The sequence below is a fragment of the Hungatella sp. SL.1.14 genome (assembly GCF_024460495.1).
Taxonomy (GTDB): domain Bacteria; phylum Bacillota; class Clostridia; order Lachnospirales; family Lachnospiraceae; genus Hungatella; species Hungatella hathewayi.
The window spans coordinates 230,686-288,356 of sequence record NZ_JANFYJ010000004.1 but is presented as its reverse complement, the minus strand read 5'-3'; the positions used below and the strand labels follow the sequence as shown (position 1 = coordinate 288,356).

Sequence of the window (57,671 nt, the reverse complement as noted above, 5' to 3'; positions counted from 1 at the left end):
GGTTCCTCTCATCAGTTTCGTAGATTTCCCGTTCTTTTCTTATCTCAGGCTTCTTTAAATAGCGGACATTTTTAATGATCGTTGCGGCTGCGGCGAAGAACAGACCGAACCCGGTTCCCATATAGAAGCCCGGAATGAAATCATAGTGGTCGGCGGCCATGTACAGGACGGGAATCTGATCGCCTGCCAGGAAGGAAAGGGCGATGGTGATCACACCCAGCGCCATGAGAAAGCAGCTGGCAGTGATTCTGGTCTTGCATTTCTTCTCAAAGTTAATGGGACTGTCAATAAATAAATTGTTCAGCAGCATGGTTTTATTCCTCCTCGAATAAGAATATTTCTTCAATGTTCATGTGAAAATATACGGCGATCTTGTGGGCCAGCTGGAGAGAGGCGTTATACTTGCCGTTTTCCAGGGATATGATGGTCTGCCTCGTTACGCCCAGAGCATCCGCCAGTTCTTCCTGTGTGATCCGCGATTGTTTTCTCAACTCCTGTATTCTTGTCTTCACTTACACAACACTTCCCTTTCTTTTATTCCCGCAGGCAGCGAGCCAGACGGACACGCCTGAGTGTTTCTCTGGCGGCCCATATAAAGGTAATGAGCCAGGCTCTGTGTCTGCGGGGGTTTGTTGTTAAAAGTAATGTTTCCTTTACATTTTTAGTATAGCACGCTTTACATTGTTTGTAAAGTGTATTTTACAATTTTTGTAAAGGAAGTTTTACATTATTGAATATACGGGTATTTTTAAGAAAATTATTGACGGGAGCATAAAAAGCTAGTATTATAATTATAAGTAAAGACTGATTTATAAGCTTTATATATTAATATAACTAATGAAAAGCATAACCGTTAATAATGAAAGGAGATTTACTATGGCAAAGGTAGCTATTGTTATGGGCAGTGATTCCGATATGCCTGTTATGGCGCAGGCTGCAGACGTTCTTGAGAAACTGGGTGTTGATTTTGAAATAACTGTTATTTCGGCTCACAGGGAGCCTGATATATTCTTTGAGTATGCCAAGACAGCGGAAGCGAGAGGTGTGAAGGTGATGATCGCGGGAGCTGGTAAGGCGGCCCATCTTCCGGGCATGTGCGCGGCGCTTTTCCCGATGCCGGTCATCGGAATTCCGATGAAGACTTCCGATCTCGGCGGTGTGGACTCTCTCTATTCCATCGTACAGATGCCGTCCGGCATACCGGTTGCCACGGTTGCGATTAATGGAGGAACGAACGCGGGAATTCTCGCGGCGAAGATCCTGGCTGCGTCTGATGAGGCGCTGCTCGGCAGATTAAAGGAGTATTCCGAGAATTTGAAGAATGATGTGGTAAAGAAAGCGGAGAAGCTGGATCAGATCGGATACAAAGAGTATCTGGCACAGATGAAGAAATAAGCCGTGGAGTGCGTTGCGTGCTCATGACAAGGAGGAAAAGAAATGGATTACAAGAATGCCGGTGTGGATATTGAAGCTGGATATAAGTCAGTAGAGTTAATGAAGGAACACGTAAAGGGAACCATGAGACCGGAGGTATTAGGCGGGATCGGCGGCTTTTCGGGAGCATTTTCCATGAGCGCATTTAAGGAGATGGAGAAACCGACTCTGGTTTCCGGAACTGATGGCGTAGGAACGAAGCTAAAGCTTGCATTTCTTATGGATCAGCATAATACGGTAGGTATCGACTGTGTTGCCATGTGTGTCAATGATATTGCCTGTGCAGGAGGAGAACCTTTATTCTTCCTGGATTACATTGCCTGCGGAAAGAATTTTCCGGAGAAGATTGCGGATATCGTTGGCGGCGTGGCGGATGGCTGCAAACAGGCCGGTGCGGCCTTAATTGGCGGAGAGACAGCGGAGATGCCGGGCTTTTATCCGGAGGATGAGTATGATCTGGCCGGTTTTGCGGTTGGTGTTGTAGATGAAAAGAATCTGATTACAGGAAAAGACTTAAAGGCCGGCGATGTGCTGATCGGCATGGCTTCCTCCGGTGTACACAGCAACGGTTTTTCTCTTGTGCGCAAGGTATTCGAGATGACGAAGGAGAGTCTGGATACGTATTACGATGAGCTGGGGGGAACCTTAGGAGAGACCCTGATCGCTCCGACGAAAATATATGTGAAGGCTTTAAAGAGTGTGAAGGACAGCGGAGTTACGATCAAGGCCTGCAGCCATGTGACCGGCGGTGGTTTCTATGAGAACATTCCGCGCATGCTTCCGGACGGTGTCAGAGCAGTCATTAAAAAGGACAGCTATGAGATTCCGGCAATCTTTAAGCTTCTGGCTGAAAAAGGCAGCATCGAAGAAGAAATGATGTACAATACGTATAACATGGGGATCGGTATGGTTCTGGCGGTTGATCCGTCTGCGGTGGATACCGCGATGGAGGCGATCCGTGAGGCTGGTGAGACTCCATATGTGATTGGCAGCGTGGAAGCAGGAGAAAAGGGAGTGACCTTATGCTGAGAGTCGGCATTCTGGTATCCGGCGGCGGAACGAATCTCCAGGCCATATTAGACCGGCTGGACGACGGGAGTCTTACCAATGTGAGCGTGGAAGTGGTGATCAGCAATAACCGCAGTGCTTACGCGCTGGAGCGGGCGAAGAACCATGGAATCGAGACTGCGGCCATCTCTCCGAAGGAGTTCGGAACCAGGGAGGAATTTAACGAGGCATTTCTGTCAAAGGTGGACGAGTACCATCTCGATCTGATTGTGCTGGCCGGGTTCCTTGTAACGATCCCGGAGGCGATGACCAGAAAATATAAGAATCGCATCATTAATATTCATCCTTCCCTGATTCCGTCTTTTTGCGGAGTGGGCTACTACGGCTTAAAGGTTCACGAGGCGGCCTTAAAGCGTGGGGTGAAGGTGACCGGAGCCACGGTGCACTACGTGGACGAGGGAGTGGACAGCGGCCCGATTCTTTTACAGAAGGCAGTTGAAGTGAAGGACGGAGATACGCCGGAGATTCTTCAGAGACGTGTGATGGAAGAGGCGGAGTGGGTGATTCTGCCTCAGGCTATTCAGATGATTGCAAACTCATAAGAAGTTCAGGAGGCGGATGATGAAAGTACTGATTGTTGGAAGCGGCGGGAGAGAGCACGCGATCGCGTGGAAGGTGGCAGGGAGTCCGAAGGCAGATAAGATTTACTGCGCTCCGGGCAATGCCGGTATCGCTGAATATGCGGAATGTGTGCCGATCGGCGCCATGGAATTCGATAAGCTGGCGGCGTTTGCGAAGGAAAATCAGATAGATTTAACTGTGATTGGTATGGATGATCCGCTGGTAGGCGGCATCGTGGATGTATTTGAGAAGGAAGGGCTTCGCGTATTCGGACCCAGAAAGAACGCGGCGATTCTCGAGGGATCCAAGGCATTTTCCAAGGACCTGATGAAGAAATACCATATTCCGACGGCGGGCTATGAGACCTTTGATACTCCGGAGGCGGCGCTTCAGTATCTGGAAACGGCCGAGATGCCCATCGTACTGAAAGCGGATGGTCTTGCTCTCGGAAAGGGCGTTCTGATCTGTAATACGAGGGAAGAGGCAAGGGAAGGCGTCAGGACACTGATGCTGGATAAGCAGTTCGGCTCCGCCGGCGACCGCATTGTGGTTGAGGAGTTTATGACCGGGCGAGAAGTCTCCGTGCTGTCTTTTGTGGATGGAGATACGATAAAGATCATGACCTCGGCGCAGGATCACAAGCGGGCGAAAAACGGAGATCAGGGGTTAAATACCGGCGGTATGGGAACCTTTTCGCCCAGCCCGTTCTATACAGAGGAGGTTGACGCCTTCTGCCGGAAATACGTATATCAGGCGACGGTAGACGCGATGAAGGCGGAGGGAAGACCGTTTAAGGGAATCATCTTCTTTGGGCTGATGCTCACCGAGAAGGGACCGAAGGTTCTGGAATACAATGCGAGATTCGGCGATCCGGAGACGCAGGTCGTACTGCCGCGTATGAAGAATGATATTTTGGAAGTGTTCGAGGCCTGTGTGGACGGCACGCTGGATCAGATTCAGCTGGAGTTTGAGGATAACGCGGCAGTCTGCGTTGTGCTGGCTTCCGACGGGTATCCGGAGCACTACGAAAAAGGATATCCGATCAGCGGATTCGAGAATTTTAAGGGGCGTGACGGATACTATGTATTCCATGCCGGAACAAAGTTTGACGGGGAAGGCCGGGTCGTGACCAACGGCGGACGTGTGCTGGGCGTAACCGCGAAAGGCGAGAATTTAAAGCAGGCGCGGGAAAATGCGTATCGGGCGACGGAGTGGATTACATTTGGGAATAAGTATATGAGAGATGATATTGGGAAGGCGATTGATGAGGTCTAGTCAGTCATTTGGATGACACTTGTAGTATTTGGAGAAAAAGAAGAGTAAAACCACAAGATATAGTGGTTTTGAGACTGAAAATGGGATAAAATCATGCTTTTTTCGGCTGTGTTTTATGAGGCTGAAAATGGCAAAGTATGGATGACATACCCCGGTTCGAGGATTTTGAACCGGGGTTTTGCTGTGTTTAAATAGGAAATGTGATAACCAAAAAGTTTTGGAAAGTGGTGATAACCGGCAAAACTTAGTTTATTTATTGGCCAGCAGGTGATTTTTTAGAAATTGCCTGCTTTTTACTTTATAGGAAATTCCGATTTTCTGAACAGTAAAAAGAAACGTATGTTCTCCAAACGTATGTTAGATAACAGTGCGTTTGAAAAAAATAATCCATATTCAGAAGTGCATCCTCGCTCGTGTGGCGAATGTCCTCGGATGTCATTTCTTCCGGTGGATGATCCATATATTTTTTACGTTGTCTCTCTGTGTTTTGGTTCATGTGTCTACCCTCCTTTAAGAAAGAGTATACCACATGGAAATGAGTTAGGATAGTCATGCAGAAGACTCCCTTCCGCGAGAACGGAACATGGCTTCCTCGTACATTTCTTCCAGAGAAATACGTGTATGATTAAAATAGAGTTCTAAAAACAGCATGGCGGTTAGTTTATGGATCATTTCTTCAGCAGCGGGGCGGATTACATCAGACAGGGCAATCACGCCGACGCACACACCGTTTGCTGTAACTAAGATGGAAGCCTTGCCCTGCATACGAAGACGTTCCAGAGTCTGCTTCGCGGTGTCATTTAGAGAAATCCCATAACCAAGTTAATAATTCTCATTACCGCAGTAACAGTTATTTTCGTCATTGCGGGCAAAAATCCCTTTTCCGGCACTCACCTGGAAATCAGTGCTTTCTATAAGAACGATAAGATGCTGTTTGTGGGACAGTTGAAACATAATTTTATTTCCCATAACTGTTACAAAAAGCTTGAGCACAACATATTATGACATTCGATGAGCTCTATGACATGAAAAGCGATCGTAAGAACCTGCATAATCTGATTAACAAGTAAGAATGCAACGAGATGAAAACGTGGCTTTATATAGTCCTTCTTGATAAGATGTACACCACAAGAGATTGATCCATTTTGCGGATATTACAGGGTGCAGCAGAAGAAAATAAAAACGGCAGCAGACAGTATTATAATATTTTTCTCCAATTAGGATATGATAGTAGGAAAAAGTAAAAGGAGAACTATTATATGGAAGAAGAGCTGAAGAAGTATGAAGACTATCTGCTGTACGAAGAAAAGAGCAGCGCAACAATTGAAAAATATCTCCGTGATGTCCGGAAATATTTTTGCTTTGCAGGGAAACAGGTGCTGCAGGACAGCTCGGAACCGATATCCAAAGAACTGGTCATGAAATATAAAAAGGAACTGGCGAATCAGTATCGTCCGTCCAGTGTCAATTCTATGCTGGCTGCTCTCAACAACTATCTGTCTTATAAAGGAAGGATGGACTGTCATGTAAAGCTTTTGAAGATACAGAAGAAGGTGTTTTGTGATCGGAATAAGGAATTGAGCCGTGATGAATATCTCCGTCTGGTAGAAGAGGCAAGGAAGGAAAACAAGGAACGTCTGGCGCTTATTATGGAAACAATATGCAGTACGGGAATTCGAATTGGCGAGCTTCACAATATTACCGTTGATGCGGTTTTAAATGGGTATGCGGAGGTTAACTGCAAGGGTAAGGAACGGGTGATTCTGATTCCGCGTAAACTGGCGGTAAAGTTAAGCTGTTATAGCGAGAGCTATCAGATTAAAAGCGGCTGTATTTTTGTTACCAGGACGGGCGCGCCTGTGAACCGCAGTAATATATGGGGAGAGATGAACCGGCTGTGTCAAAAAGCAGGGATCGATTCCCGGAAAGTATTTCCTCATAATATGCGCCATTTGTTTGCCAGGACTTATTACAAAAAACAGAAGGATATAGTAAGGCTGGCAGATATATTAGGCCACAGCAACATAGAAACAACAAGAATCTATACAACGACCAGCAGCAAAGAATACGAGAGGCAAATGAATGCAATGGAATTGATTCTATAAAAATAAACAAAAAAATACAACATAATATACATTATGTTGTAACAAGTATACAACCCGAAAGAACGATTGTCAAGAGAAATCATCAATGCGTTAATACATAATATACATTATGTCGTAAATAGAATATACAACGAAAAAGAATCTCTGTCAAGAATTATGGTATTAATTTATCAGGATTCCTATATTACCTGGCAGATGGTAAAAAAAGTAAAATTGCATAAGACTTAGAATGAAACAGGACAAAACAGCAATTGAGGACATGTGCTAAAAACACTGTCTTTAAGCGGTTTGTCCTGTTGTTGCGTTTACAACATAATGTATATTATGTTGTAAAAATACAAAATAAAAAGGTCAGGCGAAAAAGGAAAATGCAGGAATAAAACTTACGAAAGAGAAAGATGGCGGGATTATGTATGAGAAAAAAAGAAAAGGCTGGCTGAAACATCTGGATTTTATGGTTATAGACTGCTTAAGTCTGCAGATAGCCTATCTGTTTGGCTGCCTGATCTGGCAGGAGGGAAGGCTTCCATATGATATACAGATTAATCGGAATATGGCAATTATTTTTCCCATGATTCAGGTAGTAATCACTTTTTTTTGTGAAAGCTTTAAAAATGTTTTAAAGAGAAACAGTTTTTCTGAGATCCTTGCGGCTGGCAGACACACATGCCTCGTTTTTCTGGCGGCAGCATTTTATCTGTTTATTACGCAAAATGGCGGGAACTATTCCAGACTGCTCTTTGTTTTTACCGGGTTCGCTTATTTTTGTCTGACCTGTGCAGGCCGGAATATCTGGAAAAAGTTACTGAAAAGGTGGAGAAAAAATGGAAATGGCTGTCGCTCTCTGCTTATCTTGACTACATCGGAAATGATCGGTGTGGTGCAGAAGCAGATAGAACGTAATTTCTATGAAGGTTTTCTGCTGACGGGAATTGCAGTGCTGGAATCTGGTTTTAATAATAAAAAGCTTGGAAATGTGCCGGTGGTAGCGGATGCGGGCTCTGTGGTGGAATATGTATGCCGGGAATGGGTGGATGCAGTGTTTGTCGATCTGCCTCCTTCTACTCAGGCACCGCCTGAAATTATAGAGGGATTCAGCGAGATGGGAGTTACGATCCATACGAAACTGTATCAGTGGGGAAGCGAGGCGGGACGTAAGCACAGTGTGGAACGCCTTGGAGGATTTACCGTTCTGACGAGCAGCATGAATATGGCCGGTTCCGGACAAATGGCGTTAAAGAGGGCTTTGGATGTGGTGGGAGGCGTGACAGGCTGCCTGATTACAGGAATTCTATATCTTTTTTTGGCTCCCTGCATCTATTTACAATCACCAGGGCCTGTGTTTTTTTCTCAGGTAAGGGTTGGTGAGAACGGAAAGAAATTCAAAATGTATAAGTTTCGCAGTATGTATATGGATGCGGAGGAGCGGAAGAAAGAGCTTATGGACAGGAACCGGGTCAGTGATGGAAGAATGTTCAAAATCGACCATGATCCCCGCATTATCGGAGGAGAAAAAGGTATTGGCGGTTTGATGCGTAAGTATTCCCTGGATGAATGGCCGCAGATGTGGAACGTTCTCAAGGGAGACATGAGTCTGGTTGGAACCCGCCCTCCCACGGTCGATGAATGGGAAAAGTACGAGCTGCGCCATCGGGCAAGACTTGCCGTCAAGCCAGGAGTTACCGGATTATGGCAGGTGAGCGGGCGGAGTGATATCACAGATTTTGAAACTGTTGTAAATCTGGACAGGCAGTACATTCTGGATTGGAATTTTAAACTGGATATAAAAATTCTGTTTCGAACGGTAGGTGCCGTATTCGGAAGGAATGGAGCAATGTAGTTCAGTTACGGTAAGACAGGAGGAAAACGATGAAAACAGGAGATGGAAAGGTATGGTTAGCAGCGGCATTATTTTCTGTGCTGATGGCAGGAACCACTTATGCTGCCGGTTGGCAGCAGACAGAGTCAGGCTGGAAGTATGCCAACGAAGCGAATGAGTATCTGAAGGGCAGATGGTTTCAGGATGCATCAGGAAGGTGGTATCACTTCAACGATCAGGGGATTATGGAGACTGGATGGTTTCAGGATTCGGATAAAAACTGGTATTATTTAAATCCTGAAACTGGAGACATGAAGACGGGGTGGCATCAGGATTCTGATGGAAAATGGTATTTTCTGGCGTATTCCGGCGCTATGCAGAGAGGCCTGGTGGAGGTTAACGGCAATGTCTATTTCCTGGAGGACAGCGGTTCTCTTTTCGTAGGTCAGAAGGAAATTGGAGGAGTTATCTATAACTTTACGGAAAACGGTACAACAGGTGCCCGGCCATTCGTATCCAGCCGATGGGAGAGCGGAGGTAATAAAGTGGAGAATACCGTGTCAGATGATTCATCGGAGGAAGAAGTAAGAATTGCAGATTTTGTGAGGCAGAGTGTTAGAGACGCGGTAAATAAGAGTTCCGACAACCCGTCTGTCCGTTCCGCCGAAATTTCAGGTATGAATATAACCGTAATACCAGAGAGTGAAAACACACTTCTGTCAGGTTTGGACTGGGCGGATCAGACGTTTCGGGCATTTGTATCCTCCCCTTATGTGACGAGAACTGTCATCGCAGGGAAGGGAACGAGCGCGGTTCTCTACGACGGAGAAACGTACGACTTAATTGGTGCAGCCAGAACACTGGGCTTTAAAGGCTCTGATAAGTTCTCGTTTACAAAGGGGACATATACGGTAACGGTATCTTTCTCTGGTACCGTATCGGGAAGAACCCAGACTGGAGACCTGGTGTATACCGTCAGCGTAGAATAGATGAGAATTGGAACTGCGATAAAGCGGAACATAAAACTTTATTTTCCCGGAGTGATAATTGTAATCTTCAGCCTGGCTTTTCCCCATGTCTGCCACGCTGGCGGGCTGAATGCCGGTGAACAGAGTGTGGTCGCGGCAGCCAGCGGGACCTTTGAGTGGGAAGGCCATACTTATCGCGCAAAACAGAATTATATTGACAGCCTGATTGCTTATCTCAGCGGAGATGATGTGGATCTGGGAGAAGCAGACTGCCGGACAGCCATACAGAAAATGTATGAGAATGTTGGGAGAGGTGTTTCAGAGGGATATCTGGAACTGATTGATGGCCGAAGCGAACAGGATTCGAAAGAATCGAAGGTGGCGCCTGAAAAAGGAAATGCGGCAAATCAATCTGCAGAAACAGAATATGAGGGCCATGCTGCTCCGGTTCAATTAGATGGTCAGGACCCTGTGGAAACGGAAGCGGCAGTATGGCCCGTTTATAGGCGATATTCTGAAACGATGAGAGAGACATATCTCCTGCTGAAAAAGCCTGTTATTCAGCAGGAACAGAATTATGGAAAGTGGTGGAGTATTCCATATGCAGGTATGGAAATTATTATTTTTGCAGTGTGCGTTTTTTTGCTGCTGTCGCTTTTAACGGCAGGGGCAGGGCTTTGGAGGAAACACAGGAGGTTTCAGCTTTCTAAACGTATGAAGAGGTTCCTGTTTGCGGTATCTTCTTTTTGCTGGATCGTAATCATGGGAATCCCGGCAGCTTTTTTAGCGGGCATGCAGAAGGACTCAGCCGTAAAGTTATTGGGCAAAACGCATTTCTACGAAAATATTTATATGGCTGTACAGGCTGATATAGAGGAAATTGCCTTATTGGCTGATATCCCCCAGCTGTCCGAGGAAGATGAAACGCTGTACGGAAAAGTCATGATCCAGGCGCGGCGGCAGACCATTGACGCCTTGAATCAGAAAAATTCAACTTCTGATTACAGTGTTCTGTTAAATGGGGTCGAAGGAGCGGTGAGGGAGAAAAAGGGCGAGGAGGCGGCATCGATTGTGACAGCCTGCTTAAAACGAAGATATGAGAACTTGCTGGTGTGGGATGGGGTAATGTGGTGGCTCCAGGAGACCGGACGTTTCAATGGTTTTATCAGGAGTGTATCACTTCCCGTAGCAGTGATTCTGTTACTTACTAATGGCCTGCTTATACTTTCCCGCTCCAGAAAGTACCGGGGAATAAGAACCTGTGCATATAGCCTTGTATGCTCAGCGCTTCTGCTGCTTCTGGCATCAGCATCGCTGTGGCTGTGGATAAGATTCGGCACGTTAGCGGGTAAGCCGGCAGCATCCGATGAATTTACCTGTCTTTATCTGCAGAATCTGGCACTGCTCGGTATGGTGACAGGAGGGATGGCCGGCTGCATATCCATGGGAATACTGGAAGCAGCCCGGTATATGAAGAGAAGTAAATAAGGAAAAGAAAGGCAGAATACAAATGGAAGGTTTCTATGATCTGCATTGTCACCTTCTTCCTGGTCTGGACGATGGGGCAGAGAATATGACGGAGACAATGGCAGCTCTTAAGATTGCTCGCCATGAAGGAATCCGAACCGTTGTTTTTACTCCTCACGATTCTTACGGACAGGCGCCGGCAGGAAGTGAGGCTGTAAGGACCAGGCTGGAGGAGGTAAAAGCCGGCGTACAGGCAGAAGGAATCATGGATATGCAGTTTTTCTGCGGAAATGAGGTCTGGTACACACCAGATTCGATCGAGGAGCTACACAGCGGAAAGGTATTAAGCATTGCCCGGAGCAGGTACGTACTGGTGGAATTCCCTGTAAACGTCTGGTATAAAAAGCTTTTTAAAGCCGTATCTGAATTGGTGTTTGCCGGTTACTGCCCGGTTTTAGCCCATGCAGAGCGATATGGCTGTCTGTCAAGAAGGATTGATTACATAGAAGAGCTTACGAGAGCGGGACTTACCTTTCAGATTAATACAGACTGCTTTAACTCCATCTTTCCGGAGGCGGATGGGAGATGGTACCGTACGCTGGTGAAAGAGGGGTACATTCATTTGATAGCGACCGATGCGCATGACTGCAAAAAGCGGCCGCCGGAGATGACCAGGGCGGTTAAGTGGATAAAAAAACACTGTGACAGAGAGCTTGCATACAAAATCCTTTACAGCAATCCTGAAAGGATTTTAATGGACAGAACACAGGATAGAGATACGAAATGGAGAAAATGATGAATAACGATAAAATCAGTCAGAGTATGGAGGAAGAAGGGGTAGAAGTTGACTTAAAGCAGGTGTTTCTGGCATTTAAAAAGAAATGGTGGCTGCTGCTTCTGTCCCTGTTAATCGGAGGCGCAGCAGCAGGAGTGTATTCTAAAATTTTCATTGAACCGACGTACACTTCCGCCTCGATGGTTTATGTGCTCTCGAAAGAAACGACAATTTCTTCACTGGCGGATTTTGAGATAGGAACCCAGCTGACTCAGGATTACAAGGTATTGATCAGGAGCCGCACCGTGATGGAACAGGTGATTAAGAATCTTGGGTTGGACATGGGATATGCGTCATTAAAGAGAATGATAAGCATTGACAATCCGAAGGATACAAGAATCCTGTCCATCACTGTGGAGAGTGAGAATCCCTATATGTCTAAATCAATTGTTGATGAGGTAGCGAAATGTTCCGCCACCTATATCTCTGAAATAATGGAAATGGATCCGCCCAAGATTGTAGAGAGCGGAGAAGTGGCGGCCTACAGTACAAAGCCCAATGTAAAAAACAATGCGGTTCTTGGCGGGATATTTGCCCTGTTTTTCGTGAGTGCAGTTTTGGCAGCCGTCACGCTCATGGATGACTCCATAAAGACAGAGGAGGACGTGGAACAGTGTCTGGAACTTCCTGTCCTGGCAGTTCTGCCAGCCTGTCCCGAGAATCACACGACAAAGCAGCGAAAACGGAAAAAGAGCAGATGAGGAGAAACGTAGATGGAATGTATTGAGTTAGACCATATCGGCCAGTTTAACCGGCAGTACCGGGAAGAGATCAAGACGCTGCGCACCAATATCGGATTTTTAAGCGCCGCGTTTACCATGATAATGTTTACCTCCACCGCGCCCAATGAAGGGAAAACCAGCACAGCGTTTCAGCTGGCGGTATCCTTAGCCGAAGCGGGAAAGAAGATTCTCTTTATTGACACGGATATCCGTAAATCTGTGCTGGTCCATAAGCTGAATCTGTCAAAGAAAATCAATGGACTGTCCCAGGCGTTGAGCGGGCAGATCGAACCGAACGAGATTATATATAAAACTTCAAAGGAAAATCTCTCAATTATTTTTTCCGGCCCCTATGCGCCAAACGCATCTGAGCTTCTGGACAATGACGTGTGCCGCCAGCTGATGGCGGATTTAAAAGACAAGTCAAAATATTCTTTTGATTATATCATTGTCGATACGCCTCCCCTGGGTAATGTAATTGATGCAGCCATTGTATCCAAATACTGTGATGGCGCGGTTCTTGTTGTGGAGGCGGACAGGATCAGCAGCCGATGGGTCAGAAGGGCCAGGCAGCAGCTGGAAAAGACAGGAATCAGAATTCTCGGTGTAGTGCTTAATAAAGTCAATCCGGAAAAAGGCAGTTACTACTATGAAAAGTACGGAAATTATTACAATAAATATGCAGGATACTATTAAATGACGAATTCAGAGGAAAGAGTAGAGTACATATGGATGATCTGACGATTTCTATTGTAGCTTACCATAATGGTGAAATGATTATCAATGCCATTGAATCGATCGAACAGTACACGGATAAAAACTTAAAAAAACGCATCTTTGTGATTGATAATGGGGGTACGCCGGAGGAGTTCAGCGATATTCTGGATAAATATCCTGATATGGAATACCGGAATCCAGGGAAAAATATAGGCTTTGGCAGCGGCCATAATCTCACTCTGCCTTTGCTGGATTCACAATACCATGCGATCGTAAATCCGGATATTATGCTGATTGAGGACAGCTTTTCTAAGCTGCTGGATTTCATGAAAAGAGAGCGGGTGCGCATGTGCATCCCTAAAATCGTAGATGAGAACGGCAACTTACAGTATTCCTGCCGTAATGAGGTTACGTTGTGTGATATGGCGGTTCGAAGGCTTCCGGGCAGGGTATTTGATCAGAGAAGGAAAAGACACACACTGCAGGATCACGATTACAAAACCCCCTTTCCCGTACCGTTTGCGCAGGGTTCCTTCCTGGTTATGGAGACGAAATTGTTAAAATGTGTCAATGGATTTGACGAGCGGTATTTTATGTACATGGAGGATGCAGATCTCTGCAAAAAAGTCAGCGAGATTACCCCTATCATATATTGCCCCGAAACTTCCGTAGTTCACAAGTGGGAAAAAGGTTCTCACAAAAATATGCGGCTGTTTTGGATTCATCTGGAATCTATGATTCGTTACTATAAGAAATGGGGATTGAAGCTAAGGTGATGGACTCGATGAAAGTACTGTTTATATCAGAATATTTGGTTAATGAGGAGATCAGCGGGGGCTCCGTTGCTTCAAAGAATCATCTGGAATCAATACGGGAACTGGTCGGGTATGATAATGTGGATGTAGTAGCCCCTCTATGGAAACGGGAATGGGAGGAGCTTAACAGGGACAGGAAAATCCAGTGTGTGAGTGCCTATAAAAATCATATGGAACAGTTGATTAATAATCTGGAAGGAAATGTGACTCTGCTTAACCACTCCATTATCAGGGAAATTGTGAGAAAAATAGAGGAACAATCGTATGATGTGGTGTTTCTTGACAACACATTTTATGGTACGCTGATCCGGCGAATTAAGAAAAAGTTCCCATCTGTCAAAATTATTGTATTTTTTCACGGAGTCAACCGGAAAACATGGGAATTAAAACTGAAGGCAGATTGGGGAAAACTCAGGAATATAACCCAGTTTCTTGCTGTCTTTCGAAATGAACGAATCGGACTTAAATATACCGATATCAATTTGATGCTGAACCAGCGGGATAATGAGCTGTTATATCAATATTACGGGGTCAGAAGCCAGTATTTTCTTCCCTCCTATTACTCTGATACAGCCATCGACTTACAGGCAGAGCTGCCGTTGGACCACGAATTTCGCCTGCTTTTTGTGGGCGGTTACTTTTGGCCTAATGTGGCAGGTATCACCTGGTTTGTCAAAAATGTTCTGAATTTTCTGACGGGGGATATCCATCTTTATATAGTGGGTTACCGCATGGAGGAACTGAGAGAACGGGAGCCATTTGCAGGAAATTCCAGAGTTACGGTCATTGGAACGGCTGACAGCCTTGACGCCTGGTATAATTCGGCGGATCTTGTAGTAAGTCCTATTTTCGAGGGAGATGGGATGAAGACAAAAACCGCAGAAGCATTGATGTACGGGAAAATTATTTTAGGAACCGGGGAAGCATTCTGCGGTTATGTGGGACTGGAACCGTATCAGTGCGATACAAAAGAGGCATTTATCAGACAGATTCAAGCGTATCAGCAGGCGGGGATAAGCAGATATCATCAGAACATCAGGGATATTTTTACGGAACGGTATTCACAGGAAGCCGCCAGGAGAACGTTTAGAGAGATTCTGTTTGAGGAAGAAACATGAAGGAACCACGAGTAAGCATTATACTGGTTAATTATAATGGCTGGAAAGATACCATGGAGTGTCTGAACAGCCTGGAACGTGTAGATTATAAAAATTTTGATATTTTTATCGTTGACAATTGTTCCACAGATGATTCGGTTGCCCGTATCAGAAAATATACAGAAAAAAGAAAACGGGTGACGCTGCTGATCAGCGCAGAAAACAAAGGCTTTTCCAGCGGGAATAATATAGGAATCAAAGAGGCGTTAAAGACGGGCGCGGAATATGTGGTCCTCTTAAATAACGATACGGTTGTAAGACAGGATTTTCTGACATGTGCAATACAAACGGCAAAAGAAAACGGCAGCGCAGGGATTGTAACGGGAAAGATTCTGTATTATTCCGATCCGGATACAATCTGGTATGGGGGCGGCCGCCTGCTTAAAAGGAGTGGTGTTGCTGTCCATAAAGGATATATGGAGGCTGATTGTGGGCAGAGAGATGTGGTAGAGGAGACCGGGTTTATATCCGGCTGTTTCATGGTTCTCACAAAAACATGCATTGAAAAGGCGGGAATTTTGCCGGAAGAGTATTTTCTGTACTGTGAGGATACCGCATACTGCCATCAGGTCAGAAACGCAGGATTTAAACTGATTTACGACTACCGTTCGGTTATCTGCCATAAGGTCAGCGCCTCCGCCGGAAAAGACAGCCGGGACTGCACGTATTACAGTGTGAGGAATACGCTGCTGGTACACAGGAAGTATGATTCTAAAAACTGGCTGTTCTTCCTGTTTTATGGTTACTTTCTGGTAAAGCAGGTAGTACTTGGCCGGTGGGACTGCGATATTGTTACTAAGGCGCTGCTCGATTACAGAGACGGAAAAACCGGAAGAGTAAGATACGAAAAAGGAGAAAAAGAATGAAAGCAATGGCGTTGTATCTGCCTGCATTCCACAGGATACCAGAGAATGACAGGTGGTGGGGGGAAGGTTTTACGGAATGGGATAACACCAAAAAAGGGACACCTTTATACAAAGGTCATAATCAGCCATTAGTCCCGTTCCATCATAATTATTATGACTTAACAGATGTTGATACATTGAAATGGCAGGCGGCAACCGCCAGAAAATATCACGTTTCCGGTTTTATCCTGTACCACTACTGGTTTAACGGCAGGCTTCTTCTTGAAAAGCCGGTGGAACTTTTCCTGGAACACAAGGAGATCGATATCGAATTCTGCCTATGCTGGGCAAATGAGTCGTGGGCGAGAACCTGGGATGGAAAGGATACGGAGCTTTTGATGAAGCAGGAATATGGGGAGGAGGAGGACTGGGAACGCCATTTCCAGTACTATCTCCCGTTTTTTATGGATCAGAGGTATGTGAAAAATAATGGGAAGCCAGTGCTGTTTATCTACTCTCTTGGAAAAATAAAGAGATATGACGACATGATTAAGTACTGGAACCGGAGAGCCGTGGAAGAAGGACTAAAGGGAATCTATCTCGTGGAGATGATAAACACGTTTAATCCGGGGCGAAAGGGTATGTATACATCGGCTGTCTGTGAGTTTGAGCCCCATTCCACATGCAGGAATTACGTGTCTGTTCCTGTCAGGCTCAAACGGGTGCTGTGCAAAAAAATCGGTTTGACGGATTATCTCGATTATGATTATGTCTGGAGACAGCTTTTGAAGAAGAATACAACATACGGAGACTGCCGGATTATCAGAAGTGCTTTTGTGAATTTTGATAATTCTCCCAGGAAGGGCAGGAAGTCTTTTGTTATAAAGGGGGCGGCTCCCCAAAAGTTTTCACGTTATCTCAATCAGCTGATACAGTCTGGCCGAAAAAATCTCTCTTCGGATTATCTGGTGATTAATGCCTGGAATGAATGGGGGGAGGGAGCTGTGCTTGAACCGACGGAGCACAACAAATTCGGGTATCTGGAGGCGGTAAGGAACAATCTATGATAAGGTCCGGTAATCACAAAATCAGGCTGACCTATGGAAGACTCATTCTCTGCGCTGTTTTTTTTCTGATGATTCTGGAGTTTAATTTTTATCATCTAAACGCCTTTTTGAGTTATCTCTTTGTGCGGGTGAATGCAGATTATAATAAGACACTGATTGCGGTAATCAGTGTAGCATGTTTGCTGCTTTTGCTTTTGAATAAGAAAGCAAAAAAAATATACACAACGGAGTATCCGTATTTCAATATCATCAATTTAGCACTTTTTTTCTTTATTGTGCTGGAGACGGTTTTTGGTGTAATCCGCTATGACCAGTCACCTTTCGATATTTTTGCGGAAATGAGGCACTATTACATCGTTTTAATGGCATTTCCTGTTTGTTATGGATTGGAGAAGTGTGCGAATACGCAGAAAATACTTGATCGGTTTTTGACACTGATTTTTGTCTATGTGATCCTGATTTTGCTTCAGGCCATAGTGTATAACGCCGGTTCGCTCTGGTTTTTAAATGGATATATCAGTGAGAAATCATTCCGTGACGGCAGTCTGAGGATTGGCCTTGGCAGTCTGGCTCCTTTTCTGCTTCTGTATTCCTTCTCCTGCTGCTGTGACAGAAGACGGAATTTCCGAAAACGGTGTGCTGCGCTGATAACATCGGTTGTGACAGCAGGCGCATATGTATACTGTACTCAGACCAGAGCGCTGAATCTGGCATTGGGGGGCGCACTGCTTGCGATTCTAATGGTGGCAAGGTATCGGGCGTCAAAAAAGGCGGTTCTCCTTTATCTGTTAGCAGCGGGAATCTTTTTCTGCTTTTATCAGGGAATCTTTTCCGACCTGGTTTACTCGCTTTTCTTCGATCAGTCCAAATCCTCCTCTGCGTTGGGGCGATTATATTCCATTAAACATTATCTCCAGGCATTTTATGACAATCCTGTTTTTGGAACAGGGATTATTCGGGAGACAAACCTTAAATTTGCCTTTATCAAACACGGCAGCGACGGACTGGTTTACAGCGACGATGTGGGGCTGATCGGTCTGATCGGAGAAAATGGAATCATCGGATTGATTTTTTACAGCCTGATTTTATTCCGGCTGCTGTATCTCACTTATGAAATGGTGATTAAAAAGAAAATATGGAATACAGATACGTATTTTATGACTGGGATGAGTGTATTTCTCATTCTGACCAGCGCTACCCTGATTATAACGAACACAATGAGGATCTTTTTATGTCCATTTCTTCTGGCCTTCTATGAATATTATGGAGTAAAAGTACACGAAAGAAAAGTAAAAGAATGAAAACACTGAAAAACTTTATCCGGGTGTTATCCAGCAACACCATAGTTTTGCTTTCCGGCATGATTACCGGAATGATGATACCGAATATCCTGTCTGTCGAATCCTATTCCAGTTTGAAGACGTATACGCTGTATCTCTCCTATGTGGGGATTTTTCATCTGGGATACGTGGACGGGCTCTATCTCAAATATGGAGGCCGTTCCTACCATAATATCGATAAAAATATATTAAAGCATGAGCATACCATCCTCTGGAGAATAGAGACCATATTAACAATAGCCGTTCTGGCAATTGGATTTGTACGGCAGGATTTTGTGATGGCATTGTTTGCTGTGAGTATTATCCCATACAACATCAACGGATTTTTTAAACAGATTTTTCAGGCTGCAGGGGAATTCAAACGGTATGCCAGAATCAATAATGCTGTAACAATCAGTGCATTGGGCCTTAATATTTTGGGAGCAGTAGTGCTGCGTGTTGACCAGTATGTATTCTACTGCTTTGCAACCCTGCTGGCGAATCTGTCCATGAGTATATTTCTGGAGTACAGCTACTTTAAAAATAACCGTAAGTATAAGCCGGTTGACGGCCGGGATACCATAAAGCTTATTAAAACCGGCAGCCTGATTGTGCTGGGGAATTTCATAGCTCAGTTTGTATTTACAATTGATTTATGGTTTGTTAAGGGCTTTTTTTCCGCAGTTGAGTTTGCATACTATTCGTTCGCATTTTCCATGGTATCTATGATTAATACGGTGGTAACGGCAGTTACCGTGGTTTTTTACAACTATCTCTGCCGTGAAAGAGAAGAACGGCAGATTATTGAATTCAAAAGATATCTGCTGGTATTCTCTCCTTTTGCGGCGTTGGCTTATTTCTGCTTCCGGTTTATTGTAAAGCTGTTCGTTGTAAAATATACTGCTTCTCTTGATATCCTTTTTTTCTTGTTCGGTGCCTACCCTTTTTTGATTATTGTGTATGCTCTGATTATCAATCTGTATAAAATTTCAGAGGATAAGAAAAAGTATGTGAAATCAGTCGCCCTAATTGTTATGACTGCCGCGGTTTATAACTTTTTAGCGTTAAAGCTGTGGCACAGTGTACAGGGGATTGCGCTGGCAACACTAATGACGTATATCACATGGTATCTATACTCTATGGCGGATTTTAAGATATTAAAACCTACGGTTCGGGAGATTATATGGGCAGTTTACTATCTGGCTGTCTATGCGGTGACCAGTTATATTTCTAATGATGTGTTTGCGGGAATTATGTTTGGATTGCTGATTTTGACAGGAGGACTGGTGCTGTTTTGGGATATTTACTCAAATCTTCTGGAAAGGATTACTCAAAGAGGGAGATAGAAAAATGGAAAAAATAAAAAAACTGGTTTGGCTGACTGCCATCCGAACCAGGGGGATGTTCAGAAATGTGGTACAAAACAGAATAGCGGCCAGCTATCTAATGCCATGGTTTATGCGTAGAGGAATTTACAATCTACTGGGAAATTCGATCAGCACCAGCGAAATCTCTCCTCACTGTTTTCTGGGAGGGTACAGGCTGCAGCTGGGAAAAGATACCTTTATCAGCTATCAGTGCTTCTTTGATTTGACAGCTCCGGTCATATTGGGAGAGAAGTGCCGGGTGGCATTTCAGACTACGTTCATCACCTCCACCCATGAGCTGGGGGGTGGCGGCATGAGAGCGGGAGACGGACTGGCTGAGCCCATCGTAATTGGAAACGGGGTATGGATCGGCGCCAGAGCGACTATACTTCCCGGTGTCACTGTGGGAGACGGAGCAGTGATCGGAGCGGGGGCGGTTGTTGTATCTGACTGTGAGGCAGACTGTATCTATGCCGGAGTTCCGGCGAGAAAGATCAGAAAGATTGAGGAATGATCAAATGACATCTTATTTCATTTATATATCAGCAGGCTGTGTCCTTGCGGGGATTGCAGCGGGACTCATCTATTACGCGGTGTACTATTTGAGAGGCAGTAAAATTATAAGAGATGAGATCCATGCAGCAGACATACAGAAGGAAGTGTGGAGTCATGCTTCAGACAGCGCCTACAGCAGAATATCGGGATACAAACGGATTATTTTAAAAGATCTGAAAAAGAAATCATGTTTGGTTGGCGCCGGGGTCTTTTTTGTCTCCGTATCGGTAATGGGAATCGCCCTGTTTCTAATAGAGGAAGATAATGCTGAAGGGGGCGTATCCAGTTTAGAAAAATCCTATGGCACGGAGATAACCGGTATGATCTGCTGGGGAGACAGCCTGACGGCAGGGGTAAATGGAGACGGTGTGACGTTTCCGGATGAACTGAAGAAACTGATGCTGGAGGATGGAATCGATATTCCTGTGCTGAATATGGGTGTTCCGGGAGAAAATTCGATTGAAATAGGGGCCAGGGCCGGTGGGCGCAGGATCGTGGTGAAGGATGCATTTACGATACCGGCTGATGCAGTACCAACGGCACTGACATTTACTGACGGGATCGGTGTAGAACTTCATCTTACGGCAAGGGGAAATGCAGGAATATCCAGTGTCACGATAGACGGCGTGGAAGGAACCATTTCCTTTGAACAAAATCCGGATGGCGGCAACTATGATGGAATATATTACTTTACACGCAGCAAATCGGGACGCGAGGTGGAAGTAAAGGCGGGGACACAGATCATCAATGACGGAGCAGTCGAATATAAGAGTTATCTCCCGATTATTTTTATGGGGCAAAATGGCTATTTTACATCTCCTGAGGATTTGATTGAACAGCAGCAGGCTATTCTTGATACGTATGACGATCCGAGCCGGTTCCTGATTCTGGGTCTGACGACCGGTACCGCAGAAGATCGGAAGGAGCTGGAAGAGAAGATGGAGGCACAGTGGGGCGGACGATACGTGAATTTAAGGGATATTCTTTCTTCCTCCAGGGTATACTCCTTTCACGTAACGGTTCTGGATTTTGATAAAAAGCAGATGCAGGAGGGACGAGTCCCCAGCTGTCTGAGAAATGATGATGTCCATCTGAATGGGGCGGGTTATAAAGCGGCAGCCGAGGTGATCTATGAGCGGCTGAAACAGCTGGGATATATTTATATGGAGAGGAGAGAATGGAAATGATTATTTCTAAAACACCATTTCGCATGTCATTTTTTGGAGGGGGAACAGATTTCCCGGATTTTTATAAAATGTACGGCGGATCAGTTATTTCTACCACATTTGATAAGTATTGCTACGTAAATGTCAGACATCTGCCCAGGTTCTTTGATTATGCCACAGAACTTGTTTATTCAAAAATCGAGCGGGTGATGGACGTGGAAGAGATCCGGCATCCTGCAGTGAGGGAAGCAATGAAGTATCTGGATATGCATGAACTGAGAATTTCCTATGAAGCCGATTTACCGGCCCGGTCGGGTCTGGGTACCAGCTCCTCATTTGCTGTGGGGCTGTTAAATTCTTTCTATGCGCTTAAGGGGAGGTATGCCGATAAGAAGAAGCTGGCGGATGATGCAATCTACCTGGAACGGGTGCTTTGCAAAGAGGCAGGCGGTGTCCAGGATCAGATTGCGGCAGCTTACGGCGGATTTAACCGCATTCGTTTCTCGGAAAGCGGCTACTGTGTCGATCCGATTATTGTATCGCCGGAACGGAAGCGCTGGCTGAATGATAATCTGCTTCTCTTTTTTACCGGTATATCAAGATTTTCTTCCGACATCCAGGTCGATACACAAAAGTCCTTAAAGGATAAGACCACGCGGCTTTTAGAAATGCTTTCGCTGGTGGACGAAGCGGAACGGATACTTACTTCTGACTGTGATCTGGAGGAGTTTGGAAGGCTGCTGCATTATACGTGGACGCTAAAACGCGGGATCAGCTCCGGCATTTCCACCACATCGATTGATGTCATTTATGGGACTGCAAGAAGTGCGGGAGCTGTCGGAGGAAAGCTTCTGGGGGCGGGAGGAGGGGGCTTCTTCCTGTTTTATGTGGAGAAAGAAAAGCGGAAGGCTGTCATAGAGGCGTTAAGTGATTTGCTGTATGTTCCGTTTTCCTTTGAAGATAAAGGAACGCGAATCATCCATTACTCTCCGGAAAACTACGTTCCGGCAGGAAAGGAATGACAGAGCAGAAGGAGACTTATGAACATAGATACTTTTGTATTTAAATGTCTGAGAAAAATATTTGGAAGAGAAGATGACTGGTACTCGGAGGAATATGTGGAATACAGAGATCAGACGGCAAACGATTACATACGAAACAGGATACATCAGGCAGAATCTGGCTTGATGGTATGCAAATTCGGAACAATCGAGCTGGAACATCTCTGCTGTCTGATGTCGGACCGTACGATATTAAGCTGGATCAGGGGAATCCGGGGCGAGTACTCCATACTGCCTGAAGAGACGATGGAACGCCTTTGCTCCAATGCAGGCTTTTTCCCCAATGATGGAAAGCTGGGAGCTGCCTATAAGGATCTGGTATTAAGGGATATCGGTGAAATCGATATATTAGCCTCATATCAGAGACGGGAAAAGTACCTGGGAGACCGGTTGAGCATGTGTACACGAGTTAATCTGGAGGGATTTTACGCCCCCTTTTTATGGGAAAATCCCTGGACCAAGGAGCTGAAGGGAAGGAAAGTACTCGTAGTCCATCCATTTACCGAATCCATACAGCGGCAGTATGGGCGGAGAGAGCTTCTGTTTGACAATCCGGATGTGCTTCCGGAATTCGGGAGCCTGACGCTGGTGAAGGCAGTACAGAGTATTGCCGGAAACGGAAATGAAACGGGATTCCATGACTGGTTTGAGGCTCTGGATTTTATGAAACAGGAGATTGACCGCTGTGATTACGAGATTGCACTGATCGGCTGCGGCGCATACGGCATGGATCTGGCGGCCCATGTCAAACGAAGGGGAAAGATTGCCGTTCATCTGGCCGGCTGGACTCAGATGCTTTTTGGAGTCTACGGTAATCGGTGGCTGGAGGACCAGCCGGCATATAAACGTTTTATCAATGAGTACTGGATCAGGCCTTCAGAGAGTGAAAAGGTGCATGGGGCGGAGAAGGTGGAGAATGGCTGTTACTGGTGAGGGCAGAGTCGTAAACAGAAGGCTTTCCGGAAAGGCAGAGGATGAATGAAGGGAAAACAGAGGATTAAGAACTATCTGAGCGGTTGTCCGATTTTATACCGTACAGTAAAAAGACTGTCGCTTTTGATCGGCACACCATCTCAAAAACAGATTGAGCGGATGGTATTCCGATATAACAGGAAGCGGTTCCGGAAGTACTCCGGATGCTTTAAAAAAAGCAGGGCGAGAGATCGGGCGTATATGACCTGGCTGTACCATGTGGTGGAAAAGGGGCTTTCAATGCCTGAAATGCGTCTGGGATTTGGGGAGGATAAAATAAGGGAACTCTACCGCGTTATAGCGGAATACAGTAAGAATTATGGGAAGACCGATCCAGCGCTGTATGCGGCGGTATCGACAGCTCTGGAATACGAAAGAATCCACGCAGAATCCAGGTATTCCCTGCCGCCGGAAATACTGGCACTTTTAAAGGATATCAGAAAAGAATATCCGACAGCGTCACCGTTAAATCAAATCACATATGATGCAGAACATTATTTCAGCTGCTCAGAGAAAAGCTTTGATCAGTTTTCGGCAAGCCGGCACTCTGTCCGGAATTTTGGAACAGAGCCTGTCGCTGTCGAAACGATCCTGGAGGCGGTAAAAATAGCCGGAAATGCACCTTCAGCCTGTAACCGCCAGCCGGCCAGGGTCCACATTGTCTCAGACCGCGAAAAAATCAGAAAATGTCTGGAACTTCAGAATGGAAATCGCGGCTTTGGTCATCTTGCGGATAAACTGCTCATTATAACCGGAGATTTGTCTGTGGTGCTGGGAGCACAGGAATTTTTCGATCTGAATACCAACGTGGGAATCTTTTTGATGAACTTATGCTATGCGCTCCATTATAAGAAAATCGCCCATTGTGTTCTCAACTGGTACGCACTTCCGAAGCAGGATAAAATGTTAAGAAAAATTCTGGAGTTAGAAGCATCGGAAACAGTCGCTGCAATGATCGTGTGCGGTAATGTTCCAAAATCGTTTAAAATTGTCATGTCTCCCAGACTTCCGGTCTCAGAATTATATGTCTTACACTGAAAACGCTGCAAAATCAGAGGATGGAAAGGATGGTCAAACAATGAAAAGAATAAATTGTGTTGTTTCATCTTATGCATATGTAGTTAAAAACATCAATTACGGATCTTTACTGCAGTATTATGCATTACAGACATTTCTGGTGAAACTGGGGGAGGAGGCGTACTGGCTGCGCTATACTCTCGAAGAAAAAGAGAGCATTGCAGTGAAATTAAAGGCTGCGGCCAAACGAATTCTTCATCCTGTCCGATCTGCAAGGCGTATCCGTTGCCAGAAATCGTATCTTGCGTTTATCAACCGATATCTGGCTGTTTCCGGTTGTGTCTATGAGACGTATGAGTCGTTGGTAAATAATCCGCCGGAGGCTGACCGCTATATTACAGGAAGCGATCAGGTATGGGGAGGGACAGTAAAAGCAAATTACCTGTGTTTTGTGCATGAAAAAAGCAAAAAAACTGCTTATGCCGCCAGCTTTGGAACGGATATGATCTCCAGAGAACAGATGAATGCCGTGAAAATGTGGATCAGGGATATTGAGAACGTTTCGGTGCGTGAACCGTCGGGAATTTCAATTTGCAGGCTGATGGGGGTTGACGCGGTTGAGATGGCAGATCCCGCTCTTTTGCTGGATAAAGAAGAGTACCCGGTCAGCAGACATGCTGCGGAAGAAAAAAACGCGGAGGTTTTTTGCTATTTTTTAAATATAAGCAGGGAAGAGGAGATTCGTTGGCCGGAAATAAAAGAATTTGCGAAAAGAAAGGGGAAAGTAATCAAAGCAGCCGGAGTACCCCAAACGGAAAAAATAATTCCAGATGGTAATCTGGTTTATCCTTCCCCGGAAGAGTGGCTTGGTTTTTATGATAAAGCGGAATACATATTTACCAACACGTTTCATGGTACCGTCTTTGCGATTATATTTCGAAAAAAATTCCTCGTATTTTTACAGGAAGGAGCCACAAAATCACAAAATGGCCGGCTGCTGTCCCTGTTAAAGAAATTAAAGCTGGAACGCCGCCTGTACCGGAAACAGGAATCACTGGAAGCCCAGATGGAAAGACCGATTGATTGGAATACTGCAGAGAGTGCGATAAAGGGCGCAAGGGAGCGGGCCGCATTATTTTTAAGCAGTGAAGGAGGAGGCTGACAGTTATATGGTATATGATCGCAAGGGAGTTGCAAAAAGAATCAGGCAGCGAAGAAAAGAACTGCATATGACAGTTGATGATATGGCAAAAAAAATAGGCAGGGCCTCTCATTATTATGGGGACATTGAGAGGGGAACATGCGGGATGTCGATCGAAACCCTTTTAGATATTTCAGCCTGTCTCGGTCTGTCAGCAGATTATATCCTGTTTGGTACGATAGATAAAAATGTAAATAACAGTGCCTATACAGCATATAAAATGTTGGAAAATTACGATTTAAAGACACAAAAACGTGCCGTGGAGCTGATGAAATTTTACTTGGAAGTGATAGAACTGTAATATGCGGTATAGGGAGAAAAATAGAGAAATATCGGAATATTATCAGAAGATTTGCTGGAGAAATATATTATAGCACCGGAACTTCATACAGTATAAGAAACTTTCTTTATTTTGGGTATGGCGAATGACTGGAAACTCAGATGAAAGAGAGGCTGATACACATTGCGTGTGTCTCAGCCCCTTTTCTTATCATGACTTTCCGCAGCTTCCGGTTAAATCCTTCAAGAAATCGTGCGGCTGCTCTCAAATCGCAGAAAAACTGTTATCTTTTAGAGAAGTAATCCACGTTTCGATTGTTTGAGCCAGTATATACTGCTGCTGCAAAACTGCCATACCTGTTTCCGGAATTTCCGGTACACGTTCTTTTTCGCATAGATTTTCTTCCAGACAGGTCTTTAAAGCTTTTACATTTTCCTCGATTTTTTCCAGGCATAATTTCTGCCCTTCCGGTGGAAGGCTGGGCAGATTTACAATCACGGCGTTAAAATCCAGGAAAAAGTGAATCGGTTGTGACGCGATCTCATTCATTAGATTTTCAAATTCTTTTGCGCCGGTATCTGTAAGAGAATAAATTGCTTTCTCCGGCATTTTCCCCTCTTTAACAATATTACTTTTAATCAATCCTTTTTCTTCAAGCTGTATCACCTTTTTGTAGATTGAGGGCGTGCTGATTTTTACCCATTTGGAGATATTGCGATACTCAACTAATTTCTGAATGTCATAGGCGCTGAGTGATTTCCTTTTTAATATCCCTAATACAATTAAATCGATAGTCGCCATGATTTCCTCCTGTTTCTATTGACAAATGGTGTAAATTATAGTAGTGTAATTGCTAACTGATCAATTGCTATAATTTATACTACTATATTTTATGCCTTATGTCAAGCGAAAGGAGAACTGACAGATGAATGAATCAGACAAAAAAATAGCGCTGCTGGGGAGCACGCCGATTCCAAAAGCATTACTGGCGTTAGGGCTGCCAACCATGATTGGTATGCTGATTAATGCGCTGTACAACCTGGCAGACACTTACTTTGTGGGAGGACTTGGAACCGATCAAATGGGTGCTGTCACGGTGGCGTTTCCCCTCGGACAGGTTATCGTAGGATTGGGCCTGCTGTTTGGTAACGGAGCCGCCGCCTGTCTTTCAAGGTTACTTGGGCGCAGCGACAAAGAAACTGCAAACAAGGTAGCCAGTACGGCCTTATACAGCAGCGTATTGACTGGAGCAGTCCTTATTCTTTGTTCCATTATCTTCCTAAAACCGATCTTAAAACAGCTTGGCGCAATCGAAAGTGTTATGCCTTATGCAACTGCCTACACCAGTATCTATATTACGTTTTCAATTTTTAACGTATTTAATGTCACGATGAACAATATTGTATCAAGCGAAGGAGCCGCTAAAACTGCCATGTGTGCATTGATGGCAGGTGCTTTACTAAATGTGATATTAGACCCGATTTTTATCTATAGACTGCATCTTGGCGTTGCGGGTGCAGCAATTGCAACAGCCATTTCACAACTAGTTTCCACGATCGTCTATATGGGCTATATCCTACGTAAAAAAAGTATTTTCAGTTTTCATATCAAAGAGTGCTGCTGTTCCAAAGAAATCATGTCTGAAATTTTGAAAATCGGGATTCCCACGTTGTTATTCCAGATATTGACCAGCCTTTCAATCAGCATGATAAACAATGCAGCGAAAGAATACGGAGGTTCCGCGCTGGCCGCGATGGGGCCGCTCACGAAAATTATGTCTATGGGGAACCTGATTGTATTCGGTTTTTTGAAAGGCTTTCAGCCAATCGCCGGATTCAGCTATGGTGCAAAGAAATTTGATCGCCTGCATGAAGCCATTAAAACCTCGATTCTCTGGTCTACGATATTTTGTGCGATGTTTGGTTTGGCTGCTGCGATTTTCTCTTCACAGATTATGGCCTTGTTTACAAAAGGCGATATGGAGATGATTCGTATCGGTTCGTTCGCTTTGCGGGCAAACGGCCTTTCTTTTATCCTTTTTGGGTTCTACACGGTATATTCGTTTCTGTTCCTTGTAATGGGGAAAGCAGTGGAGGGGTGTTTCCTTGGTGCATGCAGACAGGGGATTTGTTTTGTACCTGTTATTTTACTTCTTCCAGGAATTTTTGGCTTGGACGGGATACTTTATGCCCAGCCGATTGCTGACGTTTTATCGGCTATTGTCACCGCATGGATGGCCATTCATTTTCACAAAGAATTGTCTGCAGCAAAAGCACATTTTCTTGCTACACAGGCAGAATCCTCTGAATCGGCTGACGTATAGTCTATTATAAAAATAATTGTAATGGATAATTCATAAAAAACTGCTGCCTGGAATGTGCGGTATCCGATGATTGTGCGGTTTCTGTTCGAATTAGTTTTATGTCCTGTTATTTTTGGCCAGAAAACAGCAAATGATGCGGCATAAACCGCGCAGGCCCCCTTGTTTGACAGTCTTTTATCTTATGTATTAAGTTCATAGAGATATCCTGATGCTTATAAAAATCTTCTGCGGTATATTCTTCTGTATACACAAGTGCCATGCATCAAGTGCCTCATTTTCTCTGCTAAACTGATGTATGGTCTAAAAGAAGACGCCTGCCGCGAGCGATAGCAGTAGTAATCCGAAAATCCAACAGAGACTATCAAGGACTGCAGTTTCCTGGTATAATTGGAATGGCATGTGTGGCTTCTAAACCGCTGGCCGTGAACATGTACCAGGAGGAAACCTGATGATTTTTCAGAAGGATAAGCAATTCAATATCCTGCCGTTTCATATAAGACTCAGAAAATATATTCAGTATTATAATGCCGAGTTTCCGGAGAGGGATACGTTCCTTCCTCAATACACGCTCATGCCATGTCGGATTTTTACTATAACGGGATGGAAATTTATCATATAATTTCCTCGAAGGAGGAATGAAAATATGAAAGATCAAGGGGCTTTTAGCGGTTAAGGATATATCCGCCTCTAAGAGCTTTTATGAAACCGTGCTTCATCAAAATGTTGTCATAGATATTGGCAAACATGTAACTTTTGAGAGCTTTTTTCTGCAGCAGGAGTATGCTAAAATTATTGGCATGGCTCCAATCTTTTGAAAGAAATTGGCACAGGGCGGCCCTGGCAGACCAAAGCCGCCGCTATTTTACTTAGAACAAAGGAGGTTGTCTATGAACTGGGAACCGTGGACAGGTTGTTACCAAATAAGTGACGGATGTGCAAACTGCTATTTTTATGGGCCATATGCAAAACGCTGTGGACAGAATACAATTCTGAAAACAGATAAATTCAACTGGCCCATCCGGAGAAATAAGAAGGGTGAATACAACATCAAGGGGGATAAGATTCTCGCTACCTGCTTTGCCACCGACTTTTTTCTGCCAGAAGCGGACGAGTGGAGGAAAGAGGTCTGGGGCATGATCCGGGAGCGGACGGATATTGATTTTTTGATTCTGACCAAGCGGATCGACCGGTTCCCCGTGTCCCTGCCCGACGACTGGGGCGAGGGCTATGACAATGTGAACATTGGCTGCACAGTGGAAAACCAGGCGATTGCCGATTACCGGCTTCCTCTGTTTTTATCTTATCCGATGAAGCGGCGGTTTATCGCCTGCGCTCCGCTTCTGGAAGCGATCGATCTGACCGCATATCTTCATGGGGTGGATCATGTGACCGTTGGCGGCGAAACGGGGAGGGAAGCGCGCGAGTGCGATTACGAGTGGGTGCTGAGCATTCGGGAGCAGTGTGTCAAGGCGGGGGTAACCTTCTGGTTTAAGAACACAGGCTCTCTTTTCCGGCATGATGGTATCGTGGAGAAAATCAATCCATATCAGCAGACCGGCAGGGCGAAAGCGCTTGAAATTGATATTTCAGACGGGAAAAGGTTGTTTTGAAAGTCTTTGGCAGAAGGAGCTAATGTCAGAGCTGAGAGTTTGTAGACAGGGCATTGATTTACAGTGGTGATGATGTTCACAGGAGGAAATATGAGCGAGGTAATGAAATTTTCCACAAGAAAGGATTTTCGCAGCTGGCTGCAGGAGAATTGTATGTCAACAGCTGGTATTTGGGTGCTTTTTGGCAAGGCGGGCGGCCCCAAAACGATTAAGGCAGGCGAAGCGTTGGAAGAAGCCCTTTGTTTTGGCTGGATTGATGGCCAGATGCAGAGTATTGATGATAAAATCTATAAAAAGTATTTTTCCCTGCGCAGGGAAAACAGCAAATGGTCGGAGAAAAATAAAGCGCTGGCTGAAAAACTGGAACAACAGGGGCTTATGACCGATTATGGCCGGGCTAAAATAGCGGAAGCTAAGCAAAACGGCCAGTGGGATGCCCCCAAATCCCCGGCGGTCACAGAGGAGCAGATTGCCTTTTTGTCTGGTTTATTAAAAGCATACGAGCCCGCTTATGCAAATTTTCAGGCGATGTCTTTATCGGTAAAGAAAACTTACACACGGGCATATTTTGACGCAAAGACAGATGCTGGTCGGGAAAAGAGAATATTATGGATGGTCGATCGATTGAATAAAAACCTGAAACCTATGTAACAGGCAGAAGCTTAAAACCCAGAGGGAATATCATGGAAAATATTTATTACGTGGAAGATGACCGGAATATTGCGTCACTCGTTGCTGAATATTTAGAGCAAAGAGATTGTATCGTTTCTATCATTCCTTCGATCGCGGAGGCAAGACAGATGCTAAGCAGGCAGAAACCGGATTTGTGCCTTATTGACTGGAATATGCCGGATGGGCAGGGAGATGTACTCTGCCGTTCTATCCGTTTCCGATGGAAGGACATGCCGATTATTTTTCTGACTGCCCGTGGAGATGTGAAGGATATCGTTGCTGGCTTTGGCTGTGGGGCTGATGATTATGTGGTGAAACCGTTCGAACTGGAGGTATTATACTCTCGTATCCAGGCTCTGCTTCGGCGCGCCGGAACTGTATCAGACCAGGTTCTCAGCTGTGATTTTATTTCACTTAATCACAGTAAAAAGACGGTGTTCTGCGGCGATGAGGAAATAACGCTGAGTCAGATGGAATATCAGCTGTTGGAAGTTTTATTAAAAAATAAGGGCCAGACCATAAGCAGGGAGCAGATCCTGCATGAGGTCTGGGACAGCAATGGAAGTTATGTCAATGATAATACTCTGACCGTAACGATGAAACGGCTGCGTGAGAAATTATATCAGCCGCTGTGCATAAAAACAATACGAAGCTTTGGGTATCGTATGGAGGACACCGTATGAACGGCAAAAAAAATATTGTGGTTACAATTTTGCTGGTTGTATCTGTCAGCCTCTTTTCCGTTATGCTTTCCGCCGTGTTTCTGCTGAAGTATTACAGCAGGGTTCAGTTTCAAATGCTCAGCGGGTTCTGCCAGACGCTTGCGGAAGAACGCATAGCAGATAGAGACGCCTTCATGGGAGCACTGAAAGAAAACAGGGAAAAAATAGTATTGTCGGATAATGGGGATTTCCTGGAAAGCTTCGGGTATCGTGCGGATGATTTTGCAGGCAGGCGGTGGGAGACTGGATATCTGATTGCCGCAGCAGGCTTAGGAACCGGTCTTTTGATATTTATGGCAGCATTTTTATATTGGCATAAAAAAGAGGGGGAACAGATTTCAGCATTAACAGAATATTTGGAAAAGGTCAATACGGGTGGGCAGGGTCTTTTGCTTGCAGCCAAGGAAGGTGAATATTCCCGGCTCCAGGATGAGATATATAAAACAGTAACCACTCTGTATCAGACCAGAGACGCCGCGCTCGAAGCAAAGAATAATTATGCAGATAATTTATATAATATCGCCCATCAGCTAAAAACGCCAATTACGGCTATTTCATTATCCGCGCAGCTAATAGAAGAAAAAAGTGATTTGGAGTATGCGGGGCAGATTCGGAAACAGGTGGCAAGGCTGACTCATTTAGAGGAAGCGCTGCTGCTTTTGTCGCGCATTGACACCGGGACACTGACGCTTGAAAAAGTAAAACTGGACGTGTTTACCATGTTGACTCTGGCAGCAGATAATCTGCAGGAATTATCGGTTCTCTCTGATGTTGAACTGGATATTTCGGATCATGGAGAGGCTGTCATTACTGCGGATATGGAATGGACGATGGAAGCGGTCATGAATCTGTTGAAAAATTGTATGGAGCATAGTCCGGCAGGGGCCAGGGTCCATTGCTCCTATGAGCAGAATCCGCTGTATGTGCAGATCCGGATCTGGGATGAGGGGGAGGGATTTGAGAAAAAAGATATTCCTCATTTATTTGAGCGTTTTTACCGGGGAGAAAATGCTGTAAAGGGCAGTATTGGAATCGGTCTGTCCATTTCAAAAGCAATCATTGAGATGCAGAACGGGGTAGTTCATGCCGGAAATTTGCCGGAGGGCGGCGCATTTTTTGAAATCCGTATGTACAGTCACTGAGTTGTCACCTTCCGCTGCTATAATAAAAGAGTAAGCAGTACATTCCATAGCAGGAGAGGAGATAGTCAAATGGAACTGTTAAAATGTGAAGGAATCGGCAAGATATACGGAAAAGGGCTTAACCAGGTGACTGCGCTCGACGGAATTGACCTTTCCGTTGAAAGAGGCGAGTTTTTAGCAATTGTGGGGGCTTCCGGTTCCGGAAAATCAACACTGCTTCATATCCTTGGAGGTGTGGACAAACCAACTTCTGGAAACGTAATGATAGATGGGATGGATCTATCTGCCTTGAATCAGAAACAGGCAGCCATTTTCCGCCGCCGGAAAGTGGGGCTGGTTTACCAATTCTATAATCTGATTCCCACATTGACTGTCCGAAAAAATATCCTTATGCCGCTTCTTCTGGACAAAAAGAGCGTGAACCAGGAATTTTTTAACCAGATTGTAAGCTCTCTGGGCATTGAAGATAAGCTGGAATCCCTGCCGGATGAGCTGTCCGGGGGACAGCAGCAGAGAGCCGCAATCGCCAGATCCTTAGTCTATCGTCCGGCGCTGCTTCTGGCCGACGAGCCTACGGGTAATCTGGATCAAAAGAATTCCAGGGAAATTATTGACATGCTGAAGCTGTCCAACCGAAATCTGAAACAGACGATCATACTGATTACACATGATGAAAAAGTCGCAATGGAGGCAAACCGTATCGTAACGTTAGAGGACGGCCATATCGTCAGTGACCGGAAGCAGAGGGGGTAACGGCTATGTGGAAAGACTATTCTGCGGGGTATATAAAACACAACCGTGCTTCCAGTGTAACGGTGATGGCTGCCGCTTTTATTTCCGCCTTGCTGCTTTCTTTGCTTTGCAGCTTATTTTATAATTTCTGGATTTACGAGATAGAAAGGCTGGGAGCAGAGGAGGGCACATGGCAGGGACGGATCGTCGGGGAAATAGATACAAAACAGCTGGAGTCGATACGAAATTTCGCCAATGTGAAAACGGCGTCTGTCAATGAAGAACTGTCTGACGGACAGGAAGCGGTAATCGATATCTGCCTGCACAACAGGAGGACGATCCTCACGGATATGCCTAAGATTGCGGAACTGGCAGGAATTTCTCAGGAGGCAGTTTCTTACCACCACAGCCTCTTGAGTATGTATTTGATCCGTGATCCAATGGATCCGGCACCGCGATTGATTTTTCCATTCTTACTGGGGACAACAGTGCTGGCCTGTTTTTCACTGATCCTGATCATCAATCACTCTTTTGCGGTATCTATGTATGCGAGGATACATCAGATTGGCATTTTTTCAAGTATCGGAGCAACGCCGGGGCAGATCCGAATCTGTCTGTTACAGGAGGCTGCCATGCTTTGCGTGATACCGGTCATAGCCGGCAATTTGCTGGGGATTCTGATCAGTGTCTGGATAATTGGGCAGACCAATGTACTGGCAGGTGATACAGCAGGACGGCAGGAAGCTGTCTGGCAGTATCACCCTTTGGTTCTGGTATTTACGTTTCTAATTACTATTTTAACTGTTTGGATTTCTGCATGGATGCCGGCAAAGAAAATGAGCAGGTTAACTCCGCTGGAAGCAATCAGGAACACAGGGGAACTGCAGTTAAAGAAAAAGAAGAAAATCCGGATTTTACCGCTTTTATTTGGTGTGGAAGGGGAACTTGCCGGAAATGCGCTGAAAGCACAAAGAAAGGCATTGCGGACAACGACACTGTCCCTGGTTCTGTCTTTTTTGGCATTTACCCTTATGCAGTGCTTTTTTACTCTTACGGGCGTCAGTCAGAGAATGACCTACTTTGAGGGATACCAGAATGTCTGGGACATCATGGTTACGGTGCAGGATGCGGGTATAGATTCCTTTGAAAAGGCAGAGGAGATACAGGCATTGTCCGGTGTGGCAGACAGTGCAGTATACCAGAAAGCGGCTGCGAAGCGGATTGTTACCGAAGATGAAATAAGCAGTGAAATGGCGGCTCTGGGCGGTTTTATGCATGCACCTGAAAACTATGTTACGAAAACCGAAGAGGGCTGGCTCGTCAATGCGCCTCTTGTTATATTGGATGATTCCAGCTTTCTGGAATACTGTGGGATGATTAGGGCTGCTCCACGACTGGATGGTGCCGTGGTCCGGAATCAGATCGATGATGTTACCGATCCGGATTTTAGAAACCGTGACTCCCATGATTATCTGACGGGACAGCAGAAAACAAGTGTTTTAAGACAGGCGGCCCGGGAAGAACTGACGGCTGAAGTCCCGGTACTTGCGTATACCCGGGAAGTTCCCGAACTGCGGGAAGAGTATGGGAGTCTGGACCTGTATGAACTGGTACACTTCCTTCCGGTGTCTTTATGGAAACAGATCAGAGGACAGATAGGGGGAGAGGAAGAGGATTTTTATATCCGTATTCTTGCCGATGATACTGCCTCATTGGAAGCGTTGAACCGGATAAAGGAGGAACTTCAGGAAATCCTTAATCCGGAATATGAAGTCCTTATTGAGAACCGGATACAGAAAAAAATAGATAATGATCATATGATTCATGGGATGATGACTGTTCTGGGCGGTTTTTGTGTCCTGCTTGCACTTATTGGTATTGGTAATCTATTCTCCAATACATTGGGATTTGTGCGCCAGAGAAATCGTGAGTTTGCACGGTATATGTCCATAGGTATGACTCCTGGCGGCCTGAGAAAACTGTTTTGTATTGAAGCGCTGGTGATTGCGGGACGACCGGTTCTTATTACAATACCTCTGACGGTTCTTATGACTGGATACATGATAAAAATCAGCTATTTGGAACCAGTGATTTTTATCAAAGAGGCACCGGTTATACCTGTTCTGGCATTTCTTTTCATGATTGCCGGCTTTGTGGCGCTGGCTTATTATCTTAGCTGGAAGAAGGTGAGTATAGTTAATTTGCGGGATGCTCTGTCTGATGACACTATGATATAAAATCGATAGAAGAGATGTTGGACGCTCTGCGCAATGATCCCTATATTGTGGTGTATTTATTTTTTGAAAAGCAGATTACTCGAGGGATAGCATTTGCGGGACTGAAGGGGTTAATTTTGTATAAAGTGAATTTTAAAAGTGAGCCGTTTTCTTTGATCTGGAGAAAAGGGCTCACTTTCCATTGTAAGAATCGATGCTTTCGCTGCAAATATCTGTATTGTGTCTCTCTTTTTTCATTTCCCTCATTTTGTAAAGTCATATAGTGCATCCGGATTCTTAATTGTAATACACCGCCTCCCAACGTCAATAACTCCCAATCGTTTCATTTTGGAGCAGATTCGTGCTATCTGGATGCGGGAGGCATTGACTGCGGAGGCCAGATTCTCATAAGACATTGGAATGCATTGGGTCTGACAGTAGTCTTCACTTTTCATGTATAGAAAAATAAAGTTGATCAGGCGCGTTGTTACATCCGATACACTCTGATTTTCTGCGTCAAAGCACATGAGTCTTAAGACATCACCGACATAAGATGCCAGATCAAGGCCAAAAGCGGGATTCGCCTCGCACATACGAAGCAGGGACTGCCGTGTCACGGTAACGGTGGTAATATCCGTGACAGCCTGGGTAGTTACAATGGCAGGTTTCCCTTCGCAGAAGCCGTCTAAGACAAAAAGGGTATTTTGGCGGTGGTAACCAAGCAGACGGACGAATCCGTCGGAGCTGTTTGTATATACCTTTACGATTCCATTCAGCAGAAAATGCATATGTAAAACAGGTTCCCCGCAGATGCTCAGGATTTCCCCCGCTCTTCTTCTTTTTTCTGGTCCGCAGTTTAGAATTATATGAGGCAGTAGTCTGTGCGACAGGCAGTGAACCTGTAATTCCCCAGGTTCCCGGTATCGATAAACCGATTGCCATAGATGCGCTGACCGCAATTGATCATGAGGAGAAGCTTGGAAAGCGGATTGTTATCATAGGAGGAGGCTTGATTGGTTCAGAAACAGCTCTCGATCTGGAAGAAAAGGGTCATGATGTAACTCTTGTGGAAATGCTGCCGCAGATTATGAATGGCGTCGCAACCACAGACTTTCTTGCTTACAGTGAACGGATTGAAAAAACCAATATGCAGATTATGACCAACACGCGTCTGATTGCTGTTAAAGATCATGGTGTTACGGTACAGGGGCCGCATGATTTTGAGAAACTGGATGCAGATACCGTAGTATTGGCAATCGGGTTAAGAGCAAAACAGGAGTTATACCATGAATTAAAGGAGAGAGGAAAGGAAGTCTACCTCGTAGGTGATGCTGTCAAAGCAGGTAAAATTTTTGATGCATTCCATACTGCTTACAGGACTGCGCTTAAGATTTAATCTTGTAACGCAATTCTTATGTGTTAGAAGTTTGTTTAAAATAGATATTTTGCAGGATTAAAATATTACAAAGAGACAGGCTGTATTTCGTGCATACCATGAAATGCTGCTTGTCTCTATTGGTTTAGCGGAAAAAGACAGTAAAAGGAAAGACCTGCGGAACTTGCAGCCGTTTATGCCTTCATGGCTACGCGATAATAGAGGTATGCCAACAAATACTGTTTAGATAAGTATTGGATATATTCCCGAGGAGAAACACCATAATACTCACGAAATGCCATATAAAAATGACTGCTGTTACGGTATCCCAGCATTAAAGCAACCTCATTGATTGCAAGGCTGGTGCCTTTCAGAAGAATCACGGCCCGCTCCATTCGCTGCGAAAGCAGGATTTCAGAAAATGATTTTCCCAGTTCCCGATGCAGAAGGGAAGAAATGTAATTAGTCTGGTAAGAAAATCGTGATCCGATGATCGTATTTATATCTGAGAGAATCATATTCTCCTTTTTTACTGGGATACTTCTTTTTTCTTAAAAAACGCCCCTTTAAATTCCGAGGGAGTCATATCCTCATACTGTTTAAAAACCTTAAAAAAGTACTTTTCATCAGAAAAGCCGCAGTAAAAGGCGATTTCCTTTAAGGTAAAGTCTGTGGAAGTCAGCAGATTTTTTGCAGACTCGATTCTTACGGAATTGATATACTGGGTCAGGGTGGTACCGGTCAGCTTCTTATAACTGCTGGAAAGGTAATCTGGATTGTAATGGAAAATTTCTGCAATCTGGGCAACCGTTATGGCCTGTTGAAAGTTGCGTCGGATCCAGTCCTGAATTCTGTAGATGTGGAGAGGATCCTCCTTCGGTGCCAGAAGGCGGGAGGAAAACTCCCCGGCCAGTTCTAACAGCAGGGCGGTTAGAGAGTAGTGCAGCAGATATTCGGAAGCAGGATACCGTCTCATGGATATATCGAGAAGCTGGGAAAACAGGAGGGGAACCCGTTTGCCATGTGTGAGCGTACCGGTTTCAGGCACAATGTATTTTTCAGGCAGTGCCTGGCTGATTTCTGAAGGATACTCCGTCTGATTGATATAGACGGGAGGTTCCGGAACATGAAAATGAACCCAGTAATAATGCAGATATTCCGATGATTCCTGCCAGCCATAGTGTTCGGTCTCCGCGTGCAGCAGAATGAACTGATTGGGTTCCAGTCTGTACTGAACACCATACTGGGAAATATTCAAGGTTCCTTTCAGAATATAAATCAGAACGAATGAATCAAGACATCGTTTTGGGTGTAAAAAATTCTTATTTTTAACCAGCTGTCCACAGGAAAGAAAAGTCAGCGGCCGGCTGCATGGAAGCATGAGATGATGCATGAAATCCCTCCTTTTGATGAAAAGTTTCCATATAAAGTATATCAGGAATTTTTTGTAAAATAAATGAAAAATAAAGAATATATAAGATATTTACACCTTATATAGAGTAAAAACGGTTGTGCATAAAGTATATAAAATATATAATTAGATCATAAAACTTATGCAAAAGTTTAGAGTTATCGAAGCTTTTGTGTAAAATAAAGTAAAGTCCAAATTGCGCGATTGGAATATTTACACCACAATTATGTCAAAAGGAGAAAAATTATGAGAAAGATGAAATGGGTGTTTGCAGCGGCCTGTCTTGCGTTTGTCCTTGGGGGATGCGGAGGAAACAGCAGCCAGCCGTCAGATACGGCGGCTCCTTCTGCGGAAGCTTCCGGGAAAACGGCTTCCACACAGCAGGAGCAGCCGGCAGATGATAAAAAGGGGGAATCAGTAACGCTGCGTTTCGCATGGTGGGGAGGAGATGACCGCCATACGGCAACATTAAAGGCTATCGAGGAATACCAGAAAATAAATCCGAATGTAAAGATCGAAGCTGAGTATCAGGGGTACGACGGATACAATGATAAGATTCTGACCCAGCTTGCCGGCGGAACCCAGCCGGACATCATGCAGACGATTGCAACGGCTGCGGCGGAGTATCAGGCGGCATTTCCGGATTCGTTTGTAAAACTGGATCAGCAGGATACCTTCAAACTTGATGTGTTCGATCAGGGATTTTTAGACAGTTTTTGTAAAGCGCACGATGGAAGTACAGTCGCAGTGCCATCCGGTGTCAGCTCCTATAATCTGGTGGTAAATAAGACCGTTACCGATGCCGCTGGAGTTGAACTGCCGGACAATATGACATGGGATGAGTTCCTGGAATATGGAAAACAGATTCATGCCGCTGATCCGGATTATTATATGATTACACTTTCTGATGATGACTGTAACCATTTTATGAGGTCTTATGTGCGGCAGCTGAGCGGTTACTGGACTATTTCCGAGGATTATGAGGTGGTTTCAGACAGAGATGCGCTGGTGAAGGCGTTTACTCTTCTTCAGAGCCTTTATAAAGAAGGAATTGCAGAGCCGATGGATACGGCATTTGCCTACAATGGGGACAAGGATGCCAACAAGAAACTGCTGAACAATGAAATCGCATGTTCTTACAGAGGATCTTCCTCCATTATTAATCTGGATACCAGCGGTGGAATGGTACTGGATGTGATAAATATCCCGATTGATCCGGACGCGAAGGAAACAGGGGTAATTACCCAGCCTTCCCAGTTATTTATGGTATCAGAAGGGCCAAACCGGGAGGAGGCTTTAAAGTTTATGCAGTGGCTGTATACAGATGAAGATGCGATCCGTATCTTAAGCGACTGCCGCGGAGTCCCTCCGACAGAGATTGGACGCCTTCAGCTGGAAAAGGAGAATCTCTTAAATCCTGTAGTCAACAAGGCGATCACGCTGGCTCTGGAAAAGACCGACGGTGCAGTTCCTCCTGTCAATGAAAATTCTGAGGTTTACGGATATCTCTTCCCGCTGATGCAGGAACTCTGCTATGACACGATCAGCCCGGAGGAAGCGGCAGATGAACTCATGGCCAATTTAACGGAAATCGTGGAGAAGCTGAAACCATAACCGCAGCAGAACAGTCAAAATTGCAGCAGAAAAAGAGCGGCAAAGTGTGTCCCGGAGGCCATGAACAAATCCTGGCCTTTCGGGATACGAAGAAGGGAATGTGTCAATGAATCTGATTGATTTTCATATGCATCCGTATTTAACCGGAAGTCAGTATACCGGTATGTATCTGGAACCAGGACCAGAATCAGGGAAGAATGTTATGGATAAAATCCGCTGTGACATGGAACGCGCCGGCATCAGTCATGTATGCGGATCTGTAATTGGAGGGGGAAACACAGTCTGGAAGGGATCCTTCCATGATCTTAAAGAACTGAACCGGTCAGCACTCGGGCTTAAACACATGTCGGACGGATTCTATACGCCAGGCTTTCATATCCATCCGGAATTTGTCCGGGAATCCATTGAAGAAATCGAATACATGGCAGAACACGGTGTGAGACTGATCGGGGAACTGGTGCCTTATGCTCATGGCGGTTACAGCTATTCAAGCGGGGCAATGGATAAAATTCTCCAGGCGGCTGAGGCGTACGGCATGGTGGTTAGTTACCATTCAACAGATGACGACGATGCTGACCGAATGGTAGAACGCCACCCCAAACTGACGTTTGTAGCAGCACATCCGGGTGAAAAACCACGCGTGGAACAGCACCTGGAGCGGATGAGACGGTATGATAATCTTTATCTGGATTTATCGGGAACAGGCCTGGCCAGACTGGGGATTCTGGCATACAGTGTACGCAGGCTGGGCGCGGAACGGTTTTTATTTGGAACGGATTATCCCATTAATAATCCGGCCATGTATGTACACGGGGTTCTGTATGAAGCACTTTCGGACAGGGAAAGAAGGATGATCTGTTACGAGAATGCGGAAAGGATTTTAGGAATTCATATTTTTGAAGGGGAAGGGGACCACTGATGAAGAACAAGAAACAGGGAACAATGCTGGAACGGAGAAACAACCAGGGATACTTGTATCTGCTTCCCTGGATTATCGGATTCCTGATTTTCCAGTTGTATCCGATCGCCATGTCACTGTATTACTCGTTTACAGACTACAGCTTTGGCAGCCAATATGATTTTGTTGGACTGGCCAATTATCTTCAGATTTTTACAAAGGACCGGGAAGTGAAAAATTCTCTGGCCGTTACCTTTAAATTTGTCTTTATGTCGGTGCCGATGAAGCTCATCAGTGCGCTGATTATTGCAATGCTTTTAAATCAGGCTCTGAAAGGAATCGGGCTTTTCAGAACGATCTACTATCTGCCCTCCATTCTGGGAGGAAGCGTGGCGATTGCCATTTTATGGAGACATTTATTTGATTTAAACGGAGTTGTCAATGTATTTTTAAACAGGCTTGGAATTAAAAGCATTGGATTTCTGACAGACCCGAAAATCGCACTGACCACTATAAGTATGCTGTCGGTCTGGCAGTTCGGATCCTCCATGCTGTTTTTTCTGGCGGCGTTAAAACAGGTTCCCCAGTCACTTTATGAGGCAGCGAAGATTGACGGTGCCGGGCCGGTGCGCTCCTTCTTTAAAATTACGATTCCCATGATCAGTCCCATGACGCTGTTTAACATTATTATGCAGATGATCAACGCGTTTCAGGAGTATACGGCTCCGGCGGTTATTACAGGCGGCGGTCCGGTGAAAAAGACACAGGTCCTGGCGATGACGCTGTACCAGAATGCATTTACCTATCGTAAAATGGGGTATGCATCTGCAATTTCCTGGATTATGTTTATCATAATTATAATCTTTACTGTATTTATCTTTTCGACCAGTGCGAAATGGACCTTTTACGGCGATGAGGAGGGCTGATGATGAACCGGAAAATAGCTAAAATCAGAAAAATTGTGCTGAAAACCATATCCTATCTGGTGCTGACTGCTCTGGGAATTGTCTTTATCTATCCCCTTTTATTCATGCTGTCCGCATCATTTAAGACGAATCAGGAACTGATGACTTCCATGAGTCTGATTCCTAAAAGTATCTCGTTTGACAGTTACATAAACGGCTGGAAAGGCGTAGGGACGTACACGTTTGGCCACTTTATGAAGAATTCCGGTATCCTTGTCGTTCCTGTTGTGCTGTTTACCGTGATTTCTTCTTCGCTGGTGGCATATGGATTTGCAAGGTTTAAGTTTAAAGGGCACGGCCTGTTGTTCGGAGCCATGCTCTCAACCATGATGCTTCCCAACGCAGTGGTCATCGTTCCTCGTTATATCATGTTCCGGCAGATGGGCTGGCTGAATACTTATGTACCGTTTTATGCGCTGTCCCTGTTTGCCTGTTACCCGTTTTTTATCTTCTCCATGGTTCAGTTTATCAGGGGGATTCCCAAAGATATTGATGAATCCGCATTTATGGATGGGTGCTCTACATTTGGGATCTTTGTGTATATGATACTGCCGCTGGCGAAGCCATGCCTGTTTTCCATGGCAATCTTTCAGTTCATCTGGACCTGGAATGATTACTTTAATCCATTGATTTTTATCAATAGTGTTAATAAATATACGGTTATGCAGGGGCTGAGGATGTGTATGGACAGTTCCAGCGGAATCTCGTGGGGGCCGATTATGGCGCTTTCACTGATTGCCATACTGCCCTGTGTTATCATTTTCTTTGCTGCCCAGAAATATTTTGTCGAAGGTGTTGCGACAACAGGTTTGAAAGGATAAAAAATGAACGATACAATAACAAATAATATGTTCCCGCGCTGGAATTCATTTGAAAGCAGAAACATGGAAAAAATGCTTCTTCTGTTTGCAGATACTGGAAAGGCTCACGCGGCGGCGGGAGATATCGGGGAACTGGAGAAGTACTTCGATTTTGCGAAGCGTGCCGGAAGCCGGTTTGACTGGGTACAGCTGCACAGCGGGTACTTTTTCAACCATGCGGAGCTTTCAAAGTACCCGGACAATGGAATTGAAATTGATACAAAGACGAATGCATTTATAGACGAAGCCGTCCGTATATGCAAAAAGAATGGAAAAAAAGTATCATATATGATGGGAGACTATGCGCCGTTAGAGTGTCTGCTGGAGAGATATCCACAGGTGAGAAATTTAAACAACGGCCTCTTCTGGGAACTCCTTTACGATGCGGCCTGCGGCATCTTTAAACGCTTTCCGGAGCTGGATGAACTTGCCATGTACTTTTTTGAATCAAAGAATCTGCTGCACTATAATAATTTCTTTGGCTGCATGAATTATGGTCTGGATTTTAATGAAAAGACCTTACGTGAACATCCGGAACTGGTTATGAAGCAGGAGGGGCAGTCCTACCCCTATTTAAGCTTCGGTGATCATCTGCGTATGATGCTTCAGGCGGTGTCCACAGCCTGCAGAGACTGTGGAAAGAGCTTTACGCTGCTGACTCATGTGTGGTTTCCTTACCAGGAAGAAATTCTGTATGAGGCACTGAAAGATTTCCCGGCAGATCTGCCGATCCTGTTGGAGCATAACTATACGACGGGAGACTTTAACCCGGCACTGCCTGCGCCGGCACTGATCAAACGGCTTCCTCACATGAACCATGGCCTCTGCTTCTGCTGCGGCATGGAATACCACGGCCTTTCCCTGGTGCCCTGCTGTTTTCCGGAGGCCATGGAGGCAACTGTCCATGATGCCATGGAGGCGACCGCTAATTTAAAACGGATTACGGTACGGCCCATCTGGGATGGACAGAGCCTTCTGGGTTCTCCCAATGAGATTAATTTGTATTATCTGCTGCAGCTTTCTGACCAGGCGGACAGGGATCCCGAGGTGGCGTGGAAGGAATGGATCGCCGGAAAATACGGAATTACAGACGAGGAATCTGAACTGATACTGGCTTCTGCCCTGCGAAAGTCGTATGAAGTGGTAAGAAAAGTCTTTTTTGAATTTGGTGTGAGGACCAATGACCATTCTCATATTCCAAACTTTTCGCACCTGGAGTCACGGCTGTTTAATTACGGAAAAGCGCTGATTCACTGGTGTCCAACTCCGGAAAACAAGCAGAATATTTACGATCTCCTGATCAGGCCGGGCAGTAAGATACTCCGGATGCACCGGGAACTGCACGAGGAATCCCTGCATCTGATCGAACAGGCGCTCGGGAACGTGAAATTGCTGGAAAACAGGATGAGGCCGGAAGATTACGAAGATATTATCCGGCGTTATGGGGATATGAAGGTATGGGTTTTGCTTCATCAGGAAGAATATGAGGCATATATCCGGCTTCTGATTCAGAGAAAGACTCCTTCGGAGCGAAACCAGGCCATGGCGGAAAAATCGCTTGTGCGGCTGGGTAAGATGGCAGAGCGGATCAGATCCGGGGAGATAAAAGACTGCTATCTGTTTTCGGTCGACCATGTGGAGTCGTTTATAGAGGACTGCCGCAGGGAGTTTGATCAGATATAGATAAAGGGGCAGCACGGCGAAAAAAGACAAACAATAAAGGATGGACTAAGATATGAATCAAAAGCATTTTACAAAGGCCGTTGCATCGGTTGTGGTGGAGGATTCCTTCTGGAAGCCGATTATGGAAGTGACAAGGACCCAGATGATCCCATATCAGTGGAAAGCTCTAAACGATGAACTTCCGGATATAGAGCCCAGCCACTGCATCCGGAACTTCAAGGTGGCGGCCGGCCTGATGGATGCGGAATTTGACGGCCGGGTTTTCCAGGACAGTGATGTTGCAAAATGGATAGAAGCTGCTTCCTATTCCCTGGAATGGCATCCCGATGAGGAACTGGAGAAAAAGATCGACGATACAGTGGATTTGATTATCATGTCACAGCAGCCTGACGGATATATTGGAACTTATTACTCCATCAACGGCCTGGAGAAGCGCTGGACCAACGTCATGCGTCATCACGAGCTTTACTGTGCGGGACATATGCTGGAGGCGGCTGTCGCTTACTGCCGTGTGACGGGCAAGGACCGTTTTTTAAACGCAATGATCCGGTTTGTGGATTATATCGATACGGTATTTGGCCCGGAGGAAGGCAAGCTTCATTCTTATCCCGGTCATGAAGTGATTGAGATGGCGCTGATGAGGCTGTACGAAATTACGAAGAACGAAAAGCATTTAAGACTCGCCAAATATTTTATTGATGAGCGGGGGAAACAGCCCTGCTGTTTTGAAAAGGAGATCGAAACGTACCACAATGAATACCCATGGAAGGACAGCTTCTTTCAGTTCCATTACTATCAGGCAGGGGCACCGGTCAGAGAAATGAAGGATGCAGCAGGCCATGCGGTACGCGCCGTATATTTATATTCGGGTATGGCAGATGTGGCGAGGGAAACACTGGATGACACCCTCTATGAAGCGTGTAAAGCCATGTGGGACAGTATTGTCAACAGGCGTATGTACATTACCGGTGCGATTGGTTCTTCCGCGTATGGAGAGGCCTTTACAATTGACTACGATCTGCCGGGAGACTTAATGTATGGTGAGACGTGTGCCTCTGTGGGAATGGTGTTTTTTGCCTGCCGCATGCTGCAGATGGAGCAGCGCGGGGAGTACGCTGATGTTATGGAGCGTCTGCTGTATAACGGTACGATCAGCGGTATGGCATTGGATGGAAAAAGCTTTTTCTATGTGAATCCATTGGAGGTATATCCGAAGAAGGATGAGGAGGTGCAGGCATTCCGCCATGTAAAGGTAGAACGGCAGAAATGGTTTGCATGCGCCTGCTGCCCGCCGAATCTGGCACGTCTGGTGGAGTCTGTGGGAGCTTATATTTATACGCAGAGCGAAGACAGGCTGTATGTCAATCTGTTTATCGGCAGTGAGACGGAGGTATTTTCAGGAGAAGAAGCTGCCCATATCCATATGGAAACAGGATACCCATGGACGGGAAACGTGAAGCTTGTGACCGAATGCGAAAGCGGCAGGGAATGGGAAATCGCACTGCATTTGCCTGGGTGGTGCAGGCAGTTTGATATCCTTGTAGATGGAGAACCTGTGGGATACCGGACAGAAGCCGGATACCTCTATCTGAAGCGCTGCTGGAAAGGACGGCATGAAATTGTCTTTGTTATGAAGCTGGAAGCCCGTCTGGTGCGGTCTAATCCCAGGGTCAGGGATAATATGGGGAAAACCGCAGTGATGCGCGGACCAGTGGTGTACTGCCTGGAAGAGGCGGACAACGGTCCTGACCTGCACTGCATCGAGATCCCCGAGGAAACGGTATTTAAAGAAGAATACAGAAAGGATTTGCTGGGAGGCGTGGTTGTCCTGGAATCTGTGGGACGAAAGATCAGAGAGGAGGAAGGTATCCCTCTGTACTTTGATGAAAAGAATGAGAAGTATGATGAAAAGAAGCTCTTGTGGATTCCCTACTACAGCTGGGCCAACCGAAGCGCCGGAGAGATGATGGTATGGGTGAGAAGAGTGACACTGTGAATCCTTGAATTAGCTTTGATTTAAGAGGCAGGGAGAGGAAGCGGAATCAAACCCGCTTCTCCTCCCTGCTTTTCTGCGGTCATTAGGATGCGAAAAAATTGATCTCTTGACAAGAACCGGGAAATTGTTATAATATAAAAATAAAAATCATTTTCAAATTCAGGAGCGCCCATATGGCAGAACGAGGCAGATACAAGACAAAACAACAGGAAATCATATTAGATTGTCTGAAAAAACAGAAGTCACGCTTTCTGACGGTGGACCAGATTATGGACTGTCTAAAAGAGGACGGGGTGGCTGTCGGACAGACAACCGTATACCGGGTATTGGAACGCATGGTCGATGATGGAAAGATGATCAGGCTTCCAACGGAAGATGGAGCCAAAGTCCGCTACTGTTTTGTGGACAAAGAGGACTTGAACAAGCAGGGGAAACTGGTATGCCTGGGCTGCGGCCGTTTTATTCCTCTCGAATGTTCTAAAATGAAAGCTTTTCTGGACCATATTTATGAGGAACATGGATTTGAACTGGATCAGCAGCATACAATCCTGTATGGCTATTGTGAAAGCTGCAAAGATCGGCATTCTGGCATAAAAAGTGATTTATGACGGCAGAAGAATCTGCAGCAGAAAGGAGGAGACGAAGTGAACTGTTCTATAAAACAAAAAAGAATCTGTGCATTCCTGGCAGCGTTCCTTGTGACCGCGGTGCTGCTTCTCTCCGGCTTTTTTATCGTTACCCATACGGAACATGATTGTACAGGTGAGGACTGCCCTGTCTGCGCGGAGCTTCATGCCTGCGCTGCCACAATCCGCTTGATAACAGAAGCGGCAGGCACAGGAGCGGTCGTTATCTTTACATATATGATTACTCAGAAACTCTTATTATCTTACCAGTCCGGACGCTCTTTGTGCCCGGTTTCTTTGGTCAGCTTGAAAATCCGTTTAGATAATTGAAACTTCCTTCTGACAAGGCTGTTTTCTATCCATATAACCAATGCCCTTTGAGACAGTGCGTCTTGTGAGTCAGGACGTCCTGTCAGGGAGTGGTGTATTGAGGCTGGAAATCTGCCTTGTTTTTTGTGTGCGCATTTATTTGATATCACTATAAAAACACATGTCAGGAGGAGTATCATAATGAAAAAAAAACTAAATTTTACATTTTGCCGGCTGGTCGTGCCGGCGCTCGTTTCTGCTGCTTTGCTTTCCGGCTGCTCCGGAAAGACCGCCGCACCCGGGGGCGCTGATGGAGAGCCGGTTCAAACGACTGCAGTAAGTGAACGTGAAGGAAAGGATACAGACTGCGGGAAACTGAAGGTAATGGCAAGCTTTTATCCCATGTTTGATTTTGCTGTTAAAATTGGCGGAGATAAAGCGGAGGTGACGAACATGGTTACGGCCGGCACAGAACCACATGACTGGGAACCGGCTGTATCCGATATCAGGAATCTGGAGGAGGCGGACCTCTTTGTCTACAGCGGGGCGGGGCTGGAGCATTGGGCCGATGATGTGCTGGCCAGCCTGGAAACCAGGAACCTGATCGTGGCGGAAGCCTCCAGCGGACTTACACTCCGGGAAGGCCACGGTCAGTTCGATCCCCATGTATGGCTCAGTCCGGAGAACGCGAAGAAAGAAATGGAAAACATAAAAGATGCTTATGTCAAAGCAGATCCGGACAACAAGGATTACTATGAAGAAAATTATAAGACCTATGCTGCAGCGTTTGATAAGCTGGACCGGAAATATAAGGATACGCTGTCTGCCCTGCCCAATAAGAGTATTGTGGTGTCCCATGAGGCCTTTGGTTATCTCTGCGATGCTTATGGGCTGACCCAGATGGGCATCGAGGGACTGTCCCCTGATTCTGAACCGGATCCGGCAAGGATGGCGGAAATCATTGATTATGTAAAAGAGAATCACGTCAGGGTCATCTTTTTTGAAGAACTGGCAAGCCCGAAGGTGGCGGAGACAATTGCGAGGGAAACTGGAGCCGGGATCCGGGTTTTAAATCCGTTAGAGGGATTAAGCGACGAGGAGATAAAAGGAGGAGCGGACTACTTCTCCGTAATGGAAGATAACTTAAAGCAGCTGGAAGCAGCGCTTCAATAAAGACCGCAATAAGGACAGGAATAAAGACAGGAACAGGAGAAGAGAGAATGGATGCCATTGCAGTGAAAGGACTGGATTTTTCCTACGGAAATACCAGGATATTAAAAAACATAAATTTTACCGTTCCCGAGGGCCGGTTTGCGGTTCTGCTGGGCCCCAATGGGGCAGGAAAAAGCACCCTGCTAAAGCTTATGCTGGGGGAACTTCCGTTAAATGGACAGAACGGCAGGATCGAACTTCTGGGACGGGAGATCCGGCAGTTTAAAAACTGGCAGAAGGTCAGCTGTGTTTCCCAGAACGGCATGGCAACCTGTCAGAACTTTCCGGCCTCCGTGGAGGAGATCGTCCAGGCAAATTTATACGCCCAGATTGGAAGATTCCGGTTTGCAGGGAAAAAGGAGAAGGAGCAGGTCCGATGTGCGCTGGAAAAGGTTGGGATGGAAGCGTTTGCAAAAAGGCTGATCGGCCGTCTGTCCGGAGGGCAGCAGCAGAGAGTCTTGCTGGCAAAAGCTCTGGTGAATGAGCCCGGACTTCTGCTGCTGGATGAACCAGCCTCCGGTATGGACGAGAACAGTACCATGCTGTTTTACCAGCTTCTCTGCCGGATTAACCGGGAGCAGGGGGTGACCATATGGATTATCACTCATGACCGGAAACGGCTGGAAGCTTATGCGGATGATATCTGGTTTTTAGAAGATGGTACGATGAAACAGGTCCGGTCAGGACCGAAGGAGGAGTGTTATGGAGATCTTTAAATATGCGTTTATGCAGCGGGCCTTCCTTGTCGGTATTCTTCTGGCGGCCGTCATCCCGTGTATCGGGATGGTGATGGTATGCAGGCGTCTGTCCATGATTGGGGATGCCCTGTCCCACACATCGCTGGCAGGGGTAGCGGCCGGACTGATCCTGGGGCTGAATCCTGTCCTGACGGCTGCGGCCGCCTGTGTGATTGCTGCCATTGGAATTGAAGCGATACGCAGGAAGCTTCCCAGATTTTCAGAGATGTCCATCGCTGTTGTCATGTCTGCCGGGATCGGCCTGGCAGGCGTCCTGTCGGGATTTGTAAAGAATGCGGCTGATTTTAACAGCTTTCTGTTTGGAAGTATTGTGGCAGTCAGTGACACGGAGCTGGCTCTGGTGACTGCCGTCAGCATAACGGTTCTGCTTTTGTTTCTGCTGATGTACAAAGAATTGTTTTACATATCTTTAGATGAACAGAGCGCCAGGATGGCCGGAGTGCCGGTAAAGGCGGTGAACTTCCTCTTTACCGTTTTAATCGCTGTGACGGTTTCTGTCGCTGCCAGGACAGTAGGGGCGCTCATTGTCTCTTCCATGATGGTGGTTCCCGCAGCCTGCGCGATGCAGTTTGGAACAAACTTCCGCCAGACGCTTCTCTGTGCAGTGGTGCTGGACGTTCTGTTTATGATCACGGGGCTGTTCGCCGCCTATTACCTGGGATTGAAGCCGGGCGGCACGATCGTGCTGGTGGGAGTGACGGTTTTAATACTGGTGTTTGCAGGAAAGAGAGTTTTACTGCGGAAATAGTCATGTACGGAGTACAGAGAGGAAAACGGTACGAATCGGCTGGCAGGAGCCGGAGTGGGAGAAACAGATCAGGAATAACGAGAGCTGCCGGATGAGCAGCAGAATGGAGTGCATATGACTGATATTTACATTATATCCGGTTTTTTAGGCGCGGGTAAAACGACACTGATTAAGACAATGGTGCGTTCCGCGTTCAGGAATAAGGAAATCGTTGTGATAGAAAATGACTTCGGTGAGGCCGGAATTGACGCCGGACTGCTGCGGGAATGCAATCTGGCTGTTACCAGCTTAAGTGACGGCTGCATTTGCTGCAGCCTGACCGGAGACTTTGAGAAAGCGATCGAGCGCGTCGTAAAAGAGTATGCGCCGGAGGCTGTTTTAGTGGAGCCGTCGGGCGTGGGAAAATTATCTGATATCATTAAAATCTGTTTCAAACAGGAAGATAAGGGCTGCCTCCATTTAAAAAAGGCAATCACAGTCGTGGATGTCCGTTCCTTTGATAAATACAGGAAAAATTACGGCGAATTTTTTGAGGATCAGATAGCCTATGCTGATTTGATTATGCTGAGCCACCAGGAGGAGGCTGCCGAAGAGATTAGAACGGTAGGGGCTAAACTTCGGGAACTGAATCCGGAGGCCAGAATCGAGGCGGACTTCTGGGAATCCATTCCCGCATCGGTATTCCGCCAGGGTCTGCGAAACAGCAGCATCTTCAGGCTGGAGATGGAGACGGCGGTGGCGATGAAGCCTGTGCGAATTCGCAAAAGCAGAGAGCAGTCTAAGAAAGCCGGTTTTATCCGCCGCCATTTTGCAGGGGAGGTATTCGCTTCTGTTACCATAGAATGGAAGGAATCCCTTACGGAGGAACAGCTTCAAAAAAAGGTAATGCATGTTACAGCATACGCGGAAGGAGAAATCCTCCGCGGAAAAGGGATTGTGGCGAGCGGAAGCCGCGGGCTGGTCTTTCACTATCTGCCGGATTATTTAAGCATTGAACCTGTAAATACAGCGGGAAATCAGGTCTGTTTCACGGGTACCGGCCTTAATGAGAAGCAGATACGAATGTTATTCAGCGAGGAAACAGTATGACAGTGCCGGCATGGGTGATAACCGGCCTCCTGGATTCGGGAAAGACGACCCTCATCAACCGGTTGATCGAAGAAAAACTGGACGAACTGGACATTTTGGTTCTCCAGTTTGAATCTGGTGAAACACCTTTAACAGAACAGGAGCGTGTTAAGAAGCTGGTGTTCTCTAAAAGCCAGCTGGAGCGGGCGCCATTGGATATTGCCGATACCGTGATCGAATATCTGAACAGCCACAGTACAGAATTAATTTTAATTGAATGGAACGGAATGGAACACTTCCATAAACTGGAGGAAATGTTTCTGCAATTTATGGCAAAAACGGTGATGAGCATTGAAAAGGTAGTCTATGTTGCGGACGATACGGGAATTCAGGCGGGGATTCCGGATGCCGGAGCAGCCGCGTTTTCACAGATTGCCGGGAGTGACTGCGCTTACATCAGATCAAAGGGGAGGGAACACGGCAGGGTAAAACCGGATCTTCTGTATAACTGCAGCCCGGACATTCGGGTATATACTGACCGTAAATGGGAGCGCTTTATGCGGGATATCTTTCATGTTCGCATGCAGCCGCAGCATTTTCTGCTGATGGCCGCCGCGGCGGCAGTGCTTTTTTTACTGACGGTTTCTTCCCTTGACGAGATTGGATTTTCCTTCGGACGGTATATCAGTGTATACCTTGGAGTATTTTTACAGGCCGCACCGTTTCTTTGGATTGGGGTCCTTCTTTCCTCGCTGATACAGGTCTGCTTAAAACCGGACTGGATTCAAAGGAAATTCCCCGAAAAAATCCTGGCGGGCCAGCTGTTTGCGGTCATTGCCGGATTTTTTCTGCCGGTATGCGACTGTGCGTCCATCCCGGTATTTAAAAGCCTGGTCAAAAAGGGAGTGCCGATGCCTGCTGCCGTGACCTTTATGCTGGTATCCCCGGTTATCAATCCGGTGGTCATCCTTTCCACCTGGTACGCGTTTAACGGCAATTATCAAATGATCGCGGCAAGATGTGGTTTGGGGGTGCTTTGTGCTGTGCTCTGCGGGTTTACTTACCTGTTTAAACCGCCGGAGGATTATCTGCTGGAAAATGCCGTGCCTCTTCAGAACGCGTGCGAGAATTACAGCCTGCCGGCAGCAGCAGACAGCAGGCTGTCCCATTTTTTCCTGATCATGCGGCACGCTCAGAATGAATTTTTTTCCGTGGGGAAATTTCTGCTCACCGGGATTTTTGTATCGACGCTGTTTCAGGATTTTATTCCTCAGGCAGTGACAGCAGGCAGTGGGGCGGCGCCGTGGAAAGCGCTTCTTCTGATGATGGGACTGGCTTTTGTGCTGTCTCTCTGTTCTTCCTCTGATGCCGTGGTGGCCAGAAGTATGGCGGCAAGCCTTCCTGCCGGGGCAGTTCTCGGCTTTCTGGTATTTGGTCCAATGATGGATATTAAAAATGCCGCCATGCTGCTTTCCGGTTTTAAATCTGCTTTTGTGTTCCGCCTGTTTGTAACCGCATTTCTTGTCTGTTTCCTGGTGATGATGCTGTTCATGCTCTGGGGGAGCGGAGGGATCCGAATATGACGCTGAGAGGAAAAGGAATTAATGTTCAGGTACTGACAGAATGTATCTGTTATCTGCTGTTTGGATTCCTGTTGTTTCATCTTACGTATTCAGGCCGGTATTTAAATTACGTGACGCCGAGGATGAAACCATACCTTTATGGCATGGCCGCTTTTATGCTTTTATGGGCGGTGATGAATGGAAGATATCTGCTGACACCGCAGTACCGGGCAAAACTGGCGCGTTCCTTTGTGTTTATCATTCCGATTCTGCTGCTTGCCCTGCGGCCGGCCGCGCCGGGAGGGGGAAGTATGGTCAGAAGCTATGACAGCCCAGGCTTCCCTGTATCTTCCGGGAAGGACGGAGGGCAGATGGCAGATCGTCGAGGACAGCAGCCGATACCGACACCCGATGGAGGAGCGCAGGATGTGCCTTCCGATGATGGAACGGATGCGGCCCGGTCAGACGGAGAGGAAAATCCGCAGGATAACTTAAGCGGTCTGGATGAGTCAGCCAATACCATCACAATTGCAGATGAGGATTACTATCCGTGGATGTATGAACTGAGCAGCTCCTATGAAAGGTATGAAGGCTATACGGTAATAATAAAAGGCTTTGTCTATCGTGATTCGGAAATCCGGGAAACGTGTGATTTTGCCCTGGTCCGCCTGTCTATGTGGTGCTGCGCTGCGGATTTGAGCCCTGTCGGCTTTCTGGTGGACAATGGAGGAACGCTGGATTTTAAAGACGATGACTGGGTGGTGGTAAAAGGAACCTTAGGGATCAGCGAGGACGGCCAGTCCCTGCTGTTAAAGGCCCAGAGTATTGAGACAGCCGAGAAGCCGGAGGAGGAATACGTTTATCCGTATTTTTAAATGAACCTCAGGCAGGCTGCCAGGGGACTCCTCCTGGATCTGCCCTTTACAGGCCGATTGCATTGTTCTGCGGATTACAGCAGCAGGGATCACAGCCGCAGCAAGGGCAGCAGCATTGACGGCATGGCGGAACAGGAGTCCCGCAGGAAGGAGTCATTGCACTGACGGGAACGCTTGGCAAGCTGAACTGACTGCCCGTGTAAGCCTGTACGAGGTAGTGATACATGGTATAAGGCGAAAGTCCGGCATCGCTGTAAGATGCAGCGGCTGTTACATGAATGAGCTGGTACGGGCCGTCGGCGGATTCGCTGCCGTACCGTCTGTTGATCCATTTATTGCATGCACAGATCCATTTGCAGGTGCAGCCATAATGGATGCAATGCTGACTATCGGGTTCACTTGCTTCTTCATAGTAGTCCTCCTGATCTAACAGTGATGCAGTCAATGAAGACTGCAGGTCAATCGTGATAAAAATTTTCCTTCTGTCATTGGTGCGTTATATTGTCAGTCAGATGTTAACATGGCTGCGGTTGTCTAAAAACTGCACAGCTTTTGTCTTCCAACGGCTGATAGAGCCGCTCTGCCTGGACCTTTGTACTGATGAGACATAGTCTCAATTACAGTATATGCGTCCGAAGTACCAATGGTTTTTTGCATAAAGTACGTTTAAAAAATAACAAAAATATATATTTTTCACGGTTCCGTAACGCTTACGTCTAAAAGCTGTAGCTTGCATTATGGTATGCTGTTTAACAATGGCAACGAGAAATATGTTGAAAAAACCTGTGTAATAGCATAGAATATCGTTAATACAAAGAAACAGATGAGAAGGTGCAGGAGAGGGGTAAGGATGGCAGAACTCAGAAACGGCGGGCATTATGGATAAAAAATTGCTGGAATTTTTTTATGATATGCGGATCGTGCGAAGAAAACTGAAACAGTTGAAGGAACAGTACGGATTCTGCGGAATAGTATTTCTGGATGTGAAGTCAGAAACCTTTTTATTCACCGAACAGAAGCTTCGGGAAGTGTTTGAAGATCCAAATTCCCGGATTCTTCAGAGCAGCAGTTTTGAGAGCCTGAATGAATTCGTCCGAAATCTTTATCAGACAGAGGAAACAGACAGACATGCCTGTCCATATGATTTTACCAATATAAAAGTGGAAGATGAGCAGGGAAGCTACTGGGTCCAGCTGTATGCATGTAAGTGGACGATCAGCCGCAGACGCAAAATAGCCGGGATTATCTGGATCAAGCTGGAGGAAAAGGAACAGGGGCAGAAGGAACAGGAGAAAAGGGAACAGGGGAGGGAGAATGGCATTGCCGGTAATTACTGGATACAAAAGAGTTCCATTACCGATAAATACTTAAAGGACACATCGGATAACTACTTATTCGAGTGGAATATTGCCGATGACAGACTGCTTTTGTCAGAAAACTGGAACAGTAAATTCAGCGCCAGGGGTTCCGGGAAAAGACTGAATGGGCAGATGATAGAATGGTATATCGTGAAGGAGGATATTCCCAGATTCCACAAGCTTCAGAATGATATTATGAATGGTGAAAGCCCGGAGGATATTCTTCTGAGATTCTATATAAAAGACGATAAGCACGATTATGCGTGGTGCAATGTCAGCTTTCTGAGTATACTCTGCGATGACCGGACGCCCATGTACGTCGTGGGGCGGGTGCGGGATATTGATAAAAAGCTTCGCGGCCTGCGCCATGGAAATGATTCCTTCTACACATCAAACAGAAGGGAGGCAAGACAAAAGATTGATAAGCTTTTAGCTGTGAAGGAGTCAGAGAAAATCCATGCGCTTCTCGTTATCCGACTGAATATGAATGAGGCGGCCAAAAACGAAGAGACCTTCTGGGGAGAATCAGCGATTTCCTATTCCCTCGTTAAAAACCTGACCTATATGATTTATCCAACCGATATCCTGCTGGTCCATGACAATTATATGGTTGTATTTCTGGGGGACATGGGGAATGAAGAAAATGTGCTGAGAAAAGCGGCCCGAATCCATAAGGTATTTGAAAGCATGATACCGGAGAATGTATTCGCGGAAATTGGCATTGCCCTTTGGCCGCGTGACGGGAAAACGTATGAAGAACTGTTGATGTATGCGGAAAAACCGATGATTATTAAAGCAAAGTGGTTTGAAACAGAGTTTGCCGGAGAAGAAACGGACGGTCCCGGAGAAGCGGCCCATGAAACAGAGACGTTCAAAAACCAGGAGCAGTGGCCGATCAGCGTCGTCTCAGATATTATGGATGACTGGTACCATATGCTGTATATGAATTCACGGTTAAAAAGGCAGATGGAGCTTGCGGAATCGCAGATCATGCTGGGGCAGATAAAACCACACTTTATTTTTAATGCGCTTGCCAATATTAAAGCGCTGATTTATACAGATCCTGATCTGGCGGAGAAGCTTATTATCGCGTTTACGAAGTATTTAAGGACGCATTTAAACGCGCTGGGGAAGGAGGAGATGGCCCGGTTTCCGGATATACTGGATTTTGTGGATAATTATATCCAGGTGGAACAGAGCCGCTTTCCCGGAAAGATCAAAGTGGTTTATGACATTCAATACGATGAGTTTCAAATGCCTCATTTTATTATACAGCCGTTGGTTGAAAATGCTATTAAGCATGGACTCTGCAAGAAAAACGGAACCGGAAGACTTCGCATCGCATCGTATCAGGCCGGTGATGAAATCTGTATTGAGATAGAGGACGACGGGATCGGATTTGACCGGATGCCTGAAAGAACAGTGGATAGCGGAATCGGACTTGAAAATGTGAGAAAAAGGCTTTCCTATCTGCTGGATGGAAGTCTGGCGCTCCACAGTGAGCCGGGAAAAGGGACGAGAGCTGTGATTCGGTTTAAGGAGAGACAGACATGAAGATGAAGACGATTATCGTGGAGGATGAGGCTAATATATTGTCAGAGACGAAGCGTAATCTGGAACGGATGGCAGATATAGAAGTGCTGGGAGGATTCCTGTCTCCTCTCGAAGCACTGAAATTTGCTCATGGCCATGACATCGATTTAGCCATTTTAGATATTGAAATGGCTGGAATCAACGGGATGGACTTAGCCGAGCTGCTGAAGAAAATCTATCCGGCTGTTCAGATCCTGTTTTCTACCGGATACAGCCAGTATGCCATGAAAGCATACCAGCTTCAGGCAATGGCGTATCTGATGAAACCGTACTCTTATTCGGAACTGGAAAATGCGGTCCACCGCTGCAAGGCTTTGATTGAGGGACTTCGTTTTGACAAAAAAGAGCGGAAGATATATGTGAGAACCTTTGGTAATTTTAATGTGTATGTGGACGGAGAAGCGCTGTTCTTTCCGTACGGAAAAGCGAAAGAGCTGTTTGCCTTTCTGGTCAATGCAAGGGGAGGAGCCGTAACCATGGAGCAGATAGTTACTTCGCTCTGGGAAAACCGGCCGTATGATAACCGCGCCAAACAGCTTTACCGAAAGGCGGTTTCTCTTATGCGATCGACATTCCGCAATGCGGGAATTGAAAATATCTGCTTTTATTACAGGAGCTGTCTTGCAGGCAATACGAAGATGTATTCCTGTGACTATGAGGAATTTCTGGATGGATCAATCGAGCAGAGAAGGACGTATAACGGCAACTATATGGCCGAGTACAGCTGGGCCGAAGATACAAACGCAGTGTTGAGCAATATGGTGGACTATTAATGCCCGTGAGCAGCAGGTATCTATGGAGTGGATTACAGCAGGGAGTTTTCCGTTCCATAGTACCTCCGGCGGAAAAATATAAAAAGGAAAACGGTATTTAAATATCCGGATCGAGCGGGTGTTTGAATGCTTTTTTTTATATTTGGATAAAATATGAGAATGATAATTTACTAATCGGAGGGCACCATGAAAAAAACTGAGAATCAAAATAAAAGAATAATTACGGAAGAGACCATAGACAATTACTGTGAATGGCTGGCGGGCCGCGAAAAGAGCGAAGGGACGATACGGAAGTACCGGTATTATCTGCAGAAGTTTATGGAACACATGAACGGGCGAAGCGTGGATAAGGGAAGCCTTCTGATCTGGAAACAGTATCTGCGGAATCATCTTGCGCCGATAACGGTGAATGGCGCATTGACGGCGTTGAATGGATTCTTCAGATTTTACCGCTGGGAGGACTGTGAAGTCCGATTTTTGAAGATCACTACGAGCCCATTCAGCCAGGAAAGCCGGGAATTGTCAAAAGAGGAGTATTTAAGACTGGTAGATGCGGCATTCAGGAAGGGAAATGAGAGACTGTCTCTGCTTCTTCAGACGGTATGTTCCAGCGGAATCCGAATATCCGAGCTGAAATATGTGACAGTGGAGGCGGTGCAGAAAGGGAAAGCAGAGATCGAGTGTAAGGGAAGAATCCGAACCGTTCTTTTGACGAGGCAGCTCTGCAATATGCTGGCGGAATATGCGAAGCGTAAAGGGATTATGCAGGGAATGATC

General features: G+C 45.9%; 58 protein-coding genes (2 of these 58 only partly in view). 50 read left to right on the top strand and 8 right to left on the bottom strand.

From position 1 onward, the window contains the following. Together NE473_RS06720 and NE473_RS06715 are read right to left on the bottom strand one after the other, a co-directional pair. Positions 1 to 310, bottom strand: partial view of a hypothetical protein gene (locus NE473_RS06720; protein WP_006772052.1) — the 5' portion only. The gene continues 179 nt to the left of window position 1, outside the view; 310 of the gene's 489 nt are visible here — the first part of the coding sequence; it begins with the start codon at positions 308 to 310; the stop codon falls past the left edge of the window. A 4-nt stretch (positions 311 to 314) separates the two neighbouring features. Next, complete coding sequence (locus NE473_RS06715) at positions 315 to 512, bottom strand: helix-turn-helix transcriptional regulator (protein WP_002600271.1); 198 nt, start codon at positions 510 to 512, stop codon at positions 315 to 317. 364 nt (positions 513 to 876) lie between these two features. Between NE473_RS06715 and purE the strand changes: the two genes are divergently transcribed. Genes purE through purD form a run of 4 tightly spaced genes read left to right on the top strand, consistent with a single transcriptional unit; the run spans position 877 to position 4,338 of the window. Then, positions 877 to 1,395 carry a 5-(carboxyamino)imidazole ribonucleotide mutase gene (gene purE / locus NE473_RS06710; protein WP_022031996.1) on the top strand — a complete coding sequence of 173 codons (519 nt, stop codon included), beginning with the start codon at positions 877 to 879 and terminating at the stop codon, positions 1,393 to 1,395. A 42-nt stretch (positions 1,396 to 1,437) separates the two neighbouring features. Next, positions 1,438 to 2,463, top strand: a complete 1,026-nt coding sequence (gene purM / locus NE473_RS06705) for a phosphoribosylformylglycinamidine cyclo-ligase (protein ID WP_022031995.1) — start codon at positions 1,438 to 1,440, stop codon at positions 2,461 to 2,463. Beyond that, positions 2,457 to 3,044 (top strand): phosphoribosylglycinamide formyltransferase, encoded by a 588-nt coding sequence (purN, locus tag NE473_RS06700; RefSeq protein ID WP_006777536.1) that lies wholly within the window; start codon positions 2,457 to 2,459, stop codon positions 3,042 to 3,044. Before purM ends, purN begins: the two co-directional genes overlap by 7 nt. 19 nt (positions 3,045 to 3,063) lie before the next feature. Further along, positions 3,064 to 4,338: a phosphoribosylamine--glycine ligase gene (purD, locus tag NE473_RS06695; protein WP_022031994.1), complete on the top strand. Its 1,275-nt coding sequence runs from the start codon at positions 3,064 to 3,066 to the stop codon at positions 4,336 to 4,338. 549 nt (positions 4,339 to 4,887) lie between these two features. Here the strand turns inward: purD and NE473_RS06690 are convergent. Continuing rightward, positions 4,888 to 5,103: a hypothetical protein gene (locus NE473_RS06690; protein WP_022030768.1), complete on the bottom strand. Its 216-nt coding sequence runs from the start codon at positions 5,101 to 5,103 to the stop codon at positions 4,888 to 4,890. Positions 5,104 to 5,597: 494 nt separating this feature from the next. On the opposite strand from NE473_RS06690, the gene NE473_RS06685 reads away from it, so the two are divergent. From NE473_RS06685 to NE473_RS06590, 20 genes are all read left to right on the top strand, one after another. After that, positions 5,598 to 6,443: a tyrosine-type recombinase/integrase gene (locus tag NE473_RS06685; RefSeq protein WP_055652085.1), complete on the top strand. Its 846-nt coding sequence runs from the start codon at positions 5,598 to 5,600 to the stop codon at positions 6,441 to 6,443. A 409-nt stretch (positions 6,444 to 6,852) separates the two neighbouring features. After that, positions 6,853 to 8,283, top strand: a complete 1,431-nt coding sequence (locus NE473_RS06680; RefSeq protein WP_055652084.1) for a sugar transferase — start codon at positions 6,853 to 6,855, stop codon at positions 8,281 to 8,283. 29 nt (positions 8,284 to 8,312) lie between these two features. After that, positions 8,313 to 9,251 (top strand): N-acetylmuramoyl-L-alanine amidase family protein, encoded by a 939-nt coding sequence (locus NE473_RS06675; protein ID WP_055652083.1) that lies wholly within the window; start codon positions 8,313 to 8,315, stop codon positions 9,249 to 9,251. Continuing rightward, complete coding sequence (locus tag NE473_RS06670; protein WP_055652082.1) at positions 9,252 to 10,718, top strand: hypothetical protein; 1,467 nt, start codon at positions 9,252 to 9,254, stop codon at positions 10,716 to 10,718. A 22-nt stretch (positions 10,719 to 10,740) separates the two neighbouring features. Further along, positions 10,741 to 11,493, top strand: a complete 753-nt coding sequence (locus tag NE473_RS06665) for a CpsB/CapC family capsule biosynthesis tyrosine phosphatase (protein WP_256265187.1) — start codon at positions 10,741 to 10,743, stop codon at positions 11,491 to 11,493. Continuing rightward, positions 11,481 to 12,233, top strand: coding sequence for a YveK family protein (locus tag NE473_RS06660; protein ID WP_242866254.1), 753 nt, complete (start codon positions 11,481 to 11,483; stop codon positions 12,231 to 12,233). The genes NE473_RS06665 and NE473_RS06660 overlap by 13 nt, the downstream gene beginning before the upstream one ends. Before the next feature lie 12 nt (positions 12,234 to 12,245). Further along, the gene (locus NE473_RS06655) at positions 12,246 to 12,950 is read left to right on the top strand and encodes a CpsD/CapB family tyrosine-protein kinase (protein ID WP_022030775.1); all 705 of its coding nucleotides are present in this window, start codon (positions 12,246 to 12,248) and stop codon (positions 12,948 to 12,950) included. A 32-nt stretch (positions 12,951 to 12,982) separates the two neighbouring features. Beyond that, a complete protein-coding gene (locus NE473_RS06650) occupies positions 12,983 to 13,747 on the top strand; it encodes a glycosyltransferase (protein WP_022030776.1) in 765 nt (254 codons plus the stop codon). A gap of 8 nt (positions 13,748 to 13,755) precedes the next feature. Continuing rightward, positions 13,756 to 14,904 carry a glycosyltransferase gene (locus tag NE473_RS06645; protein WP_055652081.1) on the top strand — a complete coding sequence of 383 codons (1,149 nt, stop codon included), beginning with the start codon at positions 13,756 to 13,758 and terminating at the stop codon, positions 14,902 to 14,904. Beyond that, positions 14,901 to 15,809, top strand: coding sequence for a glycosyltransferase family 2 protein (locus NE473_RS06640; RefSeq protein ID WP_055652080.1), 909 nt, complete (start codon positions 14,901 to 14,903; stop codon positions 15,807 to 15,809). The genes NE473_RS06645 and NE473_RS06640 overlap by 4 nt, the downstream gene beginning before the upstream one ends. Then, positions 15,806 to 16,855, top strand: coding sequence for a glycosyltransferase WbsX family protein (locus tag NE473_RS06635; RefSeq protein ID WP_055652079.1), 1,050 nt, complete (start codon positions 15,806 to 15,808; stop codon positions 16,853 to 16,855). The genes NE473_RS06640 and NE473_RS06635 overlap by 4 nt, the downstream gene beginning before the upstream one ends. Continuing rightward, entirely contained in the window at positions 16,852 to 18,156 is a 1,305-nt protein-coding gene (locus NE473_RS06630) for an O-antigen ligase family protein (protein WP_055652078.1), read from the top strand. Before NE473_RS06635 ends, NE473_RS06630 begins: the two co-directional genes overlap by 4 nt. After that, entirely contained in the window at positions 18,153 to 19,520 is a 1,368-nt protein-coding gene (locus NE473_RS06625; RefSeq protein WP_055652077.1) for a lipopolysaccharide biosynthesis protein, read from the top strand. Before NE473_RS06630 ends, NE473_RS06625 begins: the two co-directional genes overlap by 4 nt. Before the next feature lie 4 nt (positions 19,521 to 19,524). Then, positions 19,525 to 20,055: an acyltransferase gene (locus tag NE473_RS32535; protein ID WP_022030782.1), complete on the top strand. Its 531-nt coding sequence runs from the start codon at positions 19,525 to 19,527 to the stop codon at positions 20,053 to 20,055. Positions 20,056 to 20,059: 4 nt separating this feature from the next. Beyond that, positions 20,060 to 21,283 (top strand): SGNH/GDSL hydrolase family protein, encoded by a 1,224-nt coding sequence (locus tag NE473_RS06615; RefSeq protein WP_055652076.1) that lies wholly within the window; start codon positions 20,060 to 20,062, stop codon positions 21,281 to 21,283. Continuing rightward, complete coding sequence (locus NE473_RS06610) at positions 21,280 to 22,284, top strand: GHMP family kinase ATP-binding protein (RefSeq protein ID WP_055652075.1); 1,005 nt, start codon at positions 21,280 to 21,282, stop codon at positions 22,282 to 22,284. Before NE473_RS06615 ends, NE473_RS06610 begins: the two co-directional genes overlap by 4 nt. Positions 22,285 to 22,302: 18 nt before the next feature. Beyond that, positions 22,303 to 23,256 (top strand): hypothetical protein, encoded by a 954-nt coding sequence (locus tag NE473_RS06605; RefSeq protein WP_022030785.1) that lies wholly within the window; start codon positions 22,303 to 22,305, stop codon positions 23,254 to 23,256. Positions 23,257 to 23,301: 45 nt separating this feature from the next. After that, positions 23,302 to 24,333, top strand: a complete 1,032-nt coding sequence (locus tag NE473_RS06600) for a nitroreductase family protein (RefSeq protein ID WP_022030786.1) — start codon at positions 23,302 to 23,304, stop codon at positions 24,331 to 24,333. 40 nt (positions 24,334 to 24,373) lie between these two features. Continuing rightward, positions 24,374 to 25,474: a polysaccharide pyruvyl transferase family protein gene (locus NE473_RS06595; protein WP_055652074.1), complete on the top strand. Its 1,101-nt coding sequence runs from the start codon at positions 24,374 to 24,376 to the stop codon at positions 25,472 to 25,474. Positions 25,475 to 25,481: 7 nt separating this feature from the next. Beyond that, positions 25,482 to 25,814, top strand: a complete 333-nt coding sequence (locus NE473_RS06590; protein ID WP_022030788.1) for a helix-turn-helix domain-containing protein — start codon at positions 25,482 to 25,484, stop codon at positions 25,812 to 25,814. Between the two features lie 243 nt (positions 25,815 to 26,057). Here the strand turns inward: NE473_RS06590 and NE473_RS06585 are convergent, their stop codons facing one another. Continuing rightward, complete coding sequence (locus tag NE473_RS06585; RefSeq protein ID WP_055649827.1) at positions 26,058 to 26,594, bottom strand: PadR family transcriptional regulator; 537 nt, start codon at positions 26,592 to 26,594, stop codon at positions 26,058 to 26,060. Between the two features lie 124 nt (positions 26,595 to 26,718). Here NE473_RS06585 and NE473_RS06580 point away from each other — a divergent pair, with 124 nt between their 5' ends. The 8 genes from NE473_RS06580 to NE473_RS06545 all read left to right on the top strand — a co-directional run bounded on the left by NE473_RS06580 (position 26,719) and on the right by NE473_RS06545 (position 35,231). Beyond that, positions 26,719 to 28,116 (top strand): MATE family efflux transporter, encoded by a 1,398-nt coding sequence (locus tag NE473_RS06580; protein ID WP_055649826.1) that lies wholly within the window; start codon positions 26,719 to 26,721, stop codon positions 28,114 to 28,116. A 650-nt stretch (positions 28,117 to 28,766) separates the two neighbouring features. Further along, positions 28,767 to 28,931 carry a VOC family protein gene (locus NE473_RS06575; protein WP_081034842.1) on the top strand — a complete coding sequence of 55 codons (165 nt, stop codon included), beginning with the start codon at positions 28,767 to 28,769 and terminating at the stop codon, positions 28,929 to 28,931. Positions 28,932 to 29,003: 72 nt separating this feature from the next. Next, a complete protein-coding gene (locus tag NE473_RS06570; RefSeq protein ID WP_055649825.1) occupies positions 29,004 to 29,726 on the top strand; it encodes a DUF5131 family protein in 723 nt (240 codons plus the stop codon). 90 nt (positions 29,727 to 29,816) lie between these two features. After that, complete coding sequence (locus tag NE473_RS06565; RefSeq protein WP_022030792.1) at positions 29,817 to 30,377, top strand: YdeI/OmpD-associated family protein; 561 nt, start codon at positions 29,817 to 29,819, stop codon at positions 30,375 to 30,377. Positions 30,378 to 30,409: 32 nt separating this feature from the next. Continuing rightward, positions 30,410 to 31,081 (top strand): response regulator transcription factor, encoded by a 672-nt coding sequence (locus NE473_RS06560; protein ID WP_055649824.1) that lies wholly within the window; start codon positions 30,410 to 30,412, stop codon positions 31,079 to 31,081. Then, positions 31,078 to 32,262 carry a sensor histidine kinase gene (locus NE473_RS06555; protein WP_055649823.1) on the top strand — a complete coding sequence of 395 codons (1,185 nt, stop codon included), beginning with the start codon at positions 31,078 to 31,080 and terminating at the stop codon, positions 32,260 to 32,262. Before NE473_RS06560 ends, NE473_RS06555 begins: the two co-directional genes overlap by 4 nt. Before the next feature lie 69 nt (positions 32,263 to 32,331). Then, positions 32,332 to 33,015, top strand: a complete 684-nt coding sequence (locus NE473_RS06550; RefSeq protein ID WP_055649822.1) for an ABC transporter ATP-binding protein — start codon at positions 32,332 to 32,334, stop codon at positions 33,013 to 33,015. A 5-nt stretch (positions 33,016 to 33,020) separates the two neighbouring features. After that, on the top strand, positions 33,021 to 35,231 hold the full coding sequence (locus NE473_RS06545; protein WP_055649821.1) for an FtsX-like permease family protein: 2,211 nt from the start codon (positions 33,021 to 33,023) through the stop codon (positions 35,229 to 35,231). 242 nt (positions 35,232 to 35,473) lie between these two features. On the opposite strand, the gene NE473_RS06540 is transcribed toward NE473_RS06545, so the two are convergent. Continuing rightward, on the bottom strand, positions 35,474 to 36,073 hold the full coding sequence (locus NE473_RS06540) for a Crp/Fnr family transcriptional regulator (protein ID WP_256265188.1): 600 nt from the start codon (positions 36,071 to 36,073) through the stop codon (positions 35,474 to 35,476). Here NE473_RS06540 and NE473_RS06535 point away from each other — a divergent pair. After that, on the top strand, positions 35,959 to 36,606 hold the full coding sequence (locus NE473_RS06535) for an FAD-dependent oxidoreductase (RefSeq protein WP_172682244.1): 648 nt from the start codon (positions 35,959 to 35,961) through the stop codon (positions 36,604 to 36,606). The genes NE473_RS06540 and NE473_RS06535 overlap by 115 nt on opposite strands. 173 nt (positions 36,607 to 36,779) lie before the next feature. Here NE473_RS06535 and NE473_RS06530 read toward each other — a convergent pair whose 3' ends face one another. Further along, entirely contained in the window at positions 36,780 to 37,103 is a 324-nt protein-coding gene (locus NE473_RS06530; protein ID WP_055649819.1) for a helix-turn-helix transcriptional regulator, read from the bottom strand. A gap of 11 nt (positions 37,104 to 37,114) precedes the next feature. Beyond that, entirely contained in the window at positions 37,115 to 37,978 is an 864-nt protein-coding gene (locus NE473_RS06525) for an AraC family transcriptional regulator (protein ID WP_022030799.1), read from the bottom strand. A 264-nt stretch (positions 37,979 to 38,242) separates the two neighbouring features. Between NE473_RS06525 and NE473_RS06520 the strand changes: the two genes are divergently transcribed. The 14 genes from NE473_RS06520 to NE473_RS06455 all read left to right on the top strand — a co-directional run bounded on the left by NE473_RS06520 (position 38,243) and on the right by NE473_RS06455 (position 53,170). After that, on the top strand, positions 38,243 to 39,610 hold the full coding sequence (locus NE473_RS06520; RefSeq protein ID WP_055649818.1) for an ABC transporter substrate-binding protein: 1,368 nt from the start codon (positions 38,243 to 38,245) through the stop codon (positions 39,608 to 39,610). A 106-nt stretch (positions 39,611 to 39,716) separates the two neighbouring features. Continuing rightward, positions 39,717 to 40,529 carry an amidohydrolase family protein gene (locus tag NE473_RS06515; RefSeq protein ID WP_055649817.1) on the top strand — a complete coding sequence of 271 codons (813 nt, stop codon included), beginning with the start codon at positions 39,717 to 39,719 and terminating at the stop codon, positions 40,527 to 40,529. Beyond that, entirely contained in the window at positions 40,526 to 41,434 is a 909-nt protein-coding gene (locus NE473_RS06510; RefSeq protein ID WP_373238205.1) for a carbohydrate ABC transporter permease, read from the top strand. Before NE473_RS06515 ends, NE473_RS06510 begins: the two co-directional genes overlap by 4 nt. After that, positions 41,434 to 42,294, top strand: coding sequence for a carbohydrate ABC transporter permease (locus NE473_RS06505; protein ID WP_006773767.1), 861 nt, complete (start codon positions 41,434 to 41,436; stop codon positions 42,292 to 42,294). The genes NE473_RS06510 and NE473_RS06505 overlap by 1 nt, the downstream gene beginning before the upstream one ends. A gap of 3 nt (positions 42,295 to 42,297) precedes the next feature. Continuing rightward, positions 42,298 to 44,016 (top strand): hypothetical protein, encoded by a 1,719-nt coding sequence (locus NE473_RS06500; protein WP_006773766.1) that lies wholly within the window; start codon positions 42,298 to 42,300, stop codon positions 44,014 to 44,016. 52 nt (positions 44,017 to 44,068) lie between these two features. Next, positions 44,069 to 46,012, top strand: coding sequence for a glycoside hydrolase family 127 protein (locus NE473_RS06495; RefSeq protein WP_055649816.1), 1,944 nt, complete (start codon positions 44,069 to 44,071; stop codon positions 46,010 to 46,012). 173 nt (positions 46,013 to 46,185) lie between these two features. Then, the gene (locus tag NE473_RS06490; RefSeq protein ID WP_006773762.1) at positions 46,186 to 46,620 is read left to right on the top strand and encodes a Fur family transcriptional regulator; all 435 of its coding nucleotides are present in this window, start codon (positions 46,186 to 46,188) and stop codon (positions 46,618 to 46,620) included. Between the two features lie 36 nt (positions 46,621 to 46,656). After that, a complete protein-coding gene (locus tag NE473_RS06485; protein ID WP_006773761.1) occupies positions 46,657 to 46,968 on the top strand; it encodes a hypothetical protein in 312 nt (103 codons plus the stop codon). A 180-nt stretch (positions 46,969 to 47,148) separates the two neighbouring features. Next, positions 47,149 to 48,120, top strand: coding sequence for a metal ABC transporter substrate-binding protein (locus tag NE473_RS06480; protein WP_006773760.1), 972 nt, complete (start codon positions 47,149 to 47,151; stop codon positions 48,118 to 48,120). 47 nt (positions 48,121 to 48,167) lie between these two features. After that, entirely contained in the window at positions 48,168 to 48,875 is a 708-nt protein-coding gene (locus NE473_RS06475; protein WP_055649815.1) for a metal ABC transporter ATP-binding protein, read from the top strand. Then, positions 48,862 to 49,665 (top strand): metal ABC transporter permease, encoded by an 804-nt coding sequence (locus tag NE473_RS06470; protein ID WP_055649814.1) that lies wholly within the window; start codon positions 48,862 to 48,864, stop codon positions 49,663 to 49,665. The genes NE473_RS06475 and NE473_RS06470 overlap by 14 nt, the downstream gene beginning before the upstream one ends. A gap of 114 nt (positions 49,666 to 49,779) precedes the next feature. Next, positions 49,780 to 50,754, top strand: a complete 975-nt coding sequence (locus tag NE473_RS06465) for a CobW family GTP-binding protein (protein ID WP_055649813.1) — start codon at positions 49,780 to 49,782, stop codon at positions 50,752 to 50,754. After that, entirely contained in the window at positions 50,751 to 52,316 is a 1,566-nt protein-coding gene (locus NE473_RS06460; protein WP_055649812.1) for a permease, read from the top strand. Before NE473_RS06465 ends, NE473_RS06460 begins: the two co-directional genes overlap by 4 nt. Beyond that, a complete protein-coding gene (locus NE473_RS06455) occupies positions 52,313 to 53,170 on the top strand; it encodes a TIGR03943 family putative permease subunit (protein ID WP_055649811.1) in 858 nt (285 codons plus the stop codon). Before NE473_RS06460 ends, NE473_RS06455 begins: the two co-directional genes overlap by 4 nt. Before the next feature lie 46 nt (positions 53,171 to 53,216). Here the strand turns inward: NE473_RS06455 and NE473_RS06450 are convergent, their stop codons facing one another. Next, the gene (locus NE473_RS06450) at positions 53,217 to 53,615 is read right to left on the bottom strand and encodes a fibronectin type III domain-containing protein (protein WP_155521580.1); all 399 of its coding nucleotides are present in this window, start codon (positions 53,613 to 53,615) and stop codon (positions 53,217 to 53,219) included. 433 nt (positions 53,616 to 54,048) lie between these two features. Between NE473_RS06450 and NE473_RS06445 the strand changes: the two genes are divergently transcribed. From NE473_RS06445 to NE473_RS06435, 3 genes are all read left to right on the top strand, one after another. Then, on the top strand, positions 54,049 to 56,082 hold the full coding sequence (locus NE473_RS06445; RefSeq protein WP_055649810.1) for a histidine kinase: 2,034 nt from the start codon (positions 54,049 to 54,051) through the stop codon (positions 56,080 to 56,082). Then, on the top strand, positions 56,079 to 56,894 hold the full coding sequence (locus NE473_RS06440) for a response regulator (RefSeq protein WP_006773747.1): 816 nt from the start codon (positions 56,079 to 56,081) through the stop codon (positions 56,892 to 56,894). Before NE473_RS06445 ends, NE473_RS06440 begins: the two co-directional genes overlap by 4 nt. Positions 56,895 to 57,080: 186 nt before the next feature. Next, positions 57,081 to 57,671 carry the 5' portion of a tyrosine-type recombinase/integrase gene (locus NE473_RS06435; RefSeq protein ID WP_055649809.1) on the top strand. Its footprint extends 300 nt past the window's final position, so the window shows 591 of its 891 coding nt (coding positions 1–591); its start codon is at positions 57,081 to 57,083; the stop codon falls past the right edge of the window.

What these genes read in the sequence shown, in the direction of transcription:
- NE473_RS06650 (WP_022030776.1), top strand. Translation starts at nt 12,983, where the DNA reads ATGGATGATCTGACGATTTCTATTGTAGCTTACCATAATGGTGAAATG.
- NE473_RS06545 (WP_055649821.1), top strand. Translation starts at nt 33,021, where the DNA reads ATGTGGAAAGACTATTCTGCGGGGTATATAAAACACAACCGTGCTTCC.
- NE473_RS06680 (WP_055652084.1), top strand. Translation starts at nt 6,853, where the DNA reads ATGTATGAGAAAAAAAGAAAAGGCTGGCTGAAACATCTGGATTTTATG.
- NE473_RS06675 (WP_055652083.1), top strand. Translation starts at nt 8,313, where the DNA reads ATGAAAACAGGAGATGGAAAGGTATGGTTAGCAGCGGCATTATTTTCT.
- NE473_RS06465 (WP_055649813.1), top strand. Translation starts at nt 49,780, where the DNA reads ATGACTGATATTTACATTATATCCGGTTTTTTAGGCGCGGGTAAAACG.
- purN (WP_006777536.1), top strand. Translation starts at nt 2,457, where the DNA reads ATGCTGAGAGTCGGCATTCTGGTATCCGGCGGCGGAACGAATCTCCAG.
- NE473_RS06615 (WP_055652076.1), top strand. Translation starts at nt 20,060, where the DNA reads ATGACATCTTATTTCATTTATATATCAGCAGGCTGTGTCCTTGCGGGG.
- NE473_RS06480 (WP_006773760.1), top strand. Translation starts at nt 47,149, where the DNA reads ATGAAAAAAAAACTAAATTTTACATTTTGCCGGCTGGTCGTGCCGGCG.
- NE473_RS06635 (WP_055652079.1), top strand. Translation starts at nt 15,806, where the DNA reads ATGAAAGCAATGGCGTTGTATCTGCCTGCATTCCACAGGATACCAGAG.
- NE473_RS06505 (WP_006773767.1), top strand. Translation starts at nt 41,434, where the DNA reads ATGATGAACCGGAAAATAGCTAAAATCAGAAAAATTGTGCTGAAAACC.
- NE473_RS06585 (WP_055649827.1), bottom strand. Translation starts at nt 26,594, where the DNA reads ATGGCGACTATCGATTTAATTGTATTAGGGATATTAAAAAGGAAATCA.
- purM (WP_022031995.1), top strand. Translation starts at nt 1,438, where the DNA reads ATGGATTACAAGAATGCCGGTGTGGATATTGAAGCTGGATATAAGTCA.
- NE473_RS06660 (WP_242866254.1), top strand. Translation starts at nt 11,481, where the DNA reads ATGGAGAAAATGATGAATAACGATAAAATCAGTCAGAGTATGGAGGAA.
- NE473_RS06525 (WP_022030799.1), bottom strand. Translation starts at nt 37,978, where the DNA reads ATGCATCATCTCATGCTTCCATGCAGCCGGCCGCTGACTTTTCTTTCC.
- NE473_RS06565 (WP_022030792.1), top strand. Translation starts at nt 29,817, where the DNA reads ATGAGCGAGGTAATGAAATTTTCCACAAGAAAGGATTTTCGCAGCTGG.
- NE473_RS06445 (WP_055649810.1), top strand. Translation starts at nt 54,049, where the DNA reads ATGGATAAAAAATTGCTGGAATTTTTTTATGATATGCGGATCGTGCGA.
- NE473_RS06685 (WP_055652085.1), top strand. Translation starts at nt 5,598, where the DNA reads ATGGAAGAAGAGCTGAAGAAGTATGAAGACTATCTGCTGTACGAAGAA.
- NE473_RS06655 (WP_022030775.1), top strand. Translation starts at nt 12,246, where the DNA reads ATGGAATGTATTGAGTTAGACCATATCGGCCAGTTTAACCGGCAGTAC.
- NE473_RS06600 (WP_022030786.1), top strand. Translation starts at nt 23,302, where the DNA reads ATGAAGGGAAAACAGAGGATTAAGAACTATCTGAGCGGTTGTCCGATT.
- NE473_RS06590 (WP_022030788.1), top strand. Translation starts at nt 25,482, where the DNA reads ATGGTATATGATCGCAAGGGAGTTGCAAAAAGAATCAGGCAGCGAAGA.
- NE473_RS06580 (WP_055649826.1), top strand. Translation starts at nt 26,719, where the DNA reads ATGAATGAATCAGACAAAAAAATAGCGCTGCTGGGGAGCACGCCGATT.
- NE473_RS06670 (WP_055652082.1), top strand. Translation starts at nt 9,252, where the DNA reads ATGAGAATTGGAACTGCGATAAAGCGGAACATAAAACTTTATTTTCCC.
- NE473_RS06630 (WP_055652078.1), top strand. Translation starts at nt 16,852, where the DNA reads ATGATAAGGTCCGGTAATCACAAAATCAGGCTGACCTATGGAAGACTC.
- NE473_RS06475 (WP_055649815.1), top strand. Translation starts at nt 48,168, where the DNA reads ATGGATGCCATTGCAGTGAAAGGACTGGATTTTTCCTACGGAAATACC.
- NE473_RS06440 (WP_006773747.1), top strand. Translation starts at nt 56,079, where the DNA reads ATGAAGATGAAGACGATTATCGTGGAGGATGAGGCTAATATATTGTCA.
- purD (WP_022031994.1), top strand. Translation starts at nt 3,064, where the DNA reads ATGAAAGTACTGATTGTTGGAAGCGGCGGGAGAGAGCACGCGATCGCG.
- NE473_RS06645 (WP_055652081.1), top strand. Translation starts at nt 13,756, where the DNA reads ATGAAAGTACTGTTTATATCAGAATATTTGGTTAATGAGGAGATCAGC.
- NE473_RS32535 (WP_022030782.1), top strand. Translation starts at nt 19,525, where the DNA reads ATGGAAAAAATAAAAAAACTGGTTTGGCTGACTGCCATCCGAACCAGG.
- NE473_RS06455 (WP_055649811.1), top strand. Translation starts at nt 52,313, where the DNA reads ATGACGCTGAGAGGAAAAGGAATTAATGTTCAGGTACTGACAGAATGT.
- NE473_RS06460 (WP_055649812.1), top strand. Translation starts at nt 50,751, where the DNA reads ATGACAGTGCCGGCATGGGTGATAACCGGCCTCCTGGATTCGGGAAAG.
- NE473_RS06550 (WP_055649822.1), top strand. Translation starts at nt 32,332, where the DNA reads ATGGAACTGTTAAAATGTGAAGGAATCGGCAAGATATACGGAAAAGGG.
- NE473_RS06560 (WP_055649824.1), top strand. Translation starts at nt 30,410, where the DNA reads ATGGAAAATATTTATTACGTGGAAGATGACCGGAATATTGCGTCACTC.
- NE473_RS06520 (WP_055649818.1), top strand. Translation starts at nt 38,243, where the DNA reads ATGAGAAAGATGAAATGGGTGTTTGCAGCGGCCTGTCTTGCGTTTGTC.
- NE473_RS06490 (WP_006773762.1), top strand. Translation starts at nt 46,186, where the DNA reads ATGGCAGAACGAGGCAGATACAAGACAAAACAACAGGAAATCATATTA.
- NE473_RS06640 (WP_055652080.1), top strand. Translation starts at nt 14,901, where the DNA reads ATGAAGGAACCACGAGTAAGCATTATACTGGTTAATTATAATGGCTGG.
- NE473_RS06595 (WP_055652074.1), top strand. Translation starts at nt 24,374, where the DNA reads ATGAAAAGAATAAATTGTGTTGTTTCATCTTATGCATATGTAGTTAAA.
- NE473_RS06530 (WP_055649819.1), bottom strand. Translation starts at nt 37,103, where the DNA reads ATGATTCTCTCAGATATAAATACGATCATCGGATCACGATTTTCTTAC.
- NE473_RS06610 (WP_055652075.1), top strand. Translation starts at nt 21,280, where the DNA reads ATGATTATTTCTAAAACACCATTTCGCATGTCATTTTTTGGAGGGGGA.
- NE473_RS06495 (WP_055649816.1), top strand. Translation starts at nt 44,069, where the DNA reads ATGAATCAAAAGCATTTTACAAAGGCCGTTGCATCGGTTGTGGTGGAG.
- NE473_RS06665 (WP_256265187.1), top strand. Translation starts at nt 10,741, where the DNA reads ATGGAAGGTTTCTATGATCTGCATTGTCACCTTCTTCCTGGTCTGGAC.
- purE (WP_022031996.1), top strand. Translation starts at nt 877, where the DNA reads ATGGCAAAGGTAGCTATTGTTATGGGCAGTGATTCCGATATGCCTGTT.
- NE473_RS06555 (WP_055649823.1), top strand. Translation starts at nt 31,078, where the DNA reads ATGAACGGCAAAAAAAATATTGTGGTTACAATTTTGCTGGTTGTATCT.
- NE473_RS06470 (WP_055649814.1), top strand. Translation starts at nt 48,862, where the DNA reads ATGGAGATCTTTAAATATGCGTTTATGCAGCGGGCCTTCCTTGTCGGT.
- NE473_RS06500 (WP_006773766.1), top strand. Translation starts at nt 42,298, where the DNA reads ATGAACGATACAATAACAAATAATATGTTCCCGCGCTGGAATTCATTT.
- NE473_RS06690 (WP_022030768.1), bottom strand. Translation starts at nt 5,103, where the DNA reads ATGCAGGGCAAGGCTTCCATCTTAGTTACAGCAAACGGTGTGTGCGTC.
- NE473_RS06605 (WP_022030785.1), top strand. Translation starts at nt 22,303, where the DNA reads ATGAACATAGATACTTTTGTATTTAAATGTCTGAGAAAAATATTTGGA.
- NE473_RS06625 (WP_055652077.1), top strand. Translation starts at nt 18,153, where the DNA reads ATGAAAACACTGAAAAACTTTATCCGGGTGTTATCCAGCAACACCATA.
- NE473_RS06570 (WP_055649825.1), top strand. Translation starts at nt 29,004, where the DNA reads ATGAACTGGGAACCGTGGACAGGTTGTTACCAAATAAGTGACGGATGT.
- NE473_RS06515 (WP_055649817.1), top strand. Translation starts at nt 39,717, where the DNA reads ATGAATCTGATTGATTTTCATATGCATCCGTATTTAACCGGAAGTCAG.